The organism is Micromonospora endolithica, from assembly GCF_003626595.1.
Lineage (GTDB): Bacteria > Actinomycetota > Actinomycetes > Mycobacteriales > Micromonosporaceae > Micromonospora > Micromonospora endolithica.
In genome coordinates this window covers 283,569-341,239 of the sequence record NZ_RBAK01000007.1, presented here as the reverse complement: position 1 = coordinate 341,239, position 57,671 = coordinate 283,569, and the positions used below count along the sequence as shown (strand labels likewise).

General features: G+C 71.9%; 47 protein-coding genes and 1 pseudogene (1 of these 48 only partly in view). 20 read left to right on the top strand and 28 right to left on the bottom strand.

Annotation, left to right across the window (positions count from 1 at the left end; genetic code table 11):
- Positions 1-66 precede the first annotated feature (66 nt).
- From cysC to galT, 3 genes are all read left to right on the top strand, one after another.
- Positions 67-1,596, top strand: a complete 1,530-nt coding sequence (gene cysC / locus D7223_RS19715) for an adenylyl-sulfate kinase (protein ID WP_120729867.1) — start codon at positions 67-69, stop codon at positions 1,594-1,596.
- Between the two features lie 107 nt (positions 1,597-1,703).
- Positions 1,704-2,522 (top strand): DeoR/GlpR family DNA-binding transcription regulator, encoded by an 819-nt coding sequence (locus D7223_RS19710; RefSeq protein WP_120729932.1) that lies wholly within the window; start codon positions 1,704-1,706, stop codon positions 2,520-2,522.
- Positions 2,519-3,595 (top strand): galactose-1-phosphate uridylyltransferase, encoded by a 1,077-nt coding sequence (galT, locus tag D7223_RS19705; RefSeq protein ID WP_120729866.1) that lies wholly within the window; start codon positions 2,519-2,521, stop codon positions 3,593-3,595. Before D7223_RS19710 ends, galT begins: the two co-directional genes overlap by 4 nt.
- A 428-nt stretch (positions 3,596-4,023) precedes the next feature.
- On the opposite strand, the gene D7223_RS19700 is transcribed toward galT, so the two are convergent.
- The 3 genes from D7223_RS19700 to D7223_RS19690 all read right to left on the bottom strand — a co-directional run bounded on the left by D7223_RS19700 (position 4,024) and on the right by D7223_RS19690 (position 7,851).
- The gene (locus D7223_RS19700) at positions 4,024-5,241 is read right to left on the bottom strand and encodes an NADP-dependent isocitrate dehydrogenase (protein WP_120729865.1); all 1,218 of its coding nucleotides are present in this window, start codon (positions 5,239-5,241) and stop codon (positions 4,024-4,026) included.
- Positions 5,242-5,869: 628 nt separating this feature from the next.
- The gene (locus D7223_RS19695; RefSeq protein ID WP_120729864.1) at positions 5,870-6,820 is read right to left on the bottom strand and encodes a malate dehydrogenase; all 951 of its coding nucleotides are present in this window, start codon (positions 6,818-6,820) and stop codon (positions 5,870-5,872) included.
- Between the two features lie 173 nt (positions 6,821-6,993).
- Positions 6,994-7,851, bottom strand: coding sequence for a bifunctional methylenetetrahydrofolate dehydrogenase/methenyltetrahydrofolate cyclohydrolase (locus tag D7223_RS19690; RefSeq protein ID WP_120729863.1), 858 nt, complete (start codon positions 7,849-7,851; stop codon positions 6,994-6,996).
- 444 nt (positions 7,852-8,295) lie between these two features.
- Between D7223_RS19690 and D7223_RS19685 the strand changes: the two genes are divergently transcribed.
- The 5 genes from D7223_RS19685 to D7223_RS19665 all read left to right on the top strand — a co-directional run bounded on the left by D7223_RS19685 (position 8,296) and on the right by D7223_RS19665 (position 14,058).
- The gene (locus D7223_RS19685; RefSeq protein WP_120729862.1) at positions 8,296-9,900 is read left to right on the top strand and encodes a peptide ABC transporter substrate-binding protein; all 1,605 of its coding nucleotides are present in this window, start codon (positions 8,296-8,298) and stop codon (positions 9,898-9,900) included.
- Between the two features lie 82 nt (positions 9,901-9,982).
- Entirely contained in the window at positions 9,983-10,921 is a 939-nt protein-coding gene (locus D7223_RS19680; RefSeq protein ID WP_120729861.1) for an ABC transporter permease, read from the top strand.
- Between the two features lie 72 nt (positions 10,922-10,993).
- A complete protein-coding gene (locus D7223_RS19675; protein WP_120729860.1) occupies positions 10,994-11,962 on the top strand; it encodes an ABC transporter permease in 969 nt (322 codons plus the stop codon).
- A gap of 52 nt (positions 11,963-12,014) precedes the next feature.
- Positions 12,015-13,052 (top strand): ABC transporter ATP-binding protein, encoded by a 1,038-nt coding sequence (locus D7223_RS19670; protein ID WP_120729859.1) that lies wholly within the window; start codon positions 12,015-12,017, stop codon positions 13,050-13,052.
- Entirely contained in the window at positions 13,036-14,058 is a 1,023-nt protein-coding gene (locus D7223_RS19665; RefSeq protein WP_120729858.1) for an ABC transporter ATP-binding protein, read from the top strand. The genes D7223_RS19670 and D7223_RS19665 overlap by 17 nt, the downstream gene beginning before the upstream one ends.
- A gap of 119 nt (positions 14,059-14,177) precedes the next feature.
- On the opposite strand, the gene purH is transcribed toward D7223_RS19665, so the two are convergent.
- Together purH and purN are read right to left on the bottom strand one after the other, a co-directional pair.
- Positions 14,178-15,749: a bifunctional phosphoribosylaminoimidazolecarboxamide formyltransferase/IMP cyclohydrolase gene (purH, locus tag D7223_RS19660; RefSeq protein ID WP_120729857.1), complete on the bottom strand. Its 1,572-nt coding sequence runs from the start codon at positions 15,747-15,749 to the stop codon at positions 14,178-14,180.
- Positions 15,746-16,366 carry a phosphoribosylglycinamide formyltransferase gene (purN, locus tag D7223_RS19655; RefSeq protein WP_120729856.1) on the bottom strand — a complete coding sequence of 207 codons (621 nt, stop codon included), beginning with the start codon at positions 16,364-16,366 and terminating at the stop codon, positions 15,746-15,748. The genes purH and purN overlap by 4 nt, the downstream gene beginning before the upstream one ends.
- A gap of 238 nt (positions 16,367-16,604) precedes the next feature.
- Between purN and D7223_RS19650 the strand changes: the two genes are divergently transcribed.
- Entirely contained in the window at positions 16,605-17,186 is a 582-nt protein-coding gene (locus tag D7223_RS19650; RefSeq protein ID WP_120729855.1) for a DUF4190 domain-containing protein, read from the top strand.
- Positions 17,187-17,199: 13 nt separating this feature from the next.
- On the opposite strand, the gene D7223_RS19645 is transcribed toward D7223_RS19650, so the two are convergent.
- Positions 17,200-18,525, bottom strand: coding sequence for a cell division protein PerM (locus D7223_RS19645; RefSeq protein ID WP_120729854.1), 1,326 nt, complete (start codon positions 18,523-18,525; stop codon positions 17,200-17,202).
- Between the two features lie 156 nt (positions 18,526-18,681).
- Here D7223_RS19645 and D7223_RS19640 point away from each other — a divergent pair, with 156 nt between their 5' ends.
- Entirely contained in the window at positions 18,682-18,945 is a 264-nt protein-coding gene (locus tag D7223_RS19640) for a DUF4190 domain-containing protein (RefSeq protein WP_120729853.1), read from the top strand.
- A gap of 47 nt (positions 18,946-18,992) precedes the next feature.
- Here the strand turns inward: D7223_RS19640 and sucD are convergent, their stop codons facing one another.
- The 3 genes from sucD to D7223_RS19625 all read right to left on the bottom strand — a co-directional run bounded on the left by sucD (position 18,993) and on the right by D7223_RS19625 (position 21,911).
- Positions 18,993-19,880, bottom strand: a complete 888-nt coding sequence (gene sucD / locus D7223_RS19635; RefSeq protein WP_120729852.1) for a succinate--CoA ligase subunit alpha — start codon at positions 19,878-19,880, stop codon at positions 18,993-18,995.
- A gap of 2 nt (positions 19,881-19,882) precedes the next feature.
- A complete protein-coding gene (gene sucC / locus D7223_RS19630; protein WP_120729851.1) occupies positions 19,883-21,061 on the bottom strand; it encodes an ADP-forming succinate--CoA ligase subunit beta in 1,179 nt (392 codons plus the stop codon).
- Positions 21,062-21,506: 445 nt separating this feature from the next.
- The gene (locus D7223_RS19625; RefSeq protein ID WP_120729850.1) at positions 21,507-21,911 is read right to left on the bottom strand and encodes a coenzyme B12-dependent isobutyryl CoA mutase small subunit; all 405 of its coding nucleotides are present in this window, start codon (positions 21,909-21,911) and stop codon (positions 21,507-21,509) included.
- A gap of 409 nt (positions 21,912-22,320) precedes the next feature.
- Between D7223_RS19625 and D7223_RS19620 the strand changes: the two genes are divergently transcribed.
- Both D7223_RS19620 and D7223_RS19615 read left to right on the top strand, forming a co-directional pair.
- Positions 22,321-23,037, top strand: a complete 717-nt coding sequence (locus D7223_RS19620) for a M23 family metallopeptidase (protein WP_120729849.1) — start codon at positions 22,321-22,323, stop codon at positions 23,035-23,037.
- A 274-nt stretch (positions 23,038-23,311) separates the two neighbouring features.
- Positions 23,312-24,094, top strand: coding sequence for a M23 family metallopeptidase (locus tag D7223_RS19615; protein ID WP_120729848.1), 783 nt, complete (start codon positions 23,312-23,314; stop codon positions 24,092-24,094).
- 44 nt (positions 24,095-24,138) lie between these two features.
- On the opposite strand, the gene D7223_RS19610 is transcribed toward D7223_RS19615, so the two are convergent.
- Complete coding sequence (locus tag D7223_RS19610) at positions 24,139-25,716, bottom strand: outer membrane protein assembly factor BamB family protein (protein ID WP_147252680.1); 1,578 nt, start codon at positions 25,714-25,716, stop codon at positions 24,139-24,141.
- Between the two features lie 37 nt (positions 25,717-25,753).
- On the bottom strand, positions 25,754-28,168 hold the full coding sequence (gene pcrA / locus D7223_RS19605; protein ID WP_120729846.1) for a DNA helicase PcrA: 2,415 nt from the start codon (positions 28,166-28,168) through the stop codon (positions 25,754-25,756).
- Positions 28,169-28,481: 313 nt separating this feature from the next.
- Here pcrA and D7223_RS19600 point away from each other — a divergent pair, with 313 nt between their 5' ends.
- Positions 28,482-28,829, top strand: a complete 348-nt coding sequence (locus tag D7223_RS19600) for a chorismate mutase (RefSeq protein ID WP_120729845.1) — start codon at positions 28,482-28,484, stop codon at positions 28,827-28,829.
- A gap of 256 nt (positions 28,830-29,085) precedes the next feature.
- Here the strand turns inward: D7223_RS19600 and D7223_RS19595 are convergent, their stop codons facing one another.
- The 7 genes from D7223_RS19595 to D7223_RS19565 form a co-directional block, all read right to left on the bottom strand.
- Positions 29,086-30,096 carry an ABC transporter ATP-binding protein gene (locus D7223_RS19595; protein WP_120729844.1) on the bottom strand — a complete coding sequence of 337 codons (1,011 nt, stop codon included), beginning with the start codon at positions 30,094-30,096 and terminating at the stop codon, positions 29,086-29,088.
- Complete coding sequence (locus D7223_RS19590) at positions 30,089-31,126, bottom strand: ABC transporter ATP-binding protein (protein ID WP_120729843.1); 1,038 nt, start codon at positions 31,124-31,126, stop codon at positions 30,089-30,091. The genes D7223_RS19595 and D7223_RS19590 overlap by 8 nt, the downstream gene beginning before the upstream one ends.
- Positions 31,127-31,131: 5 nt before the next feature.
- Entirely contained in the window at positions 31,132-32,073 is a 942-nt protein-coding gene (locus tag D7223_RS19585) for an ABC transporter permease (protein WP_120729842.1), read from the bottom strand.
- Between the two features lie 77 nt (positions 32,074-32,150).
- Positions 32,151-33,164 carry an ABC transporter permease gene (locus tag D7223_RS19580; protein ID WP_120729841.1) on the bottom strand — a complete coding sequence of 338 codons (1,014 nt, stop codon included), beginning with the start codon at positions 33,162-33,164 and terminating at the stop codon, positions 32,151-32,153.
- A 100-nt stretch (positions 33,165-33,264) separates the two neighbouring features.
- Entirely contained in the window at positions 33,265-34,905 is a 1,641-nt protein-coding gene (locus D7223_RS19575) for a peptide ABC transporter substrate-binding protein (protein ID WP_120729840.1), read from the bottom strand.
- 724 nt (positions 34,906-35,629) lie between these two features.
- A complete protein-coding gene (locus D7223_RS19570) occupies positions 35,630-36,316 on the bottom strand; it encodes a response regulator (protein ID WP_186832340.1) in 687 nt (228 codons plus the stop codon).
- Positions 36,316-37,512 (bottom strand): ATP-binding protein, encoded by a 1,197-nt coding sequence (locus D7223_RS19565; RefSeq protein ID WP_238162127.1) that lies wholly within the window; start codon positions 37,510-37,512, stop codon positions 36,316-36,318. The genes D7223_RS19570 and D7223_RS19565 overlap by 1 nt, the downstream gene beginning before the upstream one ends.
- A gap of 241 nt (positions 37,513-37,753) precedes the next feature.
- Here D7223_RS19565 and D7223_RS19560 point away from each other — a divergent pair, with 241 nt between their 5' ends.
- The 3 genes and pseudogenes from D7223_RS19560 (at position 37,754) to D7223_RS19550 (ending at position 41,426) form a co-directional block, all read left to right on the top strand.
- Positions 37,754-39,436, top strand: a complete 1,683-nt coding sequence (locus D7223_RS19560) for a PspC domain-containing protein (protein ID WP_120729838.1) — start codon at positions 37,754-37,756, stop codon at positions 39,434-39,436.
- 118 nt (positions 39,437-39,554) lie between these two features.
- Positions 39,555-39,788, top strand: a pseudogene (locus D7223_RS19555) (hypothetical protein); the annotation flags it as partial.
- Between the two features lie 384 nt (positions 39,789-40,172).
- On the top strand, positions 40,173-41,426 hold the full coding sequence (locus tag D7223_RS19550) for a phosphatidylserine decarboxylase (RefSeq protein WP_120729837.1): 1,254 nt from the start codon (positions 40,173-40,175) through the stop codon (positions 41,424-41,426).
- Positions 41,427-41,487: 61 nt separating this feature from the next.
- Here D7223_RS19550 and D7223_RS19545 read toward each other — a convergent pair whose 3' ends face one another.
- The 3 genes from D7223_RS19545 to D7223_RS19535 all read right to left on the bottom strand — a co-directional run bounded on the left by D7223_RS19545 (position 41,488) and on the right by D7223_RS19535 (position 45,149).
- Positions 41,488-42,408 carry a CDP-alcohol phosphatidyltransferase family protein gene (locus D7223_RS19545; RefSeq protein ID WP_120729930.1) on the bottom strand — a complete coding sequence of 307 codons (921 nt, stop codon included), beginning with the start codon at positions 42,406-42,408 and terminating at the stop codon, positions 41,488-41,490.
- A gap of 413 nt (positions 42,409-42,821) precedes the next feature.
- On the bottom strand, positions 42,822-43,733 hold the full coding sequence (locus D7223_RS19540; RefSeq protein ID WP_120729836.1) for an NUDIX hydrolase: 912 nt from the start codon (positions 43,731-43,733) through the stop codon (positions 42,822-42,824).
- Positions 43,734-44,201: 468 nt separating this feature from the next.
- Positions 44,202-45,149, bottom strand: coding sequence for an NUDIX hydrolase (locus D7223_RS19535; protein WP_120729835.1), 948 nt, complete (start codon positions 45,147-45,149; stop codon positions 44,202-44,204).
- Positions 45,150-45,293: 144 nt separating this feature from the next.
- Here D7223_RS19535 and D7223_RS19530 point away from each other — a divergent pair, with 144 nt between their 5' ends.
- A complete protein-coding gene (locus D7223_RS19530) occupies positions 45,294-45,614 on the top strand; it encodes a PspC domain-containing protein (protein ID WP_120729834.1) in 321 nt (106 codons plus the stop codon).
- Between the two features lie 7 nt (positions 45,615-45,621).
- On the opposite strand, the gene guaA is transcribed toward D7223_RS19530, so the two are convergent.
- Together guaA and D7223_RS19520 are read right to left on the bottom strand one after the other, a co-directional pair.
- The gene (gene guaA, locus D7223_RS19525) at positions 45,622-47,178 is read right to left on the bottom strand and encodes a glutamine-hydrolyzing GMP synthase (protein ID WP_120729833.1); all 1,557 of its coding nucleotides are present in this window, start codon (positions 47,176-47,178) and stop codon (positions 45,622-45,624) included.
- A gap of 11 nt (positions 47,179-47,189) precedes the next feature.
- Entirely contained in the window at positions 47,190-48,050 is an 861-nt protein-coding gene (locus D7223_RS19520) for a bacteriorhodopsin (protein WP_120729832.1), read from the bottom strand.
- A gap of 139 nt (positions 48,051-48,189) precedes the next feature.
- Between D7223_RS19520 and D7223_RS19515 the strand changes: the two genes are divergently transcribed.
- Together D7223_RS19515 and D7223_RS19510 are read left to right on the top strand one after the other, a co-directional pair.
- The gene (locus tag D7223_RS19515) at positions 48,190-48,897 is read left to right on the top strand and encodes a bacteriorhodopsin (RefSeq protein WP_158610916.1); all 708 of its coding nucleotides are present in this window, start codon (positions 48,190-48,192) and stop codon (positions 48,895-48,897) included.
- Entirely contained in the window at positions 48,894-49,997 is a 1,104-nt protein-coding gene (locus D7223_RS19510; RefSeq protein WP_158610915.1) for a Brp/Blh family beta-carotene 15,15'-dioxygenase, read from the top strand. Before D7223_RS19515 ends, D7223_RS19510 begins: the two co-directional genes overlap by 4 nt.
- Here the strand turns inward: D7223_RS19510 and D7223_RS19505 are convergent.
- On the bottom strand, positions 49,994-51,706 hold the full coding sequence (locus D7223_RS19505) for an FAD-dependent oxidoreductase (RefSeq protein ID WP_120729829.1): 1,713 nt from the start codon (positions 51,704-51,706) through the stop codon (positions 49,994-49,996). The genes D7223_RS19510 and D7223_RS19505 overlap by 4 nt on opposite strands.
- A 129-nt stretch (positions 51,707-51,835) precedes the next feature.
- On the opposite strand from D7223_RS19505, the gene D7223_RS19500 reads away from it, so the two are divergent.
- Positions 51,836-52,954 carry an LCP family protein gene (locus tag D7223_RS19500; protein ID WP_120729828.1) on the top strand — a complete coding sequence of 373 codons (1,119 nt, stop codon included), beginning with the start codon at positions 51,836-51,838 and terminating at the stop codon, positions 52,952-52,954.
- Between the two features lie 10 nt (positions 52,955-52,964).
- Here D7223_RS19500 and D7223_RS19495 read toward each other — a convergent pair whose 3' ends face one another.
- The 4 genes from D7223_RS19495 to guaB all read right to left on the bottom strand — a co-directional run.
- On the bottom strand, positions 52,965-54,431 hold the full coding sequence (locus D7223_RS19495; RefSeq protein ID WP_120729827.1) for a M1 family metallopeptidase: 1,467 nt from the start codon (positions 54,429-54,431) through the stop codon (positions 52,965-52,967).
- 74 nt (positions 54,432-54,505) lie between these two features.
- Positions 54,506-55,921: a M1 family metallopeptidase gene (locus tag D7223_RS19490; RefSeq protein ID WP_120729826.1), complete on the bottom strand. Its 1,416-nt coding sequence runs from the start codon at positions 55,919-55,921 to the stop codon at positions 54,506-54,508.
- A 50-nt stretch (positions 55,922-55,971) separates the two neighbouring features.
- A complete protein-coding gene (locus tag D7223_RS19485) occupies positions 55,972-57,090 on the bottom strand; it encodes a GuaB3 family IMP dehydrogenase-related protein (protein ID WP_120729825.1) in 1,119 nt (372 codons plus the stop codon).
- A gap of 31 nt (positions 57,091-57,121) precedes the next feature.
- Positions 57,122-57,671: the final stretch of an IMP dehydrogenase gene (gene guaB, locus D7223_RS19480; RefSeq protein ID WP_120729824.1), read on the bottom strand. It continues 1,013 nt past the right edge of the window; 550 of the gene's 1,563 nt are visible here — the last part of the coding sequence; its start codon lies off the right edge, out of view; it ends in the stop codon at positions 57,122-57,124.

Genomic DNA, 57,671 nt, shown 5'->3' with positions numbered 1-57,671 from the left:
TGGCACTCGACCGATCGCCCGGTGGGCTGAGAAACTGTGTGCCGGTCGGCGGGTGTGGGGGGTCAGATGAGCAACGGGTGGGTGCTGCCCGACGAGGTGCTTCGGGACGCGCCGGCGTACGTGCCGCGCCCGGGTGAACTGGCCGACCTGGAGTTGTTGCTGACCGGGGCGTACGCCCCGCTGGCCGGCTTCATGACGCGCGCCGACCTGGTCTCGGTGAGCCGGCGGGGCCGGCTCGCCGACGGCGCGCCGTGGCCGGTTCCGGTGACCCTCCAGGTGCCGACGGCACTGGCCCAGAGCCTCGATCCGCAGGACGCGGCGCGCCGCGCGCTGGTGCTCACCGACGCCGAGGGCGCGCCGGTGGCCGCGCTCGAGGTCACCGACGCGTGGCCGGTCCGGGACGGGGTGGCCGGGCTCGGCGGGCCGGTGCGCCGGCTGGGCGACGGGGGTCACGGCCCGTTCCAGCGGCTGCGCCGTACCCCCGAGGAGATCCGCGGGCTGCTGCCGCCCGGCCGGGTGCTCGGCGTGATCGCCGACCGGCCGCTGCACCGGCCGCAACTCGCGCAGATCGCGCACGCCGCCCGTACCCTGGCGGCCCATCTGCTGGTGCTGATCCCGATCGGTGAGGACGGGGGCGGCGGGATGCCGCCGGAGTCCCTGGTCCGCAGCGTCTTCGCCGCGCGGGACCGGATGCCGCCGGCCACCATCGTGGCCGTGCCGCTGTCCCGCCGCCGGGAGGAGATCAGCGACGCGCTGCTGCGGGCACGGGTGTCCGCCGCGTACGGCGTCACCCACCTGCTCTCCACCGGCGACATGCTCTCCGGCGCCGGGCTGCGGGTGCTGGTGCCCCGGGAACTGGCGTACGACAGCCGGGACGGGCAGTGGCGCTGGCGGGAGGACATTCCGCCCCGCAACCGGCGGTTGGCGCTGAGCCAGGCGGAGATCGACGACCTGTTGGATCGTGGATTCCCGCTCCCCGAGTGGCACACGCCGCCGGCGGTGGCGAAGGAACTGGTCCGGGCCCGGCCGCCCCGGCGGTACCGGGGCCTGGTCGTCTTCTTCACCGGTCTCTCCGGCTCCGGCAAGTCGACCGTCGCCCGGGGGCTCGCCGACGTCCTGCGGGAACAGGGCGAGCGTTCGGTGACGTTGCTCGACGGCGACGTGGTGCGCCGGGAACTCTCCGCCGGGCTGGGGTTCAGCAAGGCCGACCGGGACCTGAACGTACGGCGGATCGGGTGGGTGGGCGCCGAGATCGCCCGGCACCGGGGGGTGGCGATCTGCTGCCCGATCGCCCCGTACGCCCAGGCCCGGGCGACCGCCCGGGAGATGGCGCTGGCCGCCGGGGCGGGTTTCCTGCTGGTGCACGTCGCGACCCCGTTGGAGGTCTGCGAGCAGCGGGACCGCAAGGGCCTCTACGCGCGGGCCCGCGCCGGCCTGCTCACCGGGATGACCGGCATCGACGATCCCTACGAGGAGCCGACCGACGCCGACCTGGTGCTCGACACCACCGACCTGCCGGTGGACGAGGCGGTGCAGGCGGTGCTGCACCACCTGACCGAGACCGGTTGGGTGGAGCCCCGACTGCCGACCGTCTGAGGCCGCCCCCTCGCCTTTCGCCGCTCTCGCACGCGCGCTAGTGTTCATATCTGTTGGAACACGTTCGACCGCGTGAGAGTGCGTGGCAAGAGGCGGAGGTGCACCGGGTGCTCGCGCAGCAACGGCAGGCCGCCATCCTGGACCGGGTCCGGGCCACCGGTGGCGTACGCGTGACCGAGCTGGCCACCGAGTTCGGCGTGTCCGACATGACCATCCGGCGAGACCTGGACGTGCTGCACGAGCGGGGACTGCTCGCCAAGGTGCACGGCGGCGCGACGACGGCCGGGCCGGGCTCGACCGACGAACCGGGCTTCCGGGCGAAATCCGTCCGCCAGCTCGCCGAGAAGGCGGCCATCGCCGGCCGCGCCGCCGAGCTGGTCCGGCCCGGCGCCGCGATCGCCCTCTCCGCCGGCACCACCACCGCCGAGCTGGCCCGCCGGCTGGTGGACGTGCCCGGCCTGACCGTGGTGACCAACTCCCTGCCGGTCGCCGAGATCCTGCACTCCGCCGGCCGGCCGGACCAGACGGTCGTGCTGACCGGCGGCGTCCGTACGCCCTCGGACGCCCTGGTCGGCCCGCTGGCCGTGGGCGCGATCCGGTCGCTGCACCTGGACCTGCTCTTCCTCGGCGTGCACGGGATCACCGAGCGGGCCGGGTTCACCACACCGAACCTGATGGAGGCGGAGACCGACCGGGCCTTGGTGGACGCCGCGGATCGGCTGGTCGTGCTGGCCGACCACACGAAGTGGGGCACCGTCGGCATCTCCTCCATCGTCGAACTCGCCGCCGCCCACGTCCTGGTCACCGACGACCGGTTGTCCGCCGCCGCCCGGCGGGTACTCGACGAGCAGGTGGGCGAACTGATGATCGTGACCGGTACGGGCGCGGGACGGGCCACGCCGACGAACGAAGGGGTGGCGGAGTGAAGCGCACCGCGATCGACCTGGCCGACGGCCGCGAACTGATCTATTTCGACGAGCGCGACGACGCGGTCCGCGACCAGCGCGACCGCCGTGACCTGCCACCGCCCCCGCCGGCGTCGCAACTGCGGTACGACCCGCTGACCGACGAGTGGGTGGCGGTCGCCGTGCACCGGCAGACCCGGATCTTCCTCCCCCCGGCCGACCAGTGCCCGCTCTGCCCCTCGCGGGGTGACCGGCTCAGCGAGATCCCGGCACCCGACTACGACGTGGTCGTCTTCGAGAACCGCTTCCCGTCGTTCAGCGGGCGGATCGCCGAGGAACCCGCCGAGATCACCCCGTTCACACCGGTCCGGCCCGGTCAGGGGCGGTGCGAGGTGGTCTGCTTCACCGACGACCACCACGCGTCCTTCGGCAGCCTGCCGCCGCACCGGGTCCGCACCGTGCTGGACGCGCTCGCCGACCGGACCCTCGCCCTGGCCGAGCTGCCCGGTGTCGAGCAGGTCTTCTGCTTCGAGAACCGGGGCGTCGAGATCGGCGTGACCCTGCACCACCCGCACGGGCAGATCTACGCGTACCCCTTCGTCACCCCGCGCACCCGGTCGCTGCTGACCGCGGCACGCCGGCACGCCGAACGCACCGGCGGTCGCAACCTCTACGCGGACGTCCTCGCCGCCGAACGCGCCGCCGGCGAGCGCGTGGTCGCCGCCAACGAGCACTGGACGGCGTACGTCCCGGCCGCCGCCCGCTGGCCCTTCGAGGTGCACATCGCGCCGCACCGGCCGGTACCGGACATCCCCGCGCTGGACGACGCCGAGCGGGACGCGTTCGGCCCGCTCTACCTGGACCTGCTGCGCCGCTTCGACGGGCTGTTCGACCTGCCGATGCCGTACATCTCGGCCTGGCACCAGGCCCCGCTGCGGATCGACCGTGAGCTGGGGCACCTGCACCTTCAACTGTTCAGCATCCGCCGGGCGAAGGACAAGCTGAAGTACCTGGCCGGCTCCGAGTCGGGGATGGGCGTCTTCATCAACGACGTAGCCCCCGAGCGCGCCGCCGAACTCCTCCGCGCCGCGTGAAAGGAAGGGCCCCTTCCTAACGCCTCCGGTAGAGGAAGGGCCCCCTTTTAACACCACCTCCCGGTGCGCGCCGGCACGGCGGCGCGGGACCGGGTGGGTGAACAGGGCGCGGGGGGCCCGGGACAGGGCCCCCCGCAGGGAAGGGACGGCTGGCTGTGCACGACAGCCGGGAAGGCTGGCCGATCGGCACGCGGCTCGCGGGGCGACCCGAGTCAACCTTCCTGGACGCGACTGGCATCTCGTCCACCCAGGTCAACGAGGCGCGCCGAGAGCGGTGACGCCGTACCGCGTGTTCCGCCCGACACGCCGCCGGGTCCGCCCGGACCGTCAGGCCCGCGACGGCAGAACCCACGCCGGTACGCGCGGGAGCCCGCCGGCGGGTGCCGGCGGGCTCCGGAGACGTCGCCCTCGTGGGCGGCGGCGATGGCTCAGCCGGCGAGCCGGCGGGCCAGGTTCTCGTCGAGCGCGTTCATGAACTCGTCGGTGGTCAGCCACGGGGCGTCGCGCGAGATGAGCAGCGCGAGGTCCTTGGTCATCTGGCCGCCCTCGACGGTGTCGACGATGACCTGCTCCAGGGTGTTGGCGAACTCGGTGACCGCCGGGGTGCCGTCCAGCTTGCCCCGGTGGGCCAGGCCCCGGGTCCAGGCGTAGATCGACGCGATCGGGTTGGTCGAGGTCTTCTCGCCCTTCTGGTACTGCCGGTAGTGCCGGGTGACCGTGCCGTGCGCGGCCTCGGCCTCGACGGTGCGGCCGTCCGGGGAGAGCAGGACCGAGGTCATCAGGCCGAGCGAGCCGAAGCCCTGCGCGACGGTGTCGGACTGCACGTCGCCGTCGTAGTTCTTGCAGGCCCAGACGTAGCCACCCTCCCACTTGAGCGCGGCGGCGACCATGTCGTCGATCAGCCGGTGCTCGTAGGTGATGCCGGCGGCGTCGAACTCGGCCTTGAACTCGTTCTCGAACACCTCGGCGAAGATGTCCTTGAAGCGGCCGTCGTACGCCTTGAGGATGGTGTTCTTGGTCGACAGGTAGACCGGGTAGTTGCGGTCCAGGCCGTACCGGAACGAGGCCCGGGCGAAGTCCCGAATCGACTCGTCGAAGTTGTACATGCCCATGGCGATGCCGCCGCCGGTGAAGTTGGCGACCTCCATCTCCATCGGGGCGCCGCCGTCGGCGGGGGTGTAGGTGACGGTCACCTTGCCCGGCCCGGGGACCACGAAGTCGGTGGCCTTGTACTGGTCGCCGTGGGCGTGCCGGCCGATGATGATCGGCTTGGTCCAGCCCGGCACCAGCCGCGGGACGTTGGACATGATGATCGGCTCGCGGAAGACGACGCCGCCGAGGATGTTGCGGATGGTGCCGTTCGGCGACCGCCACATCTTCTTCAGGCCGAACTCCTCGACCCGGGCCTCGTCCGGAGTGATGGTGGCGCACTTGACGCCGACGCCGTGCTCCTTGATGGCGTTGGCGGCGTCGACGGTGACCTGGTCGTCGGTCTCGTCGCGGTACTGGATCGAAAGGTCGTAGTAGTGCAGGTCGACGTCGAGGTAGGGCAGGATCAACTGCTCACGGATCTGCTTCCAGATGATCCGGGTCATCTCGTCGCCGTCGAGCTCCACGACCGGGTTGTTTACCTTGATCTTCGCCATCGACCGGCGCTCCTCTCGGGGGACACGTGCTCAAGCAGTACGAGCGTACTGGAAATGGGCCGGCAGCCCCCAGCCGGCCTCGACCGACCGGCGAACCCGGCTGCACGGCAGAGGATTCCCTGCAATCCTCGGCCGATACCACCGAGCCGCACCCTCGGGTCTATCACGGTGACCGCCCGCACCGGCGGGGAGAGCCCCTTCTTACCGCCTCACTCCGAGGCGTTTCCGCACGCCACGGCTGCCACCGGTCACCGGCGCCCCTCCTGCGGAACTCGACGGCGAGACAACCCTCACCCCCAGCCGTACGTCCGCTGCCCGCCCGCCGCCCCGCCCCTGGATCGGCGCAAGTTCGGGGAAGGTGCTGCTTCCGTCGCTCCTGATGCAGCACTTTCCCCGAACTTGCGCCGCCTCGGCTCACGCCGGCGCGGCGGGCGGGCCCCGACCCCCGCTCCGCCTTGTTGTTGACCAAGGAGCTTGCGTCAGGAATCGCGGGCGGGGTGACGCGAACTTCTTGATCGACGCGACCACGGAGACCAGCCACGGGGTCCAGTCCCGGGGGACGGCGGGTGGGAGCGGCGAAGGGCCCGCCGGCTGTTGCCGGCGGGCCCTTCGGGGTGGTGCTGAAGCGTCACATGCTGGCGACGTCGGCCTGCTTGGCGCGGACGGCCTCGGCGGCCTCCTTCAGGCTGGCCAGTTCGTCGGCGTCCAGGTCGGTCTCGACGACCCGCTTGACACCTTCGGCGCCGATCTGGGCCTCCACGCCGAGGTAGACGCCGGAGATGCCGTACTCACCGTCGACCCAGGCGCAGACCGGCATGACGTCGCCGGAGTCCTCGGCCACGGCCTTGGCCATCCGGGCGGCGGCGGCCGACGGGGCGTAGTACGCCGACCCGGTCTTGAGCAGCGCGACGACCTCGGCGCCACCATTGCGGGTCTTGACGACCAGTTCCTCGATCTGCGCGGCCGGCATCGCGTCACGCAGCGGCTTGCCGTTGACCGTGCTCTGCGAGGGCACCGGGACCATCGTGTCGCCGTGTGAGCCGAGGGTCAGGGTCCGCACCGACTTCACCGGTACGTTCAGCGCCTCGGCGACGAAGTTGCTGAACCGCGCGGTGTCCAGCATGCCGGCCTGGCCGAGCACCCGGTTCTTGGGGAACTGGGTGGCGAGCTGGGCCAGCGCGGTCATCTCGTCCAGCGGGTTGGACACGACGATCACGACGGCGTTCGGGGCGTACTTCGCGACGTTCTCGGCGACCTGGCGCACGATCTTGGCGTTGGTCTCCAGCAGGTCCATCCGGCTCATGCCCGGCTTGCGGGGCAGACCGGCGGTGATGACGACGACGTCCGAGCCCTCGATGGCCTCGTACCCCTCGCCGTTCGGGCCGGTGGTGACGCCGACGACCTTGGTCTCGAAGCCCTCGATCGCGCGGGACTGGTTGAGGTCCAGGGCGAGACCGGCGGGCTTGCCCTCCACGATGTCGGTGATCACAACGGTGTCGAAGACGTCGTACTCGGCCAGGCGCTGTGCGGTGGTGGAGCCGTAGAAACCGGCCCCGACGACAGTGACCTTCTTACCCATGGTCGTCCCACTCCCTGATACCAGTCGGTTTTCCGGACCGTATCAGCCATCCTGGCACCGATCCGGCCAGGGGCGGACAGTTATGACCGGGTCGGACGCGAACCGCACTCGTGGGCGTTAAGAAGGGGCCCTTCCTCTACCCGAGGCGTTAAGAAGGGGCCCTTCCTTACACCTCAGCGCTCGGCGCGTTCTACGACGTTGGTCAGGAGCATGGCGCGGGTCATCGGGCCCACGCCGCCGGGCATCGGGACCAGCGCGCCGGCGACCTCGGTGACGCCCGGGTCCACGTCACCGGTGTAGCGGCCCTTGCCGTCCGGGCCGATCACCCGCGTGATGCCGACGTCGACGACCACCGCGCCCGGGTTGACCATGTCGGCGGTGAGCAGCCCGGGTACGCCGGCGGCCACGATCACGATGTCGGCGGCGCGGGTGTGCGAGGCGAGGTCGAGGGTGCCGGTGTGGCAGAGGGTCACGGTGGCGTTCTCGCTGCGCCGGGTCAGCAGCAGGCCCAGCGGGCGGCCCACCGTGTTGCCCCGGCCGACGACCGCGACGTTGGCGCCGCGCAGCGGTACCTCGTGGCGGCGGAGCAGCTCGATGATGCCCCGCGGGGTGCAGGGCAGCGGGCCCGGGTAGCCGAGCACGAGCCGGCCCAGGTTGACCGGGTGCAGCCCGTCGGCGTCCTTGTCCGGGTCGATCAGCTCCAGCACCCGCTGGGTGTCCAGGTGGCCGGGCAGCGGCAGCTGGACGATGTAGCCGTGGCAGGCCGGGTCGGCGTTCAGCTCGGCCAGGACCGCGTCGACCTGTTCCTGGGTGGCGTCGGCGGGCAGTTCGCGCCGGATCGAGGCGATGCCGACCTCGGCACAGTCGCGGTGCTTGCCGTTGACGTACGCCTGCGAGCCGGGGTCGGCGCCGACCAGCACGGTGCCCAGTCCCGGGGTGATCCCGCGTTCCGCCAGTGCCTTCACCCGGGTCCGCAGCTCGTCCTTGATCTCGGCCGCGGTCGCCTTGCCGTCCAGAAGCGTCGCCGTCACGTCCAGATCGTCTCATGTCCGGCACCGGGCGACGGCGACGACCTGGGGAGCGGGTTGCCAGGTCCACGACCCACGCCTTTAGGTAACGGTAAGTGAAGTGTCGTTAGTCACTCAGGGTAGTTTTCTGTGCAGCTCTTCACTGGCCGAACCGGCGTTTCGCCGACGGCCGGAGCGAACCTCGCAGGCGCCACCGCACCGCGCAGCGAAGCCCAACCGGCCCCTCCCGCACCGTCCACGCCCGGTCCGATCGGGAATCGGGGCCGCCCAAGGGCCCGATGCCTAGCAGGCGTACGACGCCGCGACAAGACCGGTCGGCCCACTCCGTTACCGCTTCGCAACGTCATCGTTGCCGACCGCCGGTCCGCGACCTACCGTTGCCAAACGTTGCGCAGCGTCACCCAACGCCGGGCCTGACTGCGCAGCGTGAGGAGATGAGGAGACTCAATGCGAGTTCGTAGGCTTGCTGCCTGGACCGCTCTCCCGCTCGCGGTGACCCTGGGCCTGGTGGCCTGCGGCTCGGGCGGCGGCAGCGGATCCGGCGAAAGCGACCCCAACGCGGCCGTGCGGATCGAGATCGCCGAGCCGCAGCACCTGGTGCCGACCAACACCAACGAGACGAGTGGCTCGCAGGTGCTCAGTGCCCTGTTCAGCCCGCTGGTCGACTACGACGACGCCAACAAGGCGTTCGAGGTGGCGGCCGAGTCGGTGACGTCGTCGGACAACAAGGTCTGGACGATCAAGCTGAAGGACGGCTACACCTTCCACAACGGCGAGAAGGTCGTCGCCGACAACTACATCGACGCGTGGAACTACGGCGCGTACGCCCCGAACGGTCAGAACTCCAGCTACTTCTTCGAGAAGATCGCCGGGTACGAGGACCTCCAGGGTGAGACCCCGAAGGCGAAGACGCTGACCGGTCTGGAGAAGGTCGACGACCTGACCTTCACCGTGACGCTGTCCGAGCCGTACACCGAGTTCAAGACCATGCTCGGCTACACCGCCTTCTACCCCATGCCGAAGGCCGCGTTCTCCGCGCCCGGCGTGCTGGCCGAGGGCTACGAGCAGGCGCCGATCGGTCAGGGCCCGTTCAAGATGAAGGGCACCTGGCAGCACGACGCCAAGGTCGAGGTGGAGAGGTACGACGCCTTCCCCGGCGAGAAGCCGAAGGTGGCCGGTGTCGTGTTCCGGATCTACCAGCAGCAGACCGCCGCGTACGCGGACGTGCTGTCGGACAACCTCGACGTGATCAAGACGATCCCGACCGAGAACCTGTCGACCGCCGAGACGGACCTGGGCGACCGGTTCAAGCAGAGCCCCGCCTCGACGTTCCAGTTCCTCTCCTTCCCGACGTACCAGAAGGAGTTCAGCAACCCGGACGTGCGCAAGGCGATCTCGATGGCGATCGACCGTGACGAGATCACCACGGCGGTCTTCAAGGACTCGCAGACGCCGGCTCGCGCGTTCGTCTCGCCGGTCGTCGCGGGCTACCGCGAGAACACCATCGGCGAGGCCGGCCAGTTCGACGCCGGCAAGGCCAAGTCCCTGTACCAGGCGGCCGGCGGCCCGAGTGAGATCCAGATCTCCTACAACGGCGACGGTGGCCACAAGGACTGGGTCGACGCGACCTGCAACCAGCTCAAGGCCAACCTGGGCGTGAACTGCGTGGGCAGCGCCGAGCCGAAGTTCGCGGATCTGCTGACCAAGCTCAAGGCCAAGCAGCCGGTCGGCCTGTTCCGGATGGGCTGGGTCATGGACTACCCGTCCATGGAGAACTACCTGGGCCCGCTGTACAGCACCAACGGCTCGTCGAACTACTACGGCTACAGCAACCCGGAGTTCGACAAGCTCCTCGCCGAGGGCTCGGCCGCCCCGAACGAGGAAGAGGCGATCAAGAAGTACCAGCAGGCCGAGGACCTTCTGGCCGAGGACATGCCGGTGATCCCGCTCCGGTTCGGCCAGAACAACTTCGGTCACTCGACCAAGGTCACGAACGTGGAGATGGATCTCTTCGACCGGATCGACCTGGTGAAGATCGAGGCCGTCAAGTAACACGGCACGACGGGTCGGGCCATCGGCGGACGGTGGCCCGACCCGCCTTCCTCTTCGCCCCTTTTCAGGAAGACTGCCAAGTATGTTCCGCTTCATTCTGCGGCGTCTGCTCCAGATGGTCCTCGCCTTCTTCGGGACCACGCTGATCGTCTACGCGCTGATGTTCGCCGGCCAGGGCGACCCGATCCAGGCGCTCGCCGGTGAGCGCCCGGTGACCGAGGCACAGCGGGCATACCTCACCGAGAAGTTCCACCTGGACCAGACCGGCGTCGGCGGCTTCTTCTACCGGTACTTCGACTACATCAAGAACCTGGTCCAGGGCGACCTCGGCGAGTCACTCACCGGCCGGCAGATCGGCGACATCCTCGCCGCCGCGTGGCCGGTCACGGTCAAGCTGGCCCTGATCGCGATGACCGTCGCCGTGCTCTTCGGCGTCACCGCCGGCGTGCTGGCCGGCATCCGTCGGGCCAGCATCTTCGACAACTCGACGCTGGTCCTGACGCTCCTGGTGCTCGGCATCCCGACCATCGTGCTCGCCCCGCTGGCGCAGTACTTCCTCGGCGTACGGTGGCAGGTCTTCCCGCCCACCGCCGGTTCCGACCCGGACTTCTACGCCCTGCTGCTGCCCGGCATCGTGCTCGGCTCGCTGTCGCTGGCCACCGCACTGCGGCTGACCCGGACCTCGGTGGCGGAGAACCTGCGCGCCGACTACGTGCGCACCGCTCGCTCCAAGGGCCTGGTCAAACGCCGCATCGTCGGGGTGCACGTGCTGCGCAACTCGCTCATTCCGGTGGTCACCTTCCTCGGCGTCGAACTGGGCAACCTGATGAGCGGCGCGATCATCACCGAGGGCGTGTTCAACATCCCCGGTGTCGGCTTCAACCTCTTCCGCGGCATCCGCACCGAGGACGGCCCGCTGGTGGTGGGCATCGTCAGTGTGCTCGTCGTGGTCTACCTCGTCTCCAACCTGGTGGTGGACGTCCTGTACGCCGTACTCGACCCGAGGATCCGCTATGAGTGAGCGAAGCGAGCGAATCGTCAACGCAGCGGGCGCGGCCGATCGTGTCGGCACCGAGCGCAGCGAGGTGCCGGCATGAGTGATTTCGAGACGGTGGCGGCCAGCGAGAACCAGGCCGCCCGGCGCGGCCCCTCCGGTGAGCCCGGGGCCCCGAACCAGGTCGGCGGCACCTCGACCCTCGCCGGCAAACCGCGTAGCCTCGCCGGCGACGCGTGGCGGGACCTGCGCCGCAAGCCCATCTTCTGGATCAGTCTCCTCCTGGTCCTGCTGTTCACCGGAATGGCCGCCGTTCCGGGCCTGTTCACCAGCAACGACCCCGCCGACTGCGTGCTGGCCCGCCAGCACGCCGGGCCGTCCGCCGGGGCGATCTTCGGGTACGACTTCCAGGGCTGCGACACGTACGCCAGGGCGGTGTACGGCACCCGCGCCTCGTTGCTGGTCGGCGCGCTGTCGGCCCTGCTCACCGGGGTGATCGCGTTGGTCGTCGGCATGCTGGCCGGCTTCTTCGGCCGCTGGGTCGACGCGGTGCTCTCCCGGGTGATCGACGTGGTGCTCGGCATCCCGCTGCTGCTCGCCGCCATCGTGCTGCTCAAGCGGGTCAGCAGTGACAGCTCCACGGTCCGCATCGCGGCGATCATCTTCGTGCTGGCGGTGCTCGGCTGGACGACCGCCGCCCGGGTGGTCCGTTCCTCGGTGATCACCGCGAAGGAGCAGGACTACGTGGCGGCGGCCCGGATGCTCGGCGCCGGCAACGGGCGGATCATGTGGCGGCACATCCTGCCGAACGCCCTCGCGCCGGCCGTCGTGGTGCTGACCATCGCGCTCGGCTCGTTCATCGCCGCCGAGGCGACGCTGTCCTTCCTCGGCATCGGTCTGAAGGACCCGACCATCTCCTGGGGCCAGGACATCGACACCGGACGGGTGCACATGCGTGAGTCGGCCATCCCGCTGCTCGTGCCGTCGACCTTCCTCGCGCTCACCGTGCTGGCGTTCATCATGCTCGGCGACGCGATCCGGGACGCGTTCGACCCGAAGCTGCGGTGAGCCGAATGGTTGCCACGAGCCCCGCGGTCGCCAGCGAAAGGCAGGTACGGCCATGACCCACTCCGTCGTCCAACCCACCCCGGCGTCGCCCACGCCCGAGGGCGGCCACCTGCTGGAGGTTCGGGACCTGCACGTCGAGTTCCGCACCGGCGAGGGCGTCGCCAAGGTCATCAATGGTGTCTCGTACCACCTCGACGCTGGTGAGACGCTCGCCGTGCTGGGCGAGTCCGGCTCCGGCAAGTCGGTGACCGCCCAGGCGATCATGGGCATCCTGGACACCCCGCCCGCGGTGATCCGCTCCGGTGAGATCCGCTACCGGGGCCGGGACCTGCTCAGCCAGTCGGAGGAGGAACGCCGGCAGGTGCGCGGCAAGGAGATCGCGATGATCTTCCAGGACGCGCTGTCCGCGTTGAACCCCACGTTCCCGGTCGGCTGGCAGATCGGCGAGACGTTGCGTCAACGGGCCGGGATGTCCCGGGGCGACGCCCGCCGCCGGGCGGTCGAGCTGATGGACCTGGTGAAGATCCCCGCCGCCGCGAAGCGACTGGGCGACTACCCGCACCAGTTCTCCGGCGGCATGCGGCAACGCGTCATGATCGCGATGGCGCTGGCGATGGACCCGAAGGTGCTCATCGCCGACGAGCCGACCACCGCGCTGGACGTCACCGTGCAGGCCCAGATCATGGACCTGCTGGCCGACCTGCGCCGCGACCTCGACATGGCGATGATCCTGATCACCCACGACCTCGGCGTGGTCGCCGGCGTCGCGGACCGGATCGCCGTCATGTACGCGGGCCGCATCGTCGAGCACGCCGACGTCCGCTCGCTGTACCGGGCGCCGGCCCACCCGTACACCAAGGGGTTGTTGGAGTCGATTCCCCGGATGGACCAGCGCGGGCAGAAGCTGTCGACGATCCGGGGCCTGCCGCCGAACCTGATGCGGATTCCGTCCGGTTGCCCGTTCCACCCCCGTTGCCCGTACGCGCAGCAGGTCTGCGTGGACGTCGTGCCGCACGACCTGGTCCTCGGCGACGGCCGAACCAGCGCGTGCCACTTCGCGCAGGAGGTCCGTGATGACAGCGCCCGCTAGCGCCGCCAAGGTTCGCGGCGAGACCGTGCTCAAGGTCGAGAACCTGGTCAAGCACTTCCCGATCAGCCGGGGTGTGGTGTTCCAGCGGCAGATCGGCGCGGTCAAGGCCGTCGACGGGGTGAGTTTCGAGCTGCGCCGGGGCGAGACGCTCGGCATCGTCGGCGAGTCCGGCTGCGGCAAGTCCACCCTGGCCCGACTGCTCATGCGCCTGGAGGCACCCACCTCCGGCCGGGCCACGCTGGAGGGCCGGGACCTGTTCAAGGCGTCCGGCGGGGAGCTGCGCCGGCTGCGGCGCAACATGCAGATGGTGCTCCAGGACCCGTACACGTCGTTGAACCCGCGGATGACCGTCGGCGACATCATCGGCGAGCCGTTCGAGATCCACCCGGACGCGGCGCCCAAGGGCAGCCGGCAGCGACGGGTGCAGGAACTTCTCGACGTGGTCGGGCTCAACCCCGAGCACATCAACCGGTACCCGCACCAGTTCTCCGGCGGCCAGCGGCAGCGCATCGGCATCGCCCGCGCGCTCGCCCTGAAGCCCGAGGTCATCGTCTGCGACGAGCCGGTCTCCGCCCTCGACGTGTCCATCCAGGCGCAGGTCATCAACCTGCTGGAGGAACTCCAGGACGAGCTGGGCCTGTCCTACATCTTCATCGCCCACGACCTGTCGGTGGTCCGGCACATCGCCGACCGGGTGGCCGTCATGTACCTCGGGCGGATCATCGAGATCGGCACCGAGGACGAGATCTACGAGCGCGCGACCCACCCGTACACCCAGGCTCTGCTTTCCGCCGCTCCGGTGCCGGACCCGGAGCTGCGCGACGACCGGTCGATGATCCGCCTGGTGGGCGACGTGCCGAGCCCGGCCGACCCGCCGAGCGGATGCCACTTCCGTACCCGGTGCTGGAAGGCCCAGGAGGTCTGCGCGCGCGAGGACCCGCAGCTCGTCCCCCGCGCCGCCGACCCCCACCCGTCGGCCTGCCACTTCGCCGAGCTCCGGGGGTAAGGAAGGGCCCCTTGTTAACGCCTGGTGTATTAAAAGGGGCCCTTCCTAACGCGGCAGCCGGCGTGCGGCAGCGGCGGCAACCGGCCCGCGGCGCGCGGCGCGCGGCGCGCGGCGATCGGTCAGTGGAAGAAGTGGCGGGTGTTGGTCAGGTACATCGTGACGTTCGCCTCCTTGCAGGCGGCGATGACCTCCTCGTCGCGGATCGAGCCGCCCGGCTGGACGATCGCCGTCACGCCCGCGTCGATGAGGATCTTCGGACCGTCGGCGAACGGGAAGAAGGCGTCCGAGGCGGCGACGGAACCCCGGGCCCGGTCGGCGCCGGCCCTGCTCACCGCCAGGTGCGCCGAGTCGACCCGGTTGACCTGGCCCATGCCGACCCCGACCGTCGCGCCGTCGCGGACCAGCAGGATCGCGTTGCTCTTCACCGCGCGCACCGCCCGCCAGGCGAACGCGAGGTCCCGCAGGGTGACCTCGTCGGCGGGCTCGCCGGTGGCCAGCCGCCAGTTCGCCGGGTCGTCCCCCGGCGCGTCGATCCGGTCCCGCACCTGGATCAGCACGCCGCCGGTGACCTCCCGCGACTCGACAGGCGTCGGAGCGTACGCGGGCGCTCGCAGCAGCCGGACGTTCTTCTTCGCCCGGAGGATCGCCAACGCACCCGACTCGAACTCCGGGGCGACGACGACCTCGGTGAAGATCTCCGCGACCTGCCGCGCCATCTCATCCGAGACGGGCCGGTTGACCGCGATCACCCCGCCGAAGGCGGAGACCGGGTCGCACTCGTGGGCCCGGCGGTGCGCCTCGGCCACGTCCACCCCGACCGCGATGCCACACGGGTTGGCGTGCTTGATGATCGCCACCGCGGGCTGGTCGGCGAAGTCGTTCGCCGCCCGCCAGGCGGCGTCCGCGTCGACGTAGTTGTTGTACGACATCTCCTTGCCGTGCAACTGCTCGGCCTGCGCCAGGCCGGCCGGGCTGCTCGGGTCGGTGTAGAGCGCGGCCTCCTGGTGCGGGTTCTCGCCGTAGCGCAGCACCGCCTGCCGGCGCAGGGCCGACCCGGCGAAGCGGGGCCAGCCGTCGGCGGCCGGCGCGAGGGTGGCGGCGAACCAGTCGGCGACGGCCACGTCGTACTCGGCGATGTCGGCGAACGCGCGGGCCGCGAGCGCCCGGCGCTGCGTCAGCGTGAAGCCGCCCGCGTCGAGCGCGGCCACCAGCTCCGGGTACGCGGCCGGATCGGTGACCACCGCCACCGAGGCGTGGTTCTTGGCGGCGGCCCGGACCATCGCCGGACCACCGATGTCGATCTGCTCGACGCACTCGTCCTGGCTGGCGCCGGAGGCGACGGTGGCCTGGAACGGGTACAGGTTGGAGACCAGCAGGTCGATCCCGGCGATGCCGTGCTCGTCGAGCTGCGCGGCGTGCGCGTCCTTTCGCAGGTCGGCCAGGAGACCGCCGTGGATCTTCGGGTGCAGGGTCTTGACCCGCCCGTCGAGGATCTCCGGGAAGCCGGTGACCGTCTCCACCGCGGTCACCGGAACCCCGGCGGAGGCGATGGTCGACGCCGTGCTCCCGGTCGAGACGATCTCCACGCCGGCCCCGTGCAGGGCTCGGGCCAGCTCGACCAGACCGCTCTTGTCGTAGACGCTGACCAGCGCCCGACGGATCGGGCGGCGCTCGCCCTCAGTGGCACTCACGGAACCGTGACCTTCCTTCCGGTGATCGTCCAACCTTCGCGGACCAGTCGGCCCACCTGCTCGACGAGCTGACGCCGCTCGGCTTCCTTGATGCGCTCGGTGAGCGTCTCGACGTCGTCGTCGTCGCGTACCGGCACGGCGACCTGCGCGACGATCGGGCCGGTGTCCATGCCGGCGTCGACGAAGAAGAGCGTGGCCCCGGTGACCTTCACCCCGTACGCGAGGGCGTCCCGGGGGCCGTGGATGCCGGGGAACGCCGGCAGCAGAGTGTTGTGCGTGTTCAGGTAGCGGCCCCCGAACGCGGCCAGGAAGTGCGGGCCGACCAGCTTCAGGAAGCCGGCGGAGACCACCAGGTCGGGCTCGTGCTCGGCGACGTGCGCGGTCAGCGCCTTGTCCCAGTCCTCCCGGGTGGGGTGGTCCGGCACCCGGTCGACGAAGGTCGGCACTCCGGCGGCGGCGGCCCGGTCCAGGCCGGCGATGCCCTCGCGGTCAGCCCCCACGGCCACCACCCGGGCGCCGTACCCGGGGTCGGCGCACGCGTCGAGCAGGGCCGCGAGGTTGCTCCCGGAGCCGGAGACGAGGACGACGATGCGGGCGACGGACGCGGGCTCGGTCACCGGGCAACCCTATCGGTGCGCCGTGGCGACCCTGCCGCTGGGCAGCGCGCGGCGGGAGGGTCGCAAGCGGCACGATCCGCGGCGGGCGGCCCGACCGGCGGGCGTCCGTCGTTCGCCCGGGGCGGGGCGAGCGCCGACCGGGTACGCTGCCGTCGCCCGGGCCGGACGACCGGCCCCGGACACCCGTCCGTGTCGAACCCGGCGCCCCACGCCGGTCCCCCGTCGAGGAGCAGGCGCGATGCAGCCCGGTCAGGACCCGTACGGCCAGCAGCCCCACCACGACCCGACCGCCCCGCCGCCGCCCCCGTCGGACCCGTACGGCCACCAACCCCACCACGACCCGTACGCGCCGCCACCCACCTCCGGGCAGCCCTACGGCCAGCAGCCCTACCAGGACCCGTACGCCGCCCAGCCCTACGGTCAACAGCCGTACGGCCAGCAGCCGTACCAGGACCCGTACGCCGCGCAGTCCTACGGCCAGCAGCCGTACCCGCAGCAGCCCTACCAGGATCCGTACGGCGGGACGCCGATGTACCCGAACGCGGGCTACCCGTCGCCGGCCGGCCAGCAGAACACCCTGGGTCTGGTCGCGATGATCCTCGGCATCGCCTCGATCCCGCTGGCCTGCTGCCACCTGGGCATCCCGCTGGGTATCGCCGCCCTGGTGACCGGGTGGCTGGGCAAGCAGAAGGCCGACCGCGGGCTCGCCGCCAACAACGGCCAGGCCCTCGCCGGTCTCATCTGCGGCGGCATCGCCGTGGTGCTGGGTGCGATCTACCTGGTCCTGGCCATCGCCTCCGCGGTGCCGAGCACGTTCTGACCGGCCGACCGGATCACCGGCGGGCGGCCCGGGGTCGCGGCGGCGGGCCCGGGTCGCGGGGGCGGACGAGGACCCGGGTCGCGGCGGCCCCGAGCACGGCGCCCACCGCGGTGATCGCGGCGGCGACGGCCCCCACCTGCCAGGCGACCGGCCCGACCTGAGCCAGCCGGCCGGCGCCGAGCGGCCCGGCGGAGGCCGCGGCGGCGAGTCCCAGCAGCAGGCCGGCGACCGGCCCGGCGAGCACCGCCGGCACCAGCACCGGACGCCAGGGCGGTGGGGTGCGCTCGTCGGCGGCCAACCGGAGCAGCCGTCGCGCGAGCAGCCAGCCGGCGATCATCCCGGCCAGGACCGGCACCGCGAGCAACCCGGCGCCGAGGCCGTCGACCGGCCCGCGGGGCAGGCCGGCCAGCAGCGGGACGGCGGGCAGCGCGCCGACCGACACCTCGCTGGTGCGGACGGCGGTGTCGGTGCCCACGGCGAAGCCCGGCCCGAGCAGGTAGCTGGTCGACCAGATCGCCGCGTTCGGCGCGTAGGCGAGGCTGACCAGCGTGATGCCGGCCTGCCCGGCGACCCCGGTGCGGTAGGCGCCGATCAGGTCGGCGGCGTCACCGCCCCCGGTGGCCACGGCAAGTCCGGCCGCGCCGGCCCCGGCGCCGAGCAGCAGCAGCCCGGCGACCAGACCGGTGCGTACCCCGTCGCGCAGCGGTGCGGCGGCCCGCTCGGCGAAGAGGCCGGCCACGCCGACGGTCCGGGCCGCGCCGACCAGCGCGGCGAGCGTGCCGACCACCGCGAGGGTCAGGCCGGCCCGGACCGGGGAGACGCCGGTGCCGCCGGTGCCGACCAGCAGCGCGGCCAGCACACCGAGCACCGCGTACGCGACGCCGACCGCACCGGCGACGATGAGTGCCCGGCGCGGCGACCGGGCGCCGCGCGCCCCGACGGCCCGGCTGGTGTGCACCCCGGCCCGGGTGAGCCGCCACAGCGCCAGTGCGGTCAACGCGAGGGGGGCCAGGCCGAACGGGCCGGCGACGGTGGTCAGCGGCACCCCGTGGCCGAGCAGCCAGCCGGCCAGCCCGGCGCGCAGCGCGCCGGTCAGCGAGGCGGCGTCCTCGCTGAGCTGGAACAGCCAGAACACGAACGCGACCGGCAGCCAGGAGGTGAGCGCGGCACCACCGGCGGCCACCGCGGCGGCCACGGCGAGCGGCGCGCGGCGCCGGGCCGGCTCACCGGAGCGGGGCGCGGGCACCCGCCGGGCGGAGCCGGGGCGGCCGGGCGGCCGGGGTCCGGCGCCGACCCGTGGGGCGGCACTTCTGGGCTGATCGGGGGTGACGGACGACATCGGGGTCTACTCTGGCACGCCGCACCGGCGACGGCAGTCCGATACCACCCCCGACCGGCTACGAGTTCGCTGATCCGCCGTCGGGGATCCGGGGATCCGGTCTAGCGTCGGCCCGGGGAGGACGGCCGCACGGCACCGACGCTTCGGAGGCACGTCGTGAACACCGCGTACCCGCCACCCCCGCCGCCGCCCGCCGCCGGCCGGGACCGCACCACCCTCTGGGGTGTGCTGGGCATCATCCTCGGCCTGCTCTGCTGCGGCATCCTGGGCATCATCTTCGGCTACCTGTCGATCCGCGACGCGAAGCGCTACGGCCAGTCGCCGGTGCTGGGTTACCTCGCCATCGCCTTCGGCGTGATCAACATCATCGGCAGCGGGATCCTCTGGGCCGGCGGCAACTACCCGCTCTACAACGACTGAGAGGGCCGACCGGAAGCCGGTCGGCCCTCTCCGCGTACGCCTCGGGGTCAGCCCGCGGACATGATCTCCCGCATCAGCTTGGCGGTCTCGGTCGGGGTCTTGCCGACCTTCACGCCGACGGCCTCCAGGGCCGCCTTCTTGGCGTCCGCGGTGCCGGCCGAGCCGGAGATGATCGCGCCGGCGTGACCCATGGTCTTGCCGGGCGGAGCGGTGAAGCCGGCGATGTAGCCGACCACCGGCTTGGTGACGTTGGCCTTGATGAACTCGGCGGCCCGCTCCTCGGCGTCGCCGCCGATCTCACCGATCATGACGATCGCGTCGGTCTCCGGGTCGGCCTCGAACGCGGCGAGCGCGTCGATGTGGGTGGTGCCGATGATCGGGTCACCGCCGATGCCGACGCAGGTGGAGAAGCCGATGTCGCGCAGCTCGTACATCATCTGGTAGGTCAGCGTGCCACTCTTGCTGACCAGGCCGATGCGGCCGGAGCCGGTGATGTCGGCCGGGATGATGCCGGCGTTGGCGGCGCCCGGCGAGGCGATGCCGGGGCAGTTCGGGCCGATGATCCGGGTCCGCTCGCCCCGCGCCACGTTGTACGCCCAGAACGCGGCGGAGTCGTGCACCGGCACGCCCTCGGTGATCACCACGGCGAGAGCGATGCCGGCGTCGATGGCCTCGACGACCGCGCCCTTGGTGAACTGCGGCGGCACGAAGATGACGGTGACGTCGGCCCCGGTCTCCTTCATCGCGTCGGAGACGGAGGCGAAGACCGGCAGCTCGGTGCCGTCGAAGTCGACGGTGGTGCCGGCCTTGCGCGGGTTGACGCCGCCGACCACGTTGGTGCCCGCGGCGAGCATCCGCCGGGTGTGCTTGGACCCCTCGGAACCGGTCATCCCCTGCACGATGACCTTCGAGTCCTTGGTCAGCCAGATAGCCATGATCAGACCCCCGCAGCTGCCAGCTCGGCGGCCCGCTCGGCCGCGCCGTCCATGGTGTCGACCCGCTGGATCAGCGGGTTGTTCGCGCCGTCGAGGATCGCCCGACCGGCTTCGGCGTTGTTGCCGTCGAGGCGGACGACGAGCGGCTTGGTGGCCTTCTCGCCCCGCTGCTCCAGCAGGTCCAGCGCCTGCACGATGCCGTTGGCCACGGCGTCGCAGGCGGTGATGCCGCCGAAGACGTTGACGAACACGCTCTTCACCGACGGGTCGGACAGGACGATCTCCAGCCCGTTCGCCATCACCTCGGCGCTGGCGCCACCGCCGATGTCGAGGAAGTTGGCCGGCTTGACGCCACCGTGCCCCTCACCGGCATACGCGACCACGTCGAGCGTGGACATGACCAGGCCCGCGCCGTTGCCGATGATGCCGACCTCGCCGTCGAGCTTGACGTAGTTGAGGTCCTTCGCCTTGGCGGCCTGTTCCAGCGGGTCCACCGCGGCCTGGTCGACCAGCGCCTCGTGGTCCGGGTGCCGGAACGCGGCGTTCTCGTCCAGGGTGATCTTGGCGTCGAGCAGCAGCAGCGTGCCGTCGCTCGTCGTCGCGAGGGGGTTCACCTCGACCAGCGTGGCGTCCTCGGCGACGAAGGCCCGCCACAGGCCCACGGCGACGTCGACGACCTGGTCGGCGACCTCGGCCGGGAAGCCGGCCGCGGCGACGATCTCCCGCGCCTTCGCCTCGTCGACGCCGGTGTTGGCGTCGATCGGCGCCTTCACGACCTTGTCCGGGGTGTCGGCGGCGACCTGCTCGATGTCCATGCCGCCGGCGACGCTGGCGATGCAGAGGAAGGTGCGGTTCGCCCGGTCGAGCAGGTACGAGAAGTAGTACTCCTCGGCCACGTCCGCGGTCACCGTGATCATGACCTTGTGGACGGTGTGGCCCTTGATGTCCATGCCGAGGATGTCGGTGGCCCGGGCCACCGCCTCATCCGGGCCCTCGGCGAGCTTGACGCCGCCGGCCTTGCCTCGGCCGCCGACCTTCACCTGCGCCTTGACGACCACCCGACCGCCGAGGCGTTCGGCGATCGCGCGGGCCTCCTCCGGGGTCGTGGCGACGCCGCCGGCGAGCACGGGCAAGCCGTGCCGTTCGAACAGGTCCCGCCCCTGGTACTCGTACAGGTCCACGATTGCGCGTCCCGTCCCGTCTCCGCGGCGCGCCGTCGCGCCGCCACCAGCGTTATGGAAAACAGTTTGACGCCTGTCATCAGTTGAAACAGGCCATTGGGCGCAGCCTAGCGAGGTGGCGACCACCGGCAACCGAGCGGGTGCGCGGTGTGCGGTAATGCACAACCGGCCCGCCGGCGCGCCGGTCCCGGGCAGAACGGGTGGGCAGGTCAGCCGTCCGGGCGATGTTGTGCCCGGTGCGTAACCCCGCTGATGGGGCCTCGTTGAGTCAGGTGTCGGAGCGCTGATCCAGCGCGACGGCGGGAGACGGCCGATGCCCTGTCGGTCGAGGGGTGGCGGCGGGGCATCGTGCATAGAGGGGCCGGACGTGTGAGGGGTGCGTCCGGCCCCTCACCCTGTCCGAAATCAGCCCTCGCCCCGCGCGGGCGGTCGTCCCGCCCGGCGTTCAGCCGACCGGCTGGGCCACGTTCTCGCGTACCCACTCGACGATCGACGCGGTGGTCGCGCCCGGCGTGAAGATCTTGGCCACTCCGAGCTTGCGCAGCTCCGGGATGTCGGCCTCCGGGATGATGCCGCCGCCGAACACCACGATGTCGCGGGCGTCCCGCTCACCGAGCAGTTCCAGCACCCGGCGGAACAGCGTCATGTGCGCGCCGGAGAGCACGGAAAGCCCGACCGCGTCGGCGTCCTCCTGGATCGCGGTCTCCACGATCTGTTCCGGGGTCTGGTGCAGGCCGGTGTAGATGACCTCCATACCGGCGTCCCGGAGGGCACGCGCCACCACCTTGGCGCCACGGTCGTGGCCGTCCAGGCCCGGCTTGGCGACGACGACCCGAACACGAGAGCTCATCTGCGCATCCCTTTCACCGGCTTCGCGGCTTGACCTGAACGAACGGTAACCCGGCCCGGCCGGCCCGGGAAATCCGGGCGGCCCGCGTCGCCCGCTCCGGCGCGGGCGAAGGCAGTGGGTCACCCCTGTCCGTCAAGCGGGACGACTCCGCCGTTCGGTCACGGAAAGCAACGAACGGGCGATGACTGGGGCACCATTTCCCCGGTACGACCCATGACAATCATGGACGCAAAGGGACAGAACGCAGCATCGATTCGGCGCTTCGGCTTGTGACGGGCGTGGCGGTTGGCTACCGTGTCCACGGTTGTCATCAGGTCCACGGACGGGTGACGACGCGGTCAGCCGACGTTCACCACAGCGTCACGGACGTCGGCGGTCCGCTTCGGAACCCCGACAACGGAGGGTGTGCGTGCGCCAGCGCCTGTCGTCTGAGCCCGATCGATATCGCGGTCGTCGCCGCGTGCCCACCCCACCCCGGAGCCGCTACGCCGCCGTCATCACCACCGCCTTCGTCGGTGCCGGTGTCGTCGCGCTCGGCGCCGGCGCGATGCCGGACGCCAAGAGCGTCAGCCCGTCGGTCCTCGACGAGCTCAAGGCCGCCTCGACCCTCGACCAGGGCACCGCGGAGCGCGCCGAGGCCGCGGACCGCGCCTCCCGGGACAGCGACCGTGGCGAAGCCGCGGAGGTCGCCGAGCCCGGCATCTGGCGGCTCCCCCTCCAGGCCTTCGACTTCAACTCCCCGTACGGCATGCGGTGGGGCAAGCTGCACACCGGCGTCGACCTGGTCGTCCCCGAGGGCACGCCCTACGTCTCCGTCCACGACGGCATGGTCACCAAGGCCGGCTGGTTCGGCGGCTACGGCTACGCGGTGATCGTCCAGCACGCCGACGGCAGCGAGGCGATCTACGGCCACTCGTCGGCGGTCAGCGTCCGCGAGGGTCAGCAGGTCAAGGCCGGCGACCAGCTCGGCCTGGTGGGCATGACCGGGCACGCCTACGGCTCCCACCTGCACCTGGAGATCCATGTCAAGGGCGAGCCGCGCGACCCGGTGCCGTACCTGATGGAGCGCGGAGTGGACATCAAGCTCCAGACCGAAGATATCTACAGCGAGGTAGCGGCTTCCTGACGCTCCGTATCGCCCGTTGACCGCCCGGATCGCTCGATCCGGGCGGTTTTTCGTCTCCCACTCCCGGACGATGTCTTCCAGGTCACAGGCGAAGGTGTGACGCAGCGCACCTAGCCCCCGGGTGGCCCGACCGGACGCCGAGGCGATTTCCCGGACAGAGGCGGCAGCGCGACGGCGAGAAGTCGGCCGGCACCCTGGTCCCGGTACCCGTCCGCACCTCGGCCGACACCAGTATTTCGAGGTCAAGTGCCCCTCGATCCAGTGAAGGTCCGCCGTGCAGGAAGACAACTTCATCCCGAACGAGAACACCCCCGACACCCCCGGTCGGCACCGGTCGCGACCCGGACGGCGTACCCGCCACCTGATCGTCGCCGCGGTGGCCGCCGGCGGCCTCGCCCTGGGTGGCGTCGCCGTCGCCGTGACCGGCGCGACCGACGACGACCCGGCCCCCACCGCCGCGGTCGACGCCGCGTCCCGGGTCGACGCCGCAGCCCGCGCCGACCGCTCCGCCCGCGAGTCGAGCGCACCGGCCAGCCCCACGGCCAGCCCGGTCCCGACACCGAGCGCGTCGGCTTCCCGCCCCCCGGCCAAGGCCAGCCCCCGGGCGACCACCGCCAAGCCGAAGCCGAAGCCGAAGAAGACCGCCACGCCGAAGCCCACCTGGGTCATCCCGATGAAGGGCGCGGAGATCACCTCCTGCTACGGCCAGCGCTGGGGTGCGCTGCACGCGGGCATCGACTTCGCGATGCCCGCCGGCACCCCGGTCCGCGCCGCGTTCGGTGGCACCGTCACCAAGGCCGGCGACGTCGGCGACGGGTACGGCATCTCGGTGGTCGTCGACCACGGCAACGGCTACCTCACCCACTACGCGCACCTGAGCACCGCGTCGGTCGGCATGGGCGCGAAGGTCAGCGCCGGCGAAACCATCGGACTGGAGGGCTCCACCGGCGACTCCACCGGCCCGCACCTGCACTTCGAGGTGCACCAGGGGCAGATGTGGAACCAGATCGACCCGGCGCCGTTCCTGCGCGCCCGCGGCGTCGATGTGGGCTGCTGACCCACGAACGACCTGGATCTGCCCTCGCCGCCGGCGAGCCGGGTTCAGCCGAAGAGGCTGATGCTCTCCGGCGCGCCGGCGGCGACCACCGCCCCGCCGACGTAGGCAGGTCTGCTCGCCAGGGGCAGTTCCCAGCGCGTTCCACCCGATTCGATGTCGTAGGAGACCACGACATGATCTGTGTGCCGCGATTCTGGGCGGTCGTCGATGCTCGAATAGACCAGGCTTCTTCCGTCCGACTCGATCCAGTCCGGTTCCACCGAGGACTGCCTCGTCATGTCGATCGGCGGCGACAGGGCCTCGCCTGTGATGCAGTGGTACACGCGCACGAAGTCACGGCTGGTGATCTCCGGTTCGCCCCAGGCGTCGAGGGGCGCATCCGGGTCGGCCACATTGATGATCAGATGGTTCCCCACCGTCGCCATGTCCATGGATATCGCCGGCCCGGATACCCGCCACAGCAGATGCCCGGTAGCGGGATTGGCCGCCGCGATCGTGTGCCGGTCCGGATAGTGCGGACCGTCGGCACCGAGGCGGGCCAGCAGCGGCACCGGCGGGGTCGCGCCGTAGGGGCCCGATGAACCCGCCGGCTCCCAACCGGCCACCGAAGACTTCTTCTCTCCGTGCAGGTCGTAGATGTCGGCACCGGTCCAACCCTTGTTCTGGATGGCGATACCGTCCCGGAAGACGTGCCAGGTCAGACTGCGGCCGCCGACCCACCGGGGTCGTACTGACCGCACCAGTTCACGGCCATCGGCGGTGTCGACGAACACGGCCACGTCGGAGCCGGCGTCGACGAGGATCCCCGGTTGGGCCGACACGTACATCCCCGCGTTTCCCTCCCGGGTCCAGATCTGGTCGCCCTCGGTCGTGTATCCGGCGGCGAATCCTCTGTCGCTGGCCGGCCACTGCGTCACCGCGATGAAGCGGTCGTCGGCGAGCACCATCGTGCGCAGTTCCCGGTTGGGCACCTTCACGGTCCTCCGGGTCTGACCACTGCCCGCGTCCAGGAAGAAGACGGCGGAATCCCTCCCGGTGGGCGCCACACAGGCGATCCGGTTCTCCCGGACGGCGCACGATGCGGTGGACTCGTGCAGGTCGACAAGCCAGTGGTGCGCTCCCGTCCTCATGTCGAGGCCGAACAGGTGGGTGCCATTACGGAGCACGACAATGTTGGAATCCCCGCCGACGACATGCGACTCACCACCCTTGATGGCTGTCGTCCACGCGGCTTTCGGCTGACCGAACACCGGGTCGAGAAGCTGGCCAGGCGCAGGCATGTCGAAGATCGACTTGATCTCCTGCGGATACCGGGTGTCGTCCCACTCCTCGACCCTCGGCGTGCCGAACAGGTGTGCGGCGTACACCCCCGGCGGGGTCAGGACGGCAACGACCCCGACCAGGGCCACAAGGCGCCTGGTTGGTGCGGGGACCGCTCGCGCTAGCCGATTGCCCTCCTGCTCCTGGTCGGGGCCGGTCTCTCGGGAGGTGAGCAGGGTGGTCAGCAGCGTGACCATCAGCGCGGCGAGAAGCCAGGGCAAACTCCACTCGCCGTTGTCCAGAACCTGATTGATCGCGACACCACCAGCGACCATGAGGGTGGCCGTCGCCGCACCGGTCAACCACGCCCGACGTAGCCGCACCGCGTCACCGGCCCGGTCAGAGCTTGTCGATCGGGGCGTGCCGCAGCACCAACCACATCGTCTGGTCACCGAAGTCGATCTGTGCCCGCGCCCCGGGGCCGTGCCCCTCGACGGCGAGCACCCGACCCAGGCCGTACCGCTGGTGGTTGACCCGGTCCCCGACCGCCACCTTCGGACCCTGCGGCAGCTCGCTGGCCGTGGTCAGCCGGCTCGCGTCGACGCCGATCCGCCGGGCCAGTTGCTCCGCGCGGGGCGTGCCGCCGGTGAAGCCGCCGCGCCCGCCGGACACCCGGTCCGCACGTCCGCCGACGCCACCGCCTCCGCCGGCCCACGAGGTGTACGACCCTTCGGTGCGCTCCCAGCGCACCAACTCGGTCGGCAGTTCCTCCAGGAACCGCGAGGGCGGGTTGTAGGCCGGCTGCCCCCAGGCCGAGCGGGTGACCGCCCGGGAGAGGTAGAGCCGCTGCCGGGCCCGGGTGATGCCGACGTACGCCAGTCGCCGCTCCTCCTCCAGCTCGCGGGTGTCGCCCAGCGAACGCAGGTGCGGGAAGACGCCGTCCTCCAGGCCGGTCAGGAAGACCACCGGGAACTCCAGGCCCTTCGCGGTGTGCAGGGTCATCAGGGTGACCACGCCCTGGTGGTCGGGGTCCTCGGCGGGGATCTGGTCGGCGTCGGCGACCAGCGCGACCTGCTCCAGGAAGCCGGCGAGGGTGGCCCGCTCGCCGTCGGCGCCGGTCGCCTCGACGCGCTCGGTGTATTCCCGGGCGACGCTGACCAGTTCCTGGAGGTTGTCGACCCGGCCGGCGTCCTGCGGGTCCAGGCTCTCCTCCAGCTCGGTCAGGTAGCCCGAGCGGGTGAGCAACGCCTCCAGCACCTCCTCCGGGGTGCCGGTGTCGGCCAACTCCCGCGCCCCGTCGAGCAGGGCGACGAACTCCCCGATGCCGTTGGCGGCCCGGGTGGAGATGCCCGGGGCTTCCTTCGCCCGGCGCAGGGCCGCGCCGAAGGAGATCCGGTCCCGGCTGGAGAGCGCCTCCACGCAGGCCTCGGCGCGGTCGCCGATGCCGCGGCGCGGGGTGTTCAGGATCCGGCGCAGGCTCACCGTGTCGTCGTCGTTGACCACCGCGCGCAGGTAGGCCAGCGCGTCGCGGACCTCCTTGCGCTCGTAGAAGCGCACCCCGCCGACCACCTTGTAGGGCAGGCCGACCCGGATGAACACCTCCTCGAAGACCCGGGACTGGGCGTTGGTGCGATAGAAGACCGCGACGTCGGCGGGGCGGGTGTCCCCCTCGTCCACCAGGCGGTCGACCTCCCGGCCCACCCAGTCGGCCTCGGCGTGCTCGGTGTCGGCGACGTAACCGACGATCGGTTCCCCGGCGCCCGCCTCGCTCCACAGCCGCTTGGGCTTGCGCGAGGTGTTGCGGTCGATCACCGCGTTGGCGGCGTTCAAGATGGTCTGGGTGGAGCGGTAGTTCTGCTCCAGCAGGATCGTCCGGGCGTCGCCGAAGTCCCGCTCGAACTCCAGGATGTTGCGGATCGTGGCGCCCCGGAACGCGTAGATCGACTGGTCGGCGTCACCGACCACGCACAGCTCCGCCGGCTCCAGCCCTTCGGTGCCGGCGACCAGCTCCTTGATCAGCACGTACTGCGCGTGGTTGGTGTCCTGGTACTCGTCGACCAGCACGTGCCGGAACCGCCGGCGGTAGCTCTCCGCGACGTGCGGACGTGACTGGAGCAGGTGCACCGTGGTCATGATCAGGTCGTCGAAGTCCAGCGCGTGCGCCTCGCGTAGCCGCCGCTGGTAGAGCGTGTAGGCCTCGGCCAGCGCCCGCTCGTTGGGGCCCTTGGCGCGGCCGGCGAACTCCTCCGGGTCGACCAGCTCGTTCTTCAGGTTGGACACCTGGGCGGCCAGGCCGCGCGCCGGATAGCGCTTCGGGTCGAGATCCAGCTCGCGGGTCACCATCTGCATCAGCCGGCGGGAGTCGTCCGCGTCGTAGATCGAGAAGGTGGACTTCAGCCCGGCGTGCTCGTGCTCGGCGCGCAGGATCCGGACGCACGCGGAGTGGAACGTCGACACCCACATCAACCGGGCGCGCGGACCCACCAGGTGCGCCACCCGTTCCTTCATCTCACCGGCGGCCTTGTTGGTGAAGGTGATCGCGATGATCTCGCCCGGGTGCACGTCCCGGGCGGCGAGCAGGTAGGCGATCCGGTGGGTGAGCACCCGGGTCTTGCCCGACCCGGCACCGGCCACGATCAGCAGCGGCGAGCCGGAATGGGTGACCGCGTCGCGCTGGGGCCCGTTGAGCCCGTCGACCAGTTGCCGCGGGTCGAGGTGCGCGGACGGCCCGGGCCGGCGGGGCGGGGTCCGGGCGGGCTCCGGCGCGGACTCGGGCGCGGGCGGGGACACGGGGATGTCGAAGAGAGGATGCATCGCACGGCGAGTCTATGCCGCCCGACCGACGATCCCGCCCACCCACACCCACGGGTAAGGAAGGGCCCCTTGTTAACGCCTCCGGTAGAGCAGGGGGCCCTTGTTAACACGTTTCCTTGCGCGGCCCGCCTCCCGCGCGGCATACTCGACGACGTGTTCGATCAGCGCTTCTACTTTTACTACGGCACCGGGAGTCCGGCAGCCGTAGGTCGCGCCTGATCGACTAGACCTGCGAAAAGCCCCGGGCTCCCGAGCCCGGGGCTTTTTCGTCCCGGGATCCGGGCACCGGGCACGACGTCCGAGGGGTACGACGATGATGACAGACGTGGCGGAATCGAACGGCAGCCTGGCACGCCCGCAGGCCGAGGGCACCGGGAGCGATCCGGGCGATCCCCGAACCGGCACCGCGGAGCCGCTGGCTGCGGCCCGGATCGCCGAGACCCGGCGGCGTATCGACGAGATCGACGGTCAGTTGATCGAGCTCTGGCTGGAGCGCGCCCGGCTGTCCCAGGAGGTCGGCGCGACGAGGATGGCCTCCGGCGGCACCCGACTGGTGCTCTCCCGCGAGCAGGAGATCCTGGAGCGGTTCCGCACCGCTCTCGGCGCGGACGGCACCCAGGTCGCCCTGTTGCTGCTCCGGGCCGGCCGCGGCCCGCTCTGACGTCCCGGCCGGAGGGCCGCATCTCGGCGGCCAGCGCCGACGCCCGGCGGGAGCGGCCCACCCTTCCGCGAGCCGCGCCGACGCCCGGCCGGCGCAGCACACTCCCGACCAGCCGCGTCGACGCCTCGACCGGAGGGCCGCCGGAACGAGGACCGGGGCGCCGACCGTTGTGCGGTCGACGCCCCGGATCACTGAGGAGGCACTACCTTTCACCGCCGGTCCGGTCTGCGGTGGCCGGGCGGCGGCGCCTGGGCGGCTACTCGGCCGCGTGCACCACGTCGCGTACCTCGGCGAAGTGGCAAGCGCTCGGGTGCGGCGACTTGGCCTGGGGCTCCAGCACCGGCTCTTTCTCGGCGCAGATGTCCTGGGCCTTCCAGCAGCGGGTCCGGAACCGGCAACCCGACGGCGGGTTCGCCGGCGACGGCACGTCACCGGTCAGGACGATCTGGTCCCGCAGACCGCGAAGCCTGGGGTCCGGAACCGGCACCGCCGAGAGCAGCGCCTGGGTGTACGGGTGGGTCGGGTTCTCGTAGATCTCGTCCTCGGTGCCGATCTCCACGACCTTGCCGAGGTACATCACGGCGACCCGGTCGGCGATGTGCCGCACCACGGACAGGTCGTGCGCGATGAAGATGTACGACAGACCCAGCTCGTCCTGGAGCTTCTCCAGCAGGTTGATCACCTGCGCCTGGATGGACACGTCCAGTGCGGAGACCGGCTCGTCGCAGAGGATGATCTCCGGGTTCAGCGCGAGCGCCCGGGCGATGCCGATCCGCTGCCGCTGGCCGCCGGAGAACTGGTGCGGGTACCGGTTGATGTGGTCGGGGTTGAGACCGACCAGCGCCAGCAGTTCCTGCACCCGCGCCCGCCGCTTGTCGCGCGGCAGCACATCGGTGTGTACCTCGAACGGCTCGCCGACGATGTCGCCGACGGTCATCCGGGGGTTCAGCGAGGTGTACGGATCCTGCATGACCAGCTGGATGTTGCGCCGGCCGCGACGCCGCTCGGCGCCGCCCATCTTCGCCATGTTCTTGCCCTGGACGAACAGGTCGCCGGAGGTCGGCGTCTCCAGGCCGACCAGCATGCGGGCCAGCGTGGACTTGCCGCAGCCGGACTCCCCGACGATGCCGAGGGTCTCGCCCCGGCGCAGCTGCAGGTTGATCCCGTCCACCGCGCGGACCGCGCCGACCTGCTTCTTGAAGACGATCCCCTGGCTGAGGGGGAAGTGCTTCACCAGGTCACGGGTTTCCAGTACGTAGTCACTCATCGCCCTTGACCTCCTTCCAGAAGTGGCAGGCCGCGGTCCGGGCCGACGACACCTGGTACAGCGGCACCGGCGGGTCGTGGCGGCAGACGTCCTGCGCGTAACGGCACCGCGGGTTGAACGCGCATCCCCGGGGGATGTTCGTCAGCACCGGCGGCAGCCCCTTGATGGCGCTCAGCTCCTGGCCCTTGAGGTCCAGTCGCGGAATCGACTCCAGCAGGCCCTTGGTGTACGGGTGGGCCGGGCTGGCGTAGATGTCGTTGACCGGCGCCTCCTCGATGACCCGACCGGCGTACATCACCGAGATCCGGTCCGCGACGTCCGCGACCACGCCCATGTCGTGCGTGATCAGCACCAGGCTCATGTTCCGTTCCCGCTGGAGTTCGGCCAGCAGCGCCATGATCTGCGCCTGCACGGTGACGTCCAGCGCGGTGGTCGGCTCGTCGGCGATCAGCACCTCGGGGTCGAGGGCGAGCGCCATCGCGATCATCACGCGCTGCCGCATGCCACCGGAGAACTGGTGCGGGTACTCGTTCACCCGCTGCCGGGCCGCCGGGATCTTGACCAGGTCGAGCAGCTCGATCGAGCGGGCCTTGGCGTCCTTGCGGGACATGCCCCGGTGCTTGCGGAACAGCTCACCGAGCTGGAACCCGACGGTGAAGACCGGGTTCAGCGCGGAGAGCGCGTCCTGGAAGATCATGGCGATCTTGTTCGCACGTACCTTGCGGCGCTGCGCCTCGGGCAGCTTGAGCAGGTCGACACCGCGGTAGAGGATCTCACCGCCGGTGACGAACCCGGGCGGGGTGTCCAGGATGCCCATGATGGCCTGGGCGGTGACGCTCTTGCCGCAGCCGGACTCACCGAGGATCGCTCGGGTCTCGCCTGGTTGCAGGTCGAAGCTGACACCGTTGACCGCGTGGGCGATGCCGTTGCGGGTCCGGAACTCCACGTGGAGGTCCTTCACCTGCAGCGGCATGGCGTTCGGGTCGAGGCCGGGAATGGCGTCCATCTTGACGTTCACATCAGTGCTCATGGCGCTCACCGGAACTTCGGGTCGAGGGCGTCACGCAGGGCGTCACCCATGAGGATGAAGGACAGCACCGTGCCGACCAACAGCCCGCAGGGGAAGAGCAGCAGCCACGGGTCCTCCAGGAAGTAGACCTGGTGAACCGAGATCATGATGCCCCACGACTGGGCGGGCGGCTGCAGGCCGACGCCGAGGAAGGTCAGCGTGGCCTCCGCGGCGACGAATGCGCCGAGCACGATCGTCGCGTAGACCAGCATCGGGGCGATCGCGTTGGGCAGGATGTGCCGGAACATCAGGCGGCCGTTGCCGGCGCCCACCGCCCTCGCCGCCTGCACGTAGTCCAGGTCCTTCCCGGAGATCACGCTGCCGCGGATGATCCGGGCGATGACCGGCCAGGTCAGCAGGAACAGCACCATGGCGATGGTGTACGGGTTCTGCCGCTTGATGACGGTGAGGAACACGATCGCGCCGAGCAGGAACGGCAGCGAGAGGAAGATGTCCATCACCCGGGAGATGATGGTGTCGACCCAGCCGCCGTAGTAGCCGGCGAGCAGGCCCAGGCCACCGCCGATCAGGACCATCGCACCGGTGGCCATGATCGCGATGATCATCGAGGGACGGGCGCCGTAGATGGCGTGCGAGTAGTAGTCGCAGCCCAGGATGTCGAAGCCGAACGGGTGGTCCCCGCTCGGGGGGATCCGGGATCGGTCGGTGCTGCAGGCGCGCGGGTCCTGGCTGGTCCACAGCGACGGGAACGCCGCCATCGAACCGACCACGAGGACATAGAGGAAGGAGAGCATGAACACCGGGTCCCGGACCAGCTGCCGCCGGGCGTCCGCCCACAGGCTCGCGTTGTGGTCCTTGCCGCCGGTCTCCGGGGTCTCCGGCGCCGGTCCGTCGCCGCCCACCGGGGCACCGCCGATCGCGGTGCCGGCGCTGGTCAGGTCACTCATGTCCACACCTCGTTTCGCTCTGCCCTGCGGCGGTCGGGAGACCCTGCCCCCACCGCCGGTCACTCACCATGCTCCGGTCACTCATAGCGGATCCTCGGGTCGAGGACGGCGTACAGGATGTCGACCAGCAGGTTGGCGATCAGGACGACCAGGACCAGCATCGTCACCACGCCGATGACCACGGAGGACTCGCCGGTGCGGGCGGCGAGTGTCACCAGCCGACCGATGCCGGGCACGTTGAAGATGGTCTCGGTGACGACCGCGCCGGCCATCGAGGAGCCGATGTCGACGCCGATGAAGGTGATCACCGGGATCAGCGAGTTGCGGAGGGTGTGCACGCCGATGACGCGCTTGTTCGCCAGGCCCTTCGCCCGCGCGGTCCGGACGTAGTCGGCCCGCAGGTTCTCCATGATGCTGGTGCGGGTGAGCCGTGCGGTGGTGGCGAGCGAGACGGCACCGAGGACCATGCCCGGGATGATCAGGCTGGCCAGTGGGTAGTCGGGCTTGAAGCCGGGACTGAAGACGCCCCGCGAGATGACCTCGGGGATCCACTCCTGCCCGCGCAGGACGTTGCCGAACTTGACCCCGACGAACTCCCGGACGACCAGGCCGAGCACGAAGATCGGCACCGAGATCAGGAAGACCGTGCTGATCTTCACCAGGTTGTCGGCGAAGCTGCCACTGCGGAGTCCCGCCCACACGCCCGCGGCGATGCCGACGATCGACTGGAAGAGGATCGCGATCACCAGCAGCTTGAGCGTGTAGGGGAGCGCGTCACTCACCAGTTCGGTGACCGGCCGGAGCCGCAGGTTCACCCCGAAGTCGGGATTGAGGCTGAAGATCTTCTGCATACGGTCCAGGAACAGACCGAAGCAGGGGTTGCCCTTCTGATCCAGACAGGGGTCGCCGTAGCCGAGCCGTTCGGTGACGGCCGCGAGCAGCGCCGGCGGCGGGGTCCGGTCGCCGAAGATCGCGCGGACCGGGTTACCGCTGAACTGGATCGCCAGCGAGGTGATGTAGTGGAGCAGGAACATGGTGCCCAGCACGGTGGGAATGAACTGGAGCAACCGTCGGATGACGTAGCGCCCCATGACGGGGTCTCCTCTCGGCGCTGACGTGGCGGCAACGATCACCCGGTGGGGAGACCGTTGCCGCCACGTCGTGTTACGGCTGGATCCGAAGTGCCGAAGCTCAGTTCTGCTTCAGCGAGATTGAACCGTAGTCGGCGTCCGAGACCTTGTTCCAGACGAACTTGTCGACGTTCTCGCTGTAGACGGCCGCTTCCTTGCGCCACCACATCGGGAGCACCGGCAGGTCTTCGAGGATGAGGTCCTCAGCCTTCTGGTAGAAGGGGATCGCCTCGTCGATCGAGTTGGCGCCGTCGCCCTGGGTCAGCAGCGAGTCGAACTCCGGGTTGGCGTACGTGGAGTTGTTGCTGTCCGCGCCGGTGCTGTAGAGCGGGGCGAGGAAGGTCTCCAGGTACGGGTAGTCCGGGCCCCAGCCGAGACGGAACGGGCCGGTGAACTTCTTGGCGTCCGCGGTCTCCAGGTACTGCGCGAACTGGAGGTTGACCTTCAGCTCGTAGTCGATGCCGAGCGCGGCCTTGATCTGGTCACCCACGGCCTGGAGCCACTGGTCGTGGCCGGCACCGGCGTTCGCCCAGAGCGTGAGCTTCTGACCGGCCGGCCAGCCACCCGCCGCAGCCAGGAGCGCCTTGGCCTTCTCGACGTCCTTCTTGCAGTACTGGCAGACGTTCTCACGGGCGCCCTGGAAGGACGGCGCGATGAAGCCGGTGGCCGGGGCCTGCCGACCGTCGAAGACGGCGTCGATGATCGACTGCCGGTCGATCGCCAGCGAGAGGGCCTGGCGGATCTCCTTCTTCTTGAAGGCGTCGTTGTAGATCGGCATGCCGACGTAGGTCAGGCTGTCACCGGCCAGCTCGAAGAGGCGGTCGCCGTACTGGCTCTTCGCCTCCTTGTAACGCGCCGGCGGCAGCGTGTACATGACGTCCAGCTCGCCGGACTGGAACGACGCGTACGCGGCGTCGACGTCGGCGAAGATCCGGTAGGTCAGCTTGTCGGCCTTGCCCGGCTCACCCTTGTAGGTGTCGCTGCGGACCAGGTTGATGCCGACGTTGTGCTGCCAGCTGCCCTCGATCTTGTAACGGCCGTTACCGATCGGGGTCTCGTTGCACTTCTCCGAGTCGTCGACGCACGCCTTGGCCATCGGGGAGAAGCCCGGGTAGCCGATGGTGGTCGGGAAGCCGGAGAAGGGCGTGTCCAGCTCGACGGTGAAGGTCAGGTCGTCGACCTTCTTCAGGCCGGACAGCTCCTTGGCCTTCGGCTCGGGCGCCTTCTTCGGGCCGTCGCCGTCCGGGTCCGTGGACTGGAGGTCCTTGAAGCCGGCGATCTTCTTCATGAAGTAGCCGTTGTTCTGGCCGTTCGGGCTGTAGGCCGCGAAGTTCCACGCCCGGATGAACGCGTCGGCGTTGACCGGCTCACCGTTGTCGAAGGTGTAGCCGCTCTTGACCTTGATCGTCCAGAGCTTCTGGTCGGTCGACTCGATCGACTCGGCCAGGTCGTTCTCCGGCGCGCCGGTCTCGGCGTTGTACTTGACCAGCTGGCTGTAGAGCTGGCGGATCACGTACAGCGACGGCTCGTCGTCGCCGGCGGAGGGCAGCAGGAACGCCGGCTCCGCGTTGTAGATACGGAGTTCGCCGCCAGCCTGGCCGGCCGCGTCGTCCGACGAGTCATTGCCGCCACCGCTGCAAGCGGTGGCCAACATGGTGGTGGCGGTCGCCGCGACCGCCACCTTCAGGAATTTCCCGCGCATGGGAGTGCCTCCTCAGGGCGCTCATGCTCACGAGGGGGTTGTGAGGTGCCTGCCACTGTGACACCCGATGCGTCATGGCGGGAAGGCGTGTTATCAACCCGATACCCGCCCGGGACGGTGCCGACATCGATCCGGAGGCGCGTCGCGGTCGCCCGGCGAAGCATGGTAGGACCTGCGCGAACAACGCTCGCGCGCGCTGCGGAGGCCACCAGGAGCGGTACGCGCGCCGTTCTCCCGCTCCGCCCCGCCACCGACCGTCGTCCGGTCGGTGCCGGCGATTTTCGCCCATCCGGGGGATGCCGTCGTCGGCTGTGCGGGCACCGCCGCCACCTGGCCGGACGACGGGATCGCGGTTTCGTACCTTCCAGTCACCGAGGGTGACGTCGGCTGTCCCCACGCCGGCCGGTGCCACACCCCCCCACTGCTTCCACGCCGGGCGGGCGCGGCGCCTCCGACCGGTCCCGACGCGCGCGCAGGCGGGGGCCATCCGGCCGACCGGGAACCCCGACCGCCTGCCCGACGGCCAGGTGACGGCGGGGTACGGTCCCTGGACGCGCGTGATCGCCCACCGACCGGCTGGCCGCCGGCACCGGGCAGTGGGTCGTCCGGAGAGGTCCCGGTACGCCGACGGCGCGGACGGCGGGCCACCCCGCCGGAGTCACCGAAGGTTACCGAGGTAGAGGTCCCACCGGGACGGCAGCGCGCACCTGCGGCGATGGGCCCGTCACACCAGGCGACGGTCCGCGGCCCACCGGGACAGCTCGTAGCGGTTGGACATCTGGAGCTTGCGGAGCACGTTGGACACGTGCGTCTCGACCGTCTTGATCGAGATGTACAGCTCCTTGGCGATCTCCTTGTAGGCGTACCCCCGGGCGAGCAGGCGCAGCACCTCGCGCTCCCGGTTGGTGAGCTGGTCCAGCTCCGGGTCGGCGACCGGCGCGTCCGGCCGGGCCGCGAAGGCGTCCAGCACGAAGCCGGCCAGCCGGGGGCTGAACACCGCGTCGCCGTCGGCCACCCGGCGGATCGCCGCGGCCAGCTCGTCCGGTGAGATGGTCTTCGTGACGTAGCCCCGGGCGCCGGCCCGGATCAGCCCGATCACGTCCTCGGCCGCGTCGGAGACGCTCAGCGCCAGGAACTTCACCTGCGGATGCGTACGCCGCATGGCGTCCAGCACCGCCCGGCCGCCGCCGTCGGGCATGTGCACGTCGAGCAGGACCACGTCGGGTTGCGTCACGCCGATCCGGGCGACCGCCTCGGCCACCGTGCTCGCCTCGCCCACCACCTCGACGTGCGCGCCCAGTTCGGCACGGACCCCGGCCCGGAACATGGCGTGGTCGTCGACGAGGAAGACCCGGAGCCGCTCCGGCTCCGCACCCGTGTCCTCGGTCGGCTCCATCGACAGCTCGCCCATCACTTGTCCCTCTCCGCCGTGGCCTGGTCCTTGCTGATCGGCAGGATCAACCGAACCTCGGTCCCCTCCCCCGGCCCGGACCGGATCTCCGCCCGGCCGCCGTGCCGCTTCATCCGTCCGATGATCGAACCGCGGACGCCGTGCCGGTGGTCCTCCACCGTATCCGGGTCGAAGCCCTTGCCCCGGTCGCGGACGAAGACGCTGACCTGATCGGGCTCGACCTCCGCGTACAACGAGACCGTCTGCACCCCGGCGTGCCGCGCGGCGTTCACCAGCGCCTCCCGCGCGGCGGCGACCAGTGCGCCGACCCGCTCGTCGGTCTCCCGGTCACCCACCACCACCGTCTCGACGGTGATGGCGAAGGTGTCCTCGACCTCCGCGGCGGCCTGCTCCAGCGCCGCCGCGAACCGCTCGGTCGGTGACGCGGTGGGCTTGTAGAGCCAGTTGCGCAGGGACCGCTCCTGCCCCCGGGCCAGCCGCTGGACGGTCTTCACGTCACCGGCGTTGCGCTGGATCAGGGCGAGGGTGTGCAGCACCTGGTCGTGCACCATCGCGGCCAGTTCGGCCCGCTCCTGCTCGCGGATGCGCCCCTCGCGCTCGGAGCGGAGCTGGTTGTAGGTCCGCCAGAGCACCGGCGCGGCCACCACACCGACGCCGGCCAGGCCGACCAGCGCGAAGATCACCCCGTTGAGCACCGCGTCGAAGTTCTGCGCCGGGGAGTAGACCGCCGCGACACCGATGATGCCGACCGCGACCAGCACGCCGCCGCCGATGAACCGGAGTACGAAGGCACGCCGGTCGCTCTCCTCCACCACCGCGCCCAGCCAGGGCACCGGCAGCGAGTCACCCCACTGCCGGCGGCGTTCCGGCGCGGACTGGTGCCAGATCACCCCGGCGCCCACCGCGATGATGGCGACCAGCCAGCCGGCGGTGCCGGCCGCGCCGATCGAGTCGAACACGACCATCTGGAGGACGAGCACGACCAGCCCGATCGCCACGAACGGGAGCAGTTGGCCGACGTCCCGACGGGGCGGCGCGGAGGTGTCGCCGGGCCGCAGCGGCACCACCGCCCAGAAGGCCGCGTAGAGCAGCAGGCCGAGCCCGCTCAGCCCGAGCAGCACCATGAACGCGACGCGCACCCGCAGCACCGAGATGCCGAGGTGCTCGGCGATGCCGACGGCCACCCCGGCGGCCATCCGGTGCTCGGGGGCGCGATAGAGGCGTGCTGGCTGGGTCACGGCGCTGATCGGAGACTCCCCTGGTCACGGTGGGTACGAACGCGGGCGACGGTCCGCCGCCGACGCCGGTTCGATCGTCACACGCGCGCCGCCGCACGACCACGGGGACGCCCCCGACATTCGACCCCGCGCTATCTCAGGGTGGGGTCAGGGTCGCCTCCTGAGGTCGGCGGGCACGACCAGGGAGCAGGATCGGGGCATGAACTCCGACGCCGACCAGCCCCCGGTCCCGGGAGCGGCGCAGCCGGGCGGGCCGCCGCCGGTGGCACCGACCGCCGAAGGGACACCGTTCCCGCCGTCCGGCGCGGCCGGGCCGCGCGTCGCAGACCCCTCGGGGGCGACGCCACCCCCGTTCGGCGCCGCGCCGAGCATGCCGCCACCGGTCCCGCCCGGGGGCACCGGCTTCACCTCGCGGTACGGGCTGGTGCGTCCCCGTGACGGCCGCTACCTGGCCGGCGTCTGCGCGGCGATCGGGCGGGCCACCAACACCGACCCGGTGCTGTGGCGGGTGCTCCTGGCGGTGCTCGGGTTCTTCGGCGGCATCGGCATCCTGGTCTACGTGGCCGCCTGGCTGATCATCCCCGGTGAGGGCGACAGCGCCTCCCCGGTCGAGTCGATGCTGGGCCGGGGTCGGTCCAGCATGTCGCCGGTCACCGTGATCGTGCTCAGCATCCTGGTCGCGGCCAGCTTCGCGTACATCGTCACCGACGCCTTCCGCGCGCTGCTGCTGGGCGCGACGATCCTGATCGGCGGCTCGCTGCTGCTCAACCGCGAGGACCGGAGCCGGGCGGCCGGCGGCGCGACGTCGCCGGGCCCGGTCGCTCCACCTCCCGGTCCGGTCCCCCCGGTCACCCACCCCGGCCCGGACCGCACACCGCCGTCGGCGGGCGCCGGGCCCGTCGCACCCCCCGTCGCGCCGGGGTACGTCGTACCGCCCGCGCCCGCCCCGGCGGCGGCCGCCGGTCAGGTTCCCGGCCCACCGCCCCCGGTCGCCGGCGCACCGTCCGCCCCGGCGGTGGAGTTCCCGGCCCAGCCCGTCTCCCCCACCCGAGGGGCACCCGTCGGCGCCCCGACCTCCGGCTGGCCGGCGCCGGCCTTCCCGGGCTGGCCCGCGCCGCCGGTCGTGGGCACCCCGGCGGCCACTCCCCCAGCGCCGCCCGGCTACCGGCCGCCGTTCGCCCCGCACGGCCCGTACGCCGGGCCGCCGCCCCCGGCCCCACCACCGCCGGCCAAGCCGCCCAAGCGGCCCCGGGAGCGGTCCCCCCTCGGCGCGGTCACCTTCTCGCTGATCTTCCTCGCCCTGGGCGTGGTGGCCGTGCTCGATCTGCTGGCGGTCTTCGACGTGGGCGCGTCGGCGTACTTCGCGGCGGCCCTGGCCACCATCGGCCTCGGACTGCTGGTCGGCACCTGGTTCGGCCGGGCGCGCTGGCTCATCGCGCTCGGCCTGGTCACCGCGGCGGCCCTGGCGGTCGCGACGGTGGCCGACTCGTACGACCGGATCCGTGGCGTGGACGGCGCGGTGACCTGGGCACCCGGCAGCCACGCCGAACTGGCCACCCGGTACGAGAACACCTTCGGCGACGCCGTCCTGGACCTGCGCGCGGTCGACTTCGCCGGGAAGGACACCGAGATCACCGTCTCGATCAACTTCGGCGAGGCGACCGTGGTGGTGCCGCCGAACGTCGACGTGACCACCACGGCCGACGTCAACGCCGGCGACGCCACCGTCTTCGGCCGGCGGTACGGCACGCTGGACGAACGCGCCGGAGGCGTGGACGGTCCGCTGCGGGAGACCACCGACGTGGGCGTCGACGGCGCCGGCGGGGGCCGGTTGCGGCTGTTCATCCACGTGAACGCCGGCGATCTGGAGGTCACCCGGTGAGTGCGAGGAGTGAGCCGGGTTTGCGAGCCCCGCAGTCGCGAACGAAAGACGGCCCGGTGAGCGCCGGGAGTGAGCCGGGGTGGCGAGCCCCGCAGTCGCGAACGAAAGAGGAGGCGCCGTGAGGGCCCACCGTACCGATCTGGTGTCTCTCGCCTTCGGGATGCTCTTTCTCGGGTTCGCCGCCTGGTGGCTGCTGGCCCAGATCCTGGGGCTCGTGCTGCCGCCGGTCGGCTGGTTCCTGGCCGGCGCGCTGTTGCTGGTCGGTGTGCTGGGGCTGGTCGGCGCGTTGCGGTCGGCCCGGTCGCCCCGTCCCGCCCCGGTGGCGCCGTCCGACGGCCGGCCGGTCGTCGGGACCGACGAGTGGCCCACGGCGGTCGTCGACCGGGACGACGCCGCGGACGAGTGGCCCACCGCGGTCACCGACCGTGGCGACCGTGCCGACGAGTGGCCCACGGCCCCGTTCGGCGGCGGCTCCGCCACGGCGTCCGGCGCGACCGAGGACGCCGACGACCGGTGGCCCGACGGGCCGGTTCCCGGTCGTGACGACGACCGGGACCGCCACCTCGGCTGACCGGCGACGGTGCCGAGGCCCGTCATGGCCGCCTATGCTGGCCGGTGGAGACCCGCCTCCGCCGGCCCGGCCCCCGCGCCGCCGGGTCGCCTCCGGCCGACGCGTCGCCGGCCGGGGCGGTTCCACCGCGATCGATGTCCCCACCTCGTCAGGAGCCCGTCCGACATGACCCAGTCCCCCGCCGTGCGCATCCCCGGCCAGCCCGGTCCGGTCCGCATCGGCGAGCGAGCCGCCCGTACCCTCGTCGCCGAGCTCGCCCGGATGAACGACCCGAAGGCCGCCCTGCTGGTCGGCACGGTCCCGGAGTCCGCGGTGCTGGCCGCGGCGATCGACGCGCTGCTGCCGGGTGACTCGCTCACCCTGGTGCCGGCCGCCTCGACCGACGCCCGGCTGCTGCGCGAGCACGTCACGGCACAGGGGCGCTGGGTCGCCGACCGGGTCCGGGTGGTCGACTCCGTGGCCGAGGCGGAGCCCGCCGCGGTGGTGATCGCGGGCGAAGCGTTCGCCGGCACCACGGAGGAGACCCGCGCGGCGGTGGCGGAGCTGGCCAAGTACCTCGCGGACGGCGCGGTGCTGAGCGTGGCGACCCCAGCGACGCCGGGGCGTACCGCGGGCGCGGCGGCCGAGCTGGAGCGCCAGGGCGCGCTCTACGGGGTGGGCAGCGACGTGGTGCTGCGCAACACCCCGCCGCTGCGGGTGCACCGGTTGCGTTTCGCCCCGGCCGAGGCCGGTAGTGCGGACCGGCTGGCCCCGGCCTACCGGCCGTCGAGCGTGCCGCTGACCCGGGGCATGCACATCGACTCCAACGGCGTCGCCGCCGCGGGGATCACGCTGGGCCTGGCCGCGTTGGCCCGGCTGGCCCGACCGAAGTCGAAGTTGTGGCTGCTCCCGGCACTGGCCGCCGCTCCGGTCGCCGCCTTCTTCCGGGATCCGCAGCGGGATGTGCCGGAGGACCCGTCGGCGGTGGTCGCCTCGGCCGACGGTCAGGTGCTGTCCGTGCAGCGGCTGCAGGACGAGCGGTTCGGTGACGGCGAGTGGTTGCGGATCGCGGTGTTCCTGTCGGTGCTCGACGTGCACGTCAACCGCGCCCCGGTCGCCGGCAAGGTGGTCGACTACTTCGTGGCCGACGGTGGGTTCGTCAACGCGATGAAGCCGGACGCCGAGCACAACGTGGCGGCGTACACCGTGCTGGACACCTCGCGCGGCACGGTCGTCGTGGCGCAGCGCACCGGGCTGATCGCGCGGCGGATCGTGCAGCGCGCGCCGATCGGCGCGCTGCTGGCCAAGGGTGAGCGGTTCGGGCTGATCCGGTTCGGCTCCCGCACCGACGTCTACCTGCCCGCCGACGCGGCCGAGCCGCTGGTCGGCCCCGGCGACAAGGTGATCGGCGGGTCGACGGTGATCGCCCGCTGGCGCTGAGTACCCCGACATCGAAGAGGGGCGCCGCGGGATCGCGGCGCCCCTCTTCGGTGCGTACTCCTCAGGCGGTGCGGCGGTGACGCAGCCAGAGCACCGGCCCGCTGACCAGGTAGCCGACCACGATCAGGGCGAAGGTGACGCGTACGTCGATCAGCGCGCCGATCACCGGGGCGAACCAGACCCACGGCGGGAGCTTGACCAGCCGGGCGAGCTTGGCGTACGGGAAACTGGACACCATCGCGAAGGCGAGCAACGCCACTCCGGTGACCAGGAGCAGGCCGGGGATCGGCAGGCCGATGGCGACGGTCAACGCGAGCACCGCGGCGGCCATCGTGGTCGGCACCCCGCAGAAGAAGCGGCCGTCCTTCGGCGAGACGTTGAACCGCGCGAGGCGGATGGCGGCGCACGCCGCGACGAGCGCGCAGGCGACCGCGGCGGCGGCCGGCGGCACCGAACCGGCGAGCGAGGCGTAGACCACGACCGGAGCGGCGAGGCCGAACGAGCACATGTCGGCCAGCGAGTCCATCTGGGCACCGAACGGGCTGGCGACGCCCAACCGGCGGGCGAGCGCACCGTCCAGGCCGTCGAAGGCGACGCAGGCGATGAGGCACAGTGCCGCGACCCGGGCCTCGCCCTGCATGGCGAGGAAGATCGCCAGCATGCCGAGCATCAGGCTCGCCAGGGTGCAGGCGTTGACCAGGGCGAACTTCATCCGGCGAGCCATCGTCCGCTCGCCGGGGAGCAGTGGGATCGTCCCCGCCGACGCGTCGTCGACTCCCGCCGAGGGCGCGAGCGCGGGACTGACCGGGGCGATCGCCTCGACCTGCGCCTGGCCGTACCGGTTCAGGCCGTACCGGCGACGCGGCCGGTCGGTGTACCGGGGCTCGGGCAGCGTCCGGTCGGTGGCTCCACGCAGGTCGCCGTCGCGGCGACCCACCCGGACCAGGAGTACCTGCCGGGCGAACGTGCTGCTGCGGCGCAGCGGGCCCGCCCAACGACGCCCTGCGGGGCGCGGACTGTCAGTGGTACGACGCCGGCGCCAGGGGGCTCTCGGCACGTTTCCTCCATCACCGGATCGGTGGACCGCCACTCGTGGCGGGCGTCCGGCTGTCTCGTGCCGGACCTCTCTGTGACCCGGCAGCCGTTTTGCGGAGTACACCATCGCACAGGGGAACGGGGGTTGGCGATAGCTGCCGGCGGTACTTATATCTCCCTTAAACCGCGCTAACCGCTCTCTTATTCCCATCTCGGGCTTCATCGCCCGTTTCCTCCATCAACCCCACACCAAATGTACCGGACCTCCGCCCGGTCGGCTCGGTGAGCGGGTATGGCCGGCCTCGATGTCCGGTTCGCGGGCCGGATTGTGTGGTCGGCCCACGCGAGCGCGAACCCGGGTCACCCCAGGTGGGCCCCCCGGACCGCGCGGGCGGCGATCCCGGTCAGCCGCAGGTCGGCGAGTTGGTCCGGAGTGAACCAGGCGGCCCGCGCGGTGGAACCCCCGGCCCGCTCGGTCACCCGCGCCTCGGTGGGTACGTCGACCGCCACCCGGTAGACCACCCGTACGCCGTGCCAGTCCAGCGGGCGTCCCTCCGGTCCCAGCGCGGCGGGGTTGTGCAGGTTGTCCACGTCGATCAGCTCCAGCACGCGGCCCAGTTGCCCGGACTCCTCGACCAGCTCACGCAGCAGCGCGGAAACCGGCTGCTCACCGTGGTCCGTCCCGCCACCGGGCAGGTGCCACTGGCCCGCCCCCGGGTAGCCGTCGGCGATCATGGTCAGAAGCACCCGTTCCGCCGGGTCGGTCACCAGCCCGTACGCGCCGAAGCGCAGCCGCCGATCGGCGGGCGGCTCGGCGAACGGCTCCCGGCGGTCCGGGGCACCCGGCGGCAGCGGGCCCACCGGCAGGTCGAGTGCCTCGGCGGTGAACGGCAGCAGCGGCAGCTCCGCCGCCTCGGCGACGGTCCACCAGCGGGCGAGGTCGCTGGAGCCCTCCCTCTCGTCGCGCAGCGTTCCGCCGACCACGGTGAGATCGAAGATCAGCCGGTCGGTGTGCAGCGCGACCCCGAGGTTGGTGTAACGGACCACATCGGCGACCACCGACCGCAGCCGGGTCGCCGCGACGACGAGTCCGGTCTCCTCGCCGACCTCACGGACCACGGCGTGCGCCGCGTGCTCGGCGTGGTCCAGGCCGCCGCCGGGCAGCGACCACATCCCCGGGAAGTCGGCCAGCGCCGAGTTACGCGTCAGCAGCACCCGCCCCCGGTCGTCCCGCGCCACCCCGTAAGCCCCGACCCGCCGCCGTTCCCGCACCAGTCTCCCCGTCCCACGCCACCCCGTCGCCCACCCCCACGATCTTGCACCCCACCCCCACGATCTTGCACCTCTGCCGGGCATAACGGACACAAGCCGCGTCGCAGCGCCCGCCCCCGCGCCCGCCCCGCCCCCACCCCCGGACCAAGATCCGCGCAAGTTCGGGGAAAGTGCTGCTTCGGGAGCGAGAGAGGCAGCAACATCCCCGAAGTTGCGCGGGTCTCGTAGGCGGGAGCCCCGGTCGCCGCATGACGGACGTCGGGCGCGGGAGGGCACCGGCCCGGATGAGACGGGTTCGGAGTGGAGCACCGCTGGGGAGGCGCAGTCGTGCTCGGCGCCGATCGAGGTGAGTCGCCGGCGGCAAGCCCGGCACCGTCTCATCGCCCGCGCCCAGATCTGGGCTACGGACCGGGCCACATCACCCGTTTTCATGATCGGCGCGGTGGGGCGGGACGCCCGGGGAGGGGGTCAGGTCAGGCGGGCGGCCTGGACGGCTTCGGCGGTCACCTCGGTGAGGCGGTCGGCGGGGAGGGCGCCCAGTTCCTCCCGGCCGAACCAACGGGCCTCGCAGGTGGAGCCGCCGACGTCGGCGACGGTCGGTGGGGCGGGCTGGTCGACGACCACCCGGTAGAAGGCCCGCACGCCGTGCCAGTCGATCGGGTAGCCCTCGGGGCCGAGCGAGGCGGCGTCCCGGTGACTGGCCACCCCGAGCAGTTCGACCAGGCGGCCGGTCTGGCCGGTCTCCTCGACCAGTTCCCGGATCAGCGCCGCGGCCGGCTGCTCGCCGTAGTCGGTGCCGCCACCGGGCAGGTGCCAGCATCCGGCCCCCGGGTAGCCGTCGGAGACCCGGGTGAGCAGGACCCGGTCGTCCGGGTCGGTCACCACCGCGTACGCGGCGAAGCGCTGCGCCCGGTGCAGCCCGTCCGGACCGGGGACGGCGTAGAAGGAGGGGAACTCCGGCGCCTCGTCGGGGACGATGTCGGCCGACGAGGTCGGCAGACCGAGGGCGCGCGCGGTGAACGAGCGGACCGGCAGCTCCCGCGCCTCCGTCGGGGTGAACCAGCGGGCCAGGTCGGTGGGCCGGTCCACCCGGTCGGTGAGCGTCCCGCCCCGTACCGACACCTGGTAGATCAGGCGGTCGGTGTGGATCGTGATGCCCCGCTCGGGCAGCGCCCGCATGTCGGCCAGCACGTCGTGCAGCCCGGCCACGGAGACCGACAGGCCGGTCTCGGCCGCCGTCTCGCGTACGACGGTGTGGTGTGGGTCCTCGCCGTGGTCGACCGCCCCACCGGGCAACGACCACGTGCCGGGGGTGCCGGAGCGCTCCGATGCGCGGACCAGCAACACTCGGCCGACTGAATCAGCACAAACTGCGTATGCCGCGATCCTGCGGAGCGGCTCCAGCAAGGTGGTCACGGGGCCAAATTCTCCCCGCTGCGGGTTACCGAGATCGAAAAGAGTCAGATTCCTGACTCAACGCTCGCGGGTCAGGGACGGGTCAGGGTAGGGATCCGGGCGGTCACCGAGGGCGCCGGGAAGACGTACGCGGACCGTGGAGGTATGACAACCACCACCGCTCCCCAGGCCCCGTACAAGCAGCTCCGCCGACCCACCCACGACCGCATGGTCGCCGGGGTGGCCAGCGGACTCGGCCGCTACTTCGCCGTCGACCCCACCCTGGTCCGGGTGGTCTTCGCGGTCGGCGGTCTGCTCACCGGCGGGCTCGTGCTGCTCGCGTACCCGATCATGTGGTTCCTGATGCCCGAGGAGCCGCCCGGCGCGCCGGCGTGGCCGCACCCGGCGGGCGCCGCGCCACAGCCCACGCCGCCGCCGGCACCGACCACGCCCACGCCCCCGCCGACGGTGCCGCCGACGGCGTGAGCCGGGCTCACTCCCACTCGATGGTGCCCGGCGGCTTGCTGGTCACGTCCAGGACCACCCGGTTGACCTCGGCGACCTCGTTGGTGATCCGGGTGGAGATGCGGGCGACCACCTCGTACGGCAGCCGGGACCAGTCGGCGGTCATCGCGTCCTCGCTGGAGACCGGGCGCAGCACCACGGGGTGCCCGTAGCTGCGCCCGTCACCCTGTACGCCGACGCTGCGCACGTCGGCCAGCAGGACCACCGGGAACTGCCACACGCCCCGGTCGAGGCCGGCGGCGGTCAGCTCGTCGCGGGCGATCAGGTCGGCCCTGCGCAGGATGGCCAGCCGCTCCTCGTCGACCGCGCCGATGATCCGGATGGCCAGGCCGGGACCCGGGAACGGGTGCCGCCAGACCATCGCCTCGGGCAGTCCCAGCTGGAGGCCGAGCGCGCGGACCTCGTCCTTGAACAACGTCCGCAGCGGCTCCACCAGGGCGAACTTCAGGTCCTCCGGCAGACCGCCGACGTTGTGGTGGCTCTTGATGCTGGCGGTGCCGGTGCCACCACCGGACTCCACCACGTCGGGGTAGAGGGTGCCCTGCACCAGGAACTCGACATCACCGTGCGCGGCGACCTCGCGGGCGGCGGCCTCGAAGACGCGGATGAACTCCCGGCCGATGATCTTGCGCTTCTGCTCCGGATCGGTGACCCCGGCCAGCGCGCCCAGGAACCGCTCCCGCGCGTCCACCACCTTCAGCTTGATGCCGGTCGCGGCGACGTAGTCCTTCTCCACCTGCTCGGCCTCGCCCGCGCGCAGCAGACCGTGGTCGACGAAGACGCAGGTCAGCTGGTCACCGACGGCCCGGTGCACGAGCGCGGCGGCGACCGCCGAGTCGACACCCCCGCTCAGGCCGCAGATGACCTCCTTGTCGCCCACCTGGGCGCGGATCCTTGCGACCTGCTCGTCGATGATGTTCTCCGACGTCCAGGTCGGCGCGATACCGGCGATGTCGTAGAGGAAGCGGGTGAGCATCTCCTGGCCGTGCGCGGTGTGCCCGACCTCCGGGTGGAACTGCACGCCGGCCCGGCGGCCGGCCAGGTCCTCGAAGGCGGCGACCGGCGCGCCCGCCGACTCGGCGGTCACCGTGAAGCCCTCGGGCGCCTCGGTGACGCAGTCGCCGTGGCTCATCCACACCGGCAGGTCGGCCGGCAGGTCGCGGAGCAGCACACCCGGTTCGAGGAGGCGGGGGCGTAGCGGGGTGCCGCCGTACTCGCGGTTGCCGGTCCTGGTGACCGTGCCGCCGAGCGCCTGGGCCATCGCCTGGAAGCCGTAGCAGATGCCGAAGACCGGTACGTCCGCGGTGAACATCCCCGCGTCGATCTGCGGGGCACCCGGCGCGTAGACGCTGGACGGGCCGCCGGACAGGATGATCGCGGCCGGGTCCCTGGCGAGCATCTCGGCGACCGGCATGGTGTGCGGGACGATCTCCGAGTAGACCTTCGCCTCGCGTACCCGGCGCGCGATGAGCTGGGCGTACTGGGCTCCGAAGTCCACCACGAGGACGGGGCGGGGCAGGCTCATGGTGGCTGATCCTACCGATCGCGATCGGTCCTCCCCCGGCGGCCGGCGGGTGCCCCGCGGTCGGTGATCCCGCCTCGGGGCAGGGCCACCTCGTCCTCGATGGCCGGGCCGTACCCCTCGGTGGTGCTGACCTTGCGCGCGATGATGCCGAGCAGGACCCCGTACACCACCTTCGAGGTGATGTCCGCCAGCGTGTAGGTGATCTGTCGGGCCACCACGCCGTCGGCGGAGTCCCACATCGCCGGCATCAGGTAGGCGCCCGGGTAGAGCAGCCAGGAGACCACCACGAGCCACCAGACGCCCCGGGCCACCCCTCGGGCGGACTCGGGAAGCCGGGCCAGGTTGCCGAAGATGACCCGGTAGACCAGGGCCAGCAGGACCAGGAAGAAGGCCGTGCTGACCAGGCCCCAGACCCAGAACGGCGCGGAGCGCTCCACCTCGTGGAACTGTCCGGCGTACCCGGTGTAGATCATCGCGAGCCCGCCGGCCACGAAGGCGACCCAGATCTGGTGGAACCGACGGCCGGTCACCCCCATCACGACCAGCAACTGGATCAGCAGGACCGGCACGTCGATCGACCAGTTGACGTACCGGTACCCGTTGGAGAACAGCGTGTCGGACTGGACGAAGGCGGTGCCGTCCCACTGGAAGGCGCTGACCCAGCGCTGGTAGAGCAGGAACAGCTCGAAGAAGGCCGACACCATCACGACGGCGGAGAGCACCGAGGAGAGCCGGTACCGCGGGGCGATCGAGCGGGCGGTGACCAGGAAGTAGACCAACCCGGCGGCCATCACCGCGAAGCCGAGGCTGAGTACGTGGGAGACCAGCGTGTACTGGTCGACGTTGTACGAGAACAGGTTCTCGAAGTTCACTGCCCCGCCTTCCGGTCCGTGGGAGGAGATAAAGCGATTTGTTCCAGAGATCCGTTATGCCTGCCTACCGTAGGCGGCGGGACGGATGCGGAGAGCGGAATTCGCCGGGTCCCCCACCGGAGGCGGAGGAGCGGGTCGGATGACGGGATGGTGGCTCTGGCTGTACGTCACCGCCATGGCGGCCGGCGTCCTGTTCCTCGTCCGCTGGGCGGCCGACCCGCGTGGCGTCCCCCGCGTCGAGTACGCGGTCGCGATCGCCATCCCGTTGTGGTCCGGGCTCTGGTACACCTTCACGGCGCTCGGCGGCGGACGGACCGACGGCGGCGGCCACCCCACCTACTGGACCCGGTACGCGGACTGGGTGGTGAGCGCGTCCCTGCTGCTCGTGGCGTTGGCCCTCACCGCGACGCACGCCCTGCCGAGGCGGCACCCCCCACTCGTCGTCGCGCTGGTCGGCACGAACGTGGTGATGATCCTCAGCGGTCTTGTCGCCGACCTCGCCGACGACGACGTGACCCGCTGGCTGTGCTACACGCTCGGAACGGTCGCCCTGCTGGTGATCTACGCGCTGGTCTGGGGCCCGCTGCACGCCGTGGCGCGCCGCCAACCCGCCGGCCTGCACCACGCCTACCGGGAGGCCGCGCTGCTGCTCAGCGTGCTCTGGATCGGGTACCCGGTGATCTGGTTCGTCAGCCCGACCGGGATCGGCCTGCTCGGCGCCCCCACCGACACCGCGCTCTTCGTCCTGCTCTCCATCGCGTCGAAGGTGGGCTGGGGCATCCTCGACCTCGGCCGGCTCCGGCAACTGTCCGCCCGCGGCGAGCTTCCGATCGCGGCCTCCCGGTGACCACTCCGGTGCCGCCCGGGGCCGCGGCCACCCCCGGCAACGCCGCGTCCACCGCCGGCCACGCCGGACCCACCGCCGGGACCGCCGGTCGGCCCCCGGCGTACCGGCTGCTGGACCGCGCCGGCCTGGTCTCCGCGCTGGTCGTCGCCGCGCTGCTGGCGGGCGCGCCCCTGCTGCACCGGTACGACTTCGGCGCGTCGCCGGCATTCCTGGTCGTGGGCCTGGTCCTCGGCCTGCCGCACGGCGCGGTCGACCACCTGGTCCCGGCCTGGCTCTCCGTCCGGGCGCGTCCACCGTTCGCACGCCTGGCGCTGCCGCTGGCGTACGCGGCCGTGGCGGCGGGGGTGCTCGCGGTCTTCCGGGCGGCCCCCGACCTCGCGCTGCTCGGGTTCCTCGCCGTGTCGGTCGTGCACTTCGGCGCCGCCGACGAGGCGTTCCACGCCGAACGCGACCACCGGCCCGTCCGGTACACCGGGTCGGGGGTGCTCGCCCACGGCGGTCCGCCGGTGGTGCTGCCCCTGCTCCTGCGACCGGACGCCGTCGATCCGCTGCTGGCGGCGGTCGCTCCCGGTGTACCGGCGCTACTCACCACCGAGATCCGGCTGACCGCGGCACTCTGCCTGCTCGTGGCGATCGGCGTCACCCTGCGGCGTGGCGTCCGGGCCGGCCGGCTCCGGAGCGCCGTCGAACCGGTCCTGCTCGTCGCCCTCTTCGCCGCGGTGCCACCCGCGCTGGCGATCGGGGCGTACTTCGCCGGCTGGCACTCGCTGCGACACGTGGCCCGGCTGTTGCACGCCGACCCGGCCAACCACGCCGACCTGACCGCCGGCCGGCTCTCCCCGCCACTGCGTCGCTTCGCCCGGCGGGCGGCGCTGCCCACCCTGGCCGCCTCGGTCTTCCTGGCCGCGCTGGTCGGCCGGCCCGAGCAGCCGGTCGACGCGCTGCCCACCACGATCGCCGTACTGGCGGCATTGACCCTCCCGCACGCCGCGGTCGTCGCCTGGATGGACCGGCGGACCTTCACCGGGAGCCCGGCGCCGGGTGGCGACGCGCCCGCCCGAGGCGTTAGGAGGGGGCCCTTCCTCTACCGGAGGCGTTAGGAAGGGGCCCTTCCTAACCGCAGGGCACCCGGGGCGCCCGGGGGGACCGCCGGGCGGTGGGGTGGCACCGGCTCCAGACGGGTGTACGGCGAGCCGAGTGGCGGCCGCGCGTCCGGCTCGCCCCGGTTGGGCCAGAACGACATCGCCCGCTCCGCCTGCGCGGTGATCGTCAGCGACGGGTTCACCCCGAGGTTCGCCGAGACCGCCGCACCGTCCACCACGTGCAGCCCCGGGTGGCCGTACACCCGGTGCCACGGATCGATCACCCCGTCGGCCGGGGTGGCGCCGATCACCGCGCCGCCCAGGATGTGCGCGGTCATCGGGATGTCGAACGGCTCGGTGAGCGCCCCGCCCGGGGTGCCGCCGATCTCCTCCGCCAGCAGCCGCACCGCCCGGTTGCCGGCCGGGATCCAGGTCGGATTGGGCGCGCCGTGCCCCGGGCCGGACACCAGCCGCCGGCCCAGCGGTCCGCGTCGGAACCGGGTGGTCAGCGAGTTGTCCGCGGACTGCATGACCAGGGCGATCACCGTACGTTCCGACCAGCCACGGACGGACAGCATCCGGGCCGCCAGGCGGGGCTGCCGGACGATCGCGCCCAGCCACCGGCGCACCCGGTGCGGGCCGCCGTCGACCAGCAGCGACTGGAGCAGGCCCATCGCGTTGGAGCCCCGGCCGTAGCGGACCGGCTCGATGTGGGTCTGCGGGTCGGGGTGGAACGAGCTGGTGATCGCCACCCCCTCGGAGTAGTCCGTGCCGGCGGCGCGGGCCCGCTGCCGGGGCACCGAGGCACCGAGGATCGCCTCGGAGTTGGTCCGGGTCAGCTCGCCCAGCCGGGGCGAGAGCCCGGGCAGCGCCCCGGTCGCCCGCATCTCGTGCAGCAGCCGCTGGGTGCCCAGCGCCCCGGCCGCGAACACCACCTGGTCGGCGTGGAGCACCTGGCGCCGCCGGCGCAACCAGGACCCGGTGCGGACGGTGTGCACCTGGTACCCGCCGCCGGCGGCGGGGCGGACCGCGGTCACCGTGGTCAGCGGGTGGACCCGCGCGCCGAGCCGCTCGGCGAGCCACAGGTAGTTCTTGACCAGCGTGTTCTTCGCCCCGTGCCGGCAGCCGGTCATGCACCCGCCGCAGTGGGTGCAGCCGGTGCGCTCCGGCCCGGCCCCACCGAAGTACGGGTCGGCCACCCGCTCGCCGGGCCGGCCGATGTGCACGCCGACCGGGGTGGCGTGGAAGGTCGACCCCACCCCCATCCGGTCGGCCACCGCCCGCATCGCCCGGTCCGCGCCGGTGACCCGGGGGTACGTGGTGACCCCGAGCATCCGTTTCGCCTGGTCGTAGTGGCGGGCCAGCTCGGTGCGCCAGTCGGTGATGTCCCGCCACTGCGGGTCGGCGTAGAAGGCGTCCAGCGGCTCGTAGAGGGTGTTCGCGTAGACCAGTGACCCGCCGCCGACCCCGGCGCCGGAGAGCACCATCACGCCGCCGCCGGTCCGCCGGTCGGCCGGGCGGAGCAGGGTGATCCGTTGCAGGCCGTAGCAGCCGAGCCGGGGCGCCCACAGGAAACGGCGCAGCCGCCACGACGTCTGCGGGAACTCGTCGTCGGCGAACCGCCGGCCGGCCTCCAGCACCCCGACGGCGTAGCCCTTCTCGGCGAGCCGGAGCGCGGTGACGCTGCCGCCGAAGCCGGACCCGATGACGAGCACGTCGTACCGCATGCACGCATCATTACCGGCGGGTAGGCGTTGCGCCAGGGGGACGGTTCGGCGGATCGTGCATGATCCATGCGGCAGCCGCTACCCGATCCCGGTGTCGGAGCGTTGAGTCGGTACGGGAAGGGGGCGGGCATGGTCCGCATAGCGTGGGCGCCACTGCGCCGGCGGTGGCCGGCGCTGGCCGCCGTCGTGGCGGTGCTGGTCGCCGCGGGCGTGGTGGCGATGATCGGGTTGACCGGTGATCGCCCGGAGACGCCGACGGTCACCGGGGCGACCGCGGCGGCGCCGACCGCGTCACCGTCGTCGGCGGCGCCGACCACGCCGCCACCGGGGGCGAGCCTCACCGGGCCGCTGAACCTGCTGCTGGTCGGGGTGGACACCCGGGTCAGCCAGCCCGGCTGGGAGCCGCACGGCGACGCCGTCCTGGTGTTGCACGTGCCGAAGGGCCTGGACCGGGCCTACCTGTTCTCGCTGCCGCGCGACCTGCTGGTCGACATCCCGGCCTTCGCGAAGGCCGGCTACCGGGGCGGGCGGACCAAGCTCACCCACGCGATGAGCTACGGCAGCCGGGTGCCCGGCAAGCCGAAGCAGCCGAGCGCCGCCCAGGGCTACGAGCTGCTGCGCAGCACCGTCAGCGGCTACACCGGGCTGCGGATCGACGCCGGCGCGGTGATCACCTTCGGCGGCTTCGACAAGCTGGTGGACACCCTCGGCGGCGTGGACCTCTACGTCGACCAGCGGGTCGTCTCGCAGCACCGTCGCCCGGACGGCACGCACCGTGACCTGAGGCCGGGCGGCGGCGGGTACGTCGGACCGCAGATGGTGTACGAGAAGGGCGATCGGCACCTCAACGGCTGGCAGGCGCTGGACTACGCCCGCCAGCGCTACGTCACCGGCGGGGACTACACCCGCCAGCGCCACCAGCAGCAACTCGTCAAGGCGCTGGTCAGCAAGATCCTCGACGAGGACCTGGCCCGGCAGCCGGACCGGGTCGAGCAGGTGGTGGCCGCGCTCGGCGACACGCTGATCTATGCCGGCGGCCCGCGCATCGTCGACATCGCGTACGCCCTGGGTGGGATGTCCCCGGACCGGTTCACCGCGGTCGGCCTGCCCGGCGCCGGCGTCGGTCGGGGCAGCGGCTACCAGGGCGAGCAGCTCACCCAGGTCGGCCGGAAGTTCCTCACCGAACTGCGCGCCGGACGGGCCGAGGCGTACCTCGCCGCCCACCCGGAGCTGCGGGTCCGCAACTGAGCGAGGGCGGTCAGAGCGGCTTCGGGCGGTCCGGCCGTTCGGTGCCGTACAACCACGCGTCGAACAGCCCGTCCAGGGACTTGCCGGAGATCTGCTCGGCCAGCGCGACGAACTCCCCGGTGGTCGCGTTGTCGTTCCGCTTCCGCGTCGCCCAGGTCTGGACCAGCTCGAAGAACGTCTTGTCCCCGACGGCCACCCGCAGCGCGTGCACGGTCATCGCACCCCGCTGGTACACCGATTCGCTGAACAGGTTCGCCATCCCCGGCCGGCCCGGCGGCGTACGCCACACCGCGCTCGGTGAGCCGGCGTACGCGCGGTCGAACGCCGCCTGCGCGGTGCCCCCGCCGTCGTGCTCGCCCCACAGCCACTCCGCGTACGTGGCCAGGCCCTCGTTGAGCCAGATGTCCTGCCACTTCGCCAGCGCCACGCTGTTGCCGAACCACTGGTGGGCCAACTCGTGCGCGACGACTCCGGTGTTCTCGCCGCGCCGGAAGAACCCGGCCGAGTAGACCGGCCGGGACTGGGTCTCCAGCGCGTACCGGATCCGTGGATCCGAGACGACGACCCCGCCGTACGCCGCGAACGGGTACGGCCCGAAGACGGTCTCCAGGTAGTCGGCGACCGCGACCGTCTCGGCGATCGACCGGTCCGCGGCGCCCTTCGGGATCGAGGTGGTCACCGCGTGGAACACCGGCCGTCCCTTGTGCTTCTCCTGGGTCAGCCGGAACTTCCCGATCACCACCGTGCTCAGGTAGCTGGCCATCGGGCTGCGCTCCGCCCACTTCCAGGTGGTCCAGCCCTCGGCGGTGCTCTTTCCGTCCGGCACCCCGTTGCTCACCGCGGTCAGCCCGCTCGGGACGGTCACCGCGATCTCGTAGGTGGCCTTGTCCGAGGGGTGGTCGTTGACCGGGAACCAGGTGCTCGCCGACTCGGGCTGGCCCAGGGCGATCGCCCCGTCCGCCGTGTGCAGCCAGCCGCCGACGCCGAGCGCCTCGTTCTCCAGCGGCTCCGGCTTCCCCTCGTACCCGACCTCGACCACGAAGCCGTTGCCCTCGACCAGCCCGGCGGCCGGCGTGACCACCAGCTCGTCGTCGGCCCGGGAGTGCTTGGCCGGCGCCCCGTCCACCTTCACCGACGTGACCGTCAGGCCGGCCAGGTCGAGGTTGAACGCGGACAGGTCGGCGGTGGCGGCGGCCCGCACGGTGGTGGTGCCGGTCAGCCGGTCCTGCGCCGGGTCGTACCGGACCTGGACGGTGTAGTGCGCGACGTCGTACCCGCCGTTGCCGTAGGTCGGGAAGTACGCGTCGCCGACGCCGGGCGCGCCCGGCGTGAACTGGCGGGACGCCTCGGGCGGCGAGGGGCTCGGGGCGGTCGACGCGTTCGACGCGTTCGGCGCCGGCTCGGCCGAGGACCCGCACGCGGTCAGCCCCAGCGCCCCGGTCAGCAGCAGCCCCGTGCTGCGGCGCCACAACGTCATCGCCCTGCCCCTTCCCCGATGTCGACCGTCCCGTGTCGACGCGGGCAGCCTACCCAGCGCCGGTCAACGGTGGGTCACGGCAGGGCGGGAGCGGTCGTCCCGGTCAGCCAGGCGTCCAGGACCGACCGAAGGGGTTCGCCGGCGACCCGCTCGGCCAGCGCGACGAAGTCGTCGGTGGTGCCGGTGCCGTCCCGCCGCTCAAGGGTCCAGGCGCGCAGGATCCGGAAGAAGGCGTCGTCCCCGACGGTACGCCGCAACGCGTGCACGACCAGCGCGCCCCGCTGGTAGACCGCCGAGCCGAACAACCGCGCCCGGCCCGGATCCAGCGCCGGCCGCGACCAGTCGGTCGCCGCGTACTGCCGCTCGAAGCTCGCCTGCGCGGTCCGGCCGCCGTCGTGCTCGGTCCACAACCACTCCGCGTACGTGGCGAAGCCCTCGTTCAGCCAGATGTCGCTCCACCGGCCCAGCGCCACGCTGTTGCCGAACCACTGGTGGGCCAGCTCGTGCGTGACCACGTCCAGGTTGGGCCGGCCACCCCGGAAGAAGCCCGGTCCGTAGACCGGCCGGGACTGCGTCTCCAGCGCGTACCCGACCCGCTCGTCGGTGACCGCCACCCCGCCGTACGAGTCGAACGGGTACGGCCCGAAACGGCTGGCCAGGAAGTCGGCGATCGCGCCGGTGCGGGCCAGCGACCGCTCCTGCGGACTGCCCGCCGGCAGGCTCGCCGGCACCGCGGTCACCATCGGCCGGCCGGCGTGCGTGCCGGTGACCACCCGGTAGTCGCCGATCACCAGGAACGCCAGGTAGCTCGCCATCGGCGTCGCCTCCGACCAGCGCCAGGTGGTCCAGCCCCCGGCGCTGGTCCGCTCCCCCGGCACGCCGCCCGCCAACGCCTCCAGCCCGTCCGGGACGGTCACCTCGACGTCGTACGTGGCCTTGTCGGAGGGGTGGTCGTTGACCGGGAACCAGGTGGCCGCCGAGTAGGGCTGGCCGAGCGCGATCGCCCCGTCGGCGGTGTGCAGGAAGCCGCCGCTGCCGAGCTGGCCGTCGGCCTTCGCGGTGGGCACGCCCGCGTACTCGACCGCGGTGTCGAAATCCCGGCCGGCCGGCAGCCCGGCGCGTGGGGTGACCACCAGTTCGTCGCCGTCACGGCGGAACTCGGCCGGGTCGCCGCCCACGGTGACCGAGGTGACGTCGAGGCCGGCCAGGTCCAGGTTGAACCGGGACAGCCCCTGCGTCGCCGTCGCGGCGATCAGCGCCCGGCCGGTGAGCGCGTCGCTGGCCGGGTCGTACCGCAGGGCCAGGTGGTAGCTCCGCACGTCGTAGCCGCCGTTGCCGCTGCCCGGCACGTACGCGTCACCGAGGTCGGCGCTGCCCGGCCGGAACTCCGCCCGGTCGCGCTCGGCGTGGTCGGTGCAGCCGACCACCACGAGGGCCGCCGCGACGGCCACCGCCAGGGCCGGCCGGAACCGGGGAAGACGACGACGCACCGGTCGAGCCTAGCGGCGCGACCGGTGCGTGCGCGGATGCTTCCCGCCGGTCAGCGGTCCAGGACCAGGCCGACCTTCTGGAACTCCTTGAGATCGCGGTAGCCGCACTTGGCCATCGCGCGGCGCAGGCCACCGAAGAGGTTGAGCTGGCCGTCCGGCTCGTCGGCCGGGCCGAAGAGCAGTCGCTCCATCGAACCGAGCGGCTCACCGGCCACCTCGAAGGCGCCCCGGGGCAGCGACGGGTGGCTGGCGGCGGAGTGCCACCAGGCGCCACCGGCCGGCGCCTCGGCGCACAGCGACAGCGGCTCGCCGAGCATCACCGCGTCGGCACCGCACCCGAGCGCCTTGGCGATGTCCCCGGAGGTCTGCATGTCGCCGTCGGCGATCAGGTGCACGTAACGGCCGCCGGTCTCGTCGAGGTAGTCCCGGCGGGCGGCCGCGGCGTCCGCGATGGCGGTCGCCATCGGCACCCGGATGCCGAGCACCGACTCGGTGGTGGACCAGTCGTCGCCGCCGATGCCGACGATGACGCCCGCCGCGCCGGTCCGCATCAGGTGCAGCGCGGTCTTGTAGTCGGTGCAGCCGCCGACGATGACCGGCAGGTCGAGGTCGGCGATGAACTCCTTGAGGTTCAGCGGCTCGTCGGTGGTCGAGACGTGCTCGGCGGAGACGATGGTGCCCTGGATGACCAGGATGTCCACACCGGCGTCCAGGATCACCGGGGCCAGCGTCAGGGTGTGCTGCGGGGACACCCGCACCGCCACGGTGCCGCCGCCGGCACGCAGCTCGCGCACCCGCTCGGCGATCAGGTCGGGGCGGATCGGCTCGGCGTACACCTCCTGGAGGCGCTTGGTCGCGCGGGCGTCCTCGCCCAGCCCGGCCAGCTCCTCCAGCACCTTCGTCGGGTTCTCGTAGCGGGTCCACAGACCCTCGACGTTGAGCACGCCCAGCCCGCCGAGCTGACCGAGCCGCACCGCCGAACCCGGGCTCATCGTCGCGTCCGACGGGTGGCCGACGCACGGGATGCCGAACTGGTACGCGTCGAGCTGCCAGCCGGTGGAGACGTCGTCGACGTCCCGGGTGCGGCGGCTCGGCACGATGGCGATGTCGTCCAGGTGGTAACCGCGCTGCGCGGTCTTGCCCAGCCCGATCTCGACCACGTCACGCATGGGGGACTCCAGGTGGTTGGGGGTGGTGGGGTCAGCGGGTGTGGTAGTTGGGCGCCTCGACGGTCATCTGGATGTCGTGCGGGTGGCTCTCCTTGAGCCCGGCCGCGGTGATCCGGATCAGCTGGCCCCGGTGGTGCAGGTCGGGGATGTTCTCCGCACCGGCGTACCCCATCGCCAGGCGCAGCCCGCCGACCAGCTGGTGGGCCACCCGGGACAGCGGCCCCCGGTAGGGCACCTGACCCTCCACGCCCTCCGGGACCAGCTTGTCGTCGCTGAGCACGTCCTGCTGGAAGTAGCGGTCCTTGCTGTACGACTTGGCCTGGCCCCGGGACTGCATCGCGCCGAGCGAACCCATGCCGCGGTACGCCTTGTACTGCTTGCCGTTGACGAAGATCAGCTCGCCGGGGCTCTCCTCGCAACCGGCCAGCAGACTGCCGAGCATCACCGTGTCGGCACCGGCCACCAGGGCCTTCGCGATGTCGCCCGAGTATTGGATGCCACCGTCGCCGATCACCGGCACGCCGGCCGGGCGGGCGGCCCGGGCCGCCTCCATGATCGCGGTCACCTGCGGCACGCCGACC

Coding starts and splice junctions, on each gene's coding strand:
- cysC (WP_120729867.1), top strand. CDS start 67: ATGAGCAACGGGTGGGTGCTGCCCGACGAGGTGCTTCGGGACGCGCCG.
- D7223_RS19700 (WP_120729865.1), bottom strand. CDS start 5,241: ATGGCGAAGATCAAGGTAAACAACCCGGTCGTGGAGCTCGACGGCGAC.
- D7223_RS19695 (WP_120729864.1), bottom strand. CDS start 6,820: ATGGGTAAGAAGGTCACTGTCGTCGGGGCCGGTTTCTACGGCTCCACC.
- D7223_RS19685 (WP_120729862.1), top strand. CDS start 8,296: ATGCGAGTTCGTAGGCTTGCTGCCTGGACCGCTCTCCCGCTCGCGGTG.
- D7223_RS19680 (WP_120729861.1), top strand. CDS start 9,983: ATGTTCCGCTTCATTCTGCGGCGTCTGCTCCAGATGGTCCTCGCCTTC.
- D7223_RS19675 (WP_120729860.1), top strand. CDS start 10,994: ATGAGTGATTTCGAGACGGTGGCGGCCAGCGAGAACCAGGCCGCCCGG.
- D7223_RS19670 (WP_120729859.1), top strand. CDS start 12,015: ATGACCCACTCCGTCGTCCAACCCACCCCGGCGTCGCCCACGCCCGAG.
- D7223_RS19665 (WP_120729858.1), top strand. CDS start 13,036: ATGACAGCGCCCGCTAGCGCCGCCAAGGTTCGCGGCGAGACCGTGCTC.
- D7223_RS19650 (WP_120729855.1), top strand. CDS start 16,605: ATGCAGCCCGGTCAGGACCCGTACGGCCAGCAGCCCCACCACGACCCG.
- D7223_RS19645 (WP_120729854.1), bottom strand. CDS start 18,525: ATGTCGTCCGTCACCCCCGATCAGCCCAGAAGTGCCGCCCCACGGGTC.
- sucD (WP_120729852.1), bottom strand. CDS start 19,880: ATGGCTATCTGGCTGACCAAGGACTCGAAGGTCATCGTGCAGGGGATG.
- D7223_RS19625 (WP_120729850.1), bottom strand. CDS start 21,911: ATGAGCTCTCGTGTTCGGGTCGTCGTCGCCAAGCCGGGCCTGGACGGC.
- pcrA (WP_120729846.1), bottom strand. CDS start 28,168: ATGCATCCTCTCTTCGACATCCCCGTGTCCCCGCCCGCGCCCGAGTCC.
- D7223_RS19600 (WP_120729845.1), top strand. CDS start 28,482: ATGATGACAGACGTGGCGGAATCGAACGGCAGCCTGGCACGCCCGCAG.
- D7223_RS19595 (WP_120729844.1), bottom strand. CDS start 30,096: ATGAGTGACTACGTACTGGAAACCCGTGACCTGGTGAAGCACTTCCCC.
- D7223_RS19590 (WP_120729843.1), bottom strand. CDS start 31,126: ATGAGCACTGATGTGAACGTCAAGATGGACGCCATTCCCGGCCTCGAC.
- D7223_RS19585 (WP_120729842.1), bottom strand. CDS start 32,073: ATGAGTGACCTGACCAGCGCCGGCACCGCGATCGGCGGTGCCCCGGTG.
- D7223_RS19580 (WP_120729841.1), bottom strand. CDS start 33,164: ATGGGGCGCTACGTCATCCGACGGTTGCTCCAGTTCATTCCCACCGTG.
- D7223_RS19575 (WP_120729840.1), bottom strand. CDS start 34,905: ATGCGCGGGAAATTCCTGAAGGTGGCGGTCGCGGCGACCGCCACCACC.
- D7223_RS19570 (WP_186832340.1), bottom strand. CDS start 36,316: ATGGGCGAGCTGTCGATGGAGCCGACCGAGGACACGGGTGCGGAGCCG.
- D7223_RS19565 (WP_238162127.1), bottom strand. CDS start 37,512: ATGGCCGCCGGGGTGGCCGTCGGCATCGCCGAGCACCTCGGCATCTCG.
- D7223_RS19560 (WP_120729838.1), top strand. CDS start 37,754: ATGAACTCCGACGCCGACCAGCCCCCGGTCCCGGGAGCGGCGCAGCCG.
- D7223_RS19550 (WP_120729837.1), top strand. CDS start 40,173: ATGACCCAGTCCCCCGCCGTGCGCATCCCCGGCCAGCCCGGTCCGGTC.
- D7223_RS19530 (WP_120729834.1), top strand. CDS start 45,294: ATGACAACCACCACCGCTCCCCAGGCCCCGTACAAGCAGCTCCGCCGA.
- guaA (WP_120729833.1), bottom strand. CDS start 47,178: ATGAGCCTGCCCCGCCCCGTCCTCGTGGTGGACTTCGGAGCCCAGTAC.
- D7223_RS19515 (WP_158610916.1), top strand. CDS start 48,190: ATGACGGGATGGTGGCTCTGGCTGTACGTCACCGCCATGGCGGCCGGC.
- D7223_RS19505 (WP_120729829.1), bottom strand. CDS start 51,706: ATGCGGTACGACGTGCTCGTCATCGGGTCCGGCTTCGGCGGCAGCGTC.
- D7223_RS19500 (WP_120729828.1), top strand. CDS start 51,836: ATGGTCCGCATAGCGTGGGCGCCACTGCGCCGGCGGTGGCCGGCGCTG.
- D7223_RS19495 (WP_120729827.1), bottom strand. CDS start 54,431: ATGACGTTGTGGCGCCGCAGCACGGGGCTGCTGCTGACCGGGGCGCTG.
- D7223_RS19485 (WP_120729825.1), bottom strand. CDS start 57,090: ATGCGTGACGTGGTCGAGATCGGGCTGGGCAAGACCGCGCAGCGCGGT.